Origin of the sequence: Pseudomonas shirazensis, from assembly GCF_050496565.1 — a bacterium.
In the GTDB taxonomy this organism is placed as follows: domain Bacteria; phylum Pseudomonadota; class Gammaproteobacteria; order Pseudomonadales; family Pseudomonadaceae; genus Aquipseudomonas; species Aquipseudomonas shirazensis_A.
In genome coordinates this window covers 226,027-282,838 of the sequence record NZ_JBNWAE010000004.1, presented here as the reverse complement: position 1 = coordinate 282,838, position 56,812 = coordinate 226,027, and the positions used below count along the sequence as shown (strand labels likewise).

Genomic DNA, 56,812 nt, shown 5'->3' with positions numbered 1-56,812 from the left:
CGTTGACGCCAACTGCTGACGCAGCGCCAGACGAATCTCGATGTCATCGATCAGCCCAGCATACAGCTCCGTGTCTGGCGCGGCATGCGGATCATCGAGCGGGTCGAGTAGGGGCAGCGTAATCTCGTCGCCGGTGGCGTCGGCCGCTTGCAATCCGGCCTTGCGCAGGGTTCTGCGCAGGGCAATACGATCAGCCAGACGATCGACCTGGGCCCGGCGAAACAACTTGCGGTACAGCTGCCACTGGCTTGCCAGTGGGCTTGCGTCCCGGCTGGCGGCATGGGTAAGGACCTGAATCTCCAGTGCGCTGAAGCCGTCGGTGCCGGCATCGCCGCAGGTCGGCGGGAACGCCTGGGCGACTTCGTTGAGTGCCTGACGCAGCTCGGTGTCGGCGCCCGCCTGCTCGAGCAGGGCCCAGACTCGTGTGTTGAGTGCCTCGGGTTGGCGGCGGGCTTCGGCGGACTGCACCAGGCTTTCCAATACAGCAGACAGTTCGCCGTTTTCGCCTTGATCAAATAGCGATAGCCAAAGTTGCTCTTGCGCGGGCGTGGCGTTGCCGCGCCAGAACAGTTGCCATTGCGCCATCTCAGCCTCTTGCTCGTAAACGCTGACGCCTATGCTGAGCAGCCGCGCTCGGGTCTGCGCCTGCAGATCGTTATAGTTGAAACGCCAGCTGCGTCCGCCTAGCCCGGTGCCAAGGTCGCGGGCAAACGGCGTGCGCAGCACGGCAGCGAGGTCGGGCAAGGCATGAATCCGATTGGCGGACAGATTGACAACGCGCAGTTGGTATTGAGGTTGGTTCATCAGGGTGGTCAACCCCTCAGGCCAGCTCTGCAGTCCGCAGTTGTTCAGCGACAGATGGCTGAGGCGCGCCATGTAGCTCAAATCAGGCGCGATTGCCAACGGGTTGAAGTCAAGGTGCAGCACCTGCAGATTGATCAGGTCCTGGAAGCGCGTGGCCAGCGCCTGATCAAGGACGATGCGGTTGCTGCTCAAGCTCAGTGCGTCGATGCGCAAACTAGCCAGGAAGCTCATCAGGCTGTTGTCCAGGCGCAGTTGATTGCGGCTGAGGTTCAGGATACGCAGCCTGCGCATAGCGCTCAGCGCTTGCTGCGCCGTGCTGGAGAGGTCGGTCAGGGCGCATCCTGAAATCTGCAACTGGATCAGGTTCGGTGCGCTGCGCAGCGCGGCGTACAGTTGCTCTGCCGGCAACTGCGGGTGGCCGATCACACTCAGCTGCTCCAGTCGTGGGAAGTTCTCGAAGAAATCTACCGCAAGGTGCTGCAACTGCAGATCGCCGATATGCAGTGCGCGGATGTGGCCAAAGCGTGCCGATAACCTGGGCAGCCCGGCCAGTCGCATCCGCTCAAGGGTCAAGGTATCGCGCGCGCTGCCACCTTCGCGGCGCCAAGCGGCTCGCAACACCTCGGCACACTGCTGGCGCTCTTCACGGTCGCGGAAGTCGTCGCCAGCAGCGTCGATCCACTGTGCCAGTTCCCGGTGCAGGGCGCGCTGCTCAACTTCCAGCTGTCTGATTGCGCTTGCAAGATCGCCGCTTTGCGCCAGCTCGCCCTGCAGTTGGTTGATCTGGCCATTGCTCAGCTCGGGGAAAAGGGCTTGCAGCCGGCGCGCTGGTGGCGCGGCACGCGGCCGCGGCACTCCACGGCCACTGAGCGGGTAGCCGATGCGGCCGTCAGCCAGACGCAAGGGCGTACGTATGCCCGGCGGTAGCTGTTGTTGGCCGATCAATCGCGCAGCTTCGGCACGGTCTGCTGCCGCTGCGCTGAACAAGTCGGCACCGCTGAGCCCCGGTTGGCGCGCTTGCAGACCCTCGATCAGCAGGCCGGTATCGGTGGTGGCAAGCAATGGCCGATGCAGGCCGAGGATCGCTCGGTCCAGACGTGAGCGGGCCTGCAGCAGGCGCGCCTCCTCAAGCACTCGCAGCGGAATGCGGCCGGTTTCAGCGTTCATCTGCTCGCGTTCCGGGCCGCTGGCATGGGCTTCGATTTCATCGCAGGCTGCCCTCGGCAGACCGGGAAATTGCTCGCTCAGGCGTGCGACGGCCGTTGTGGGCGTTGCCTGAGTGCGCGGATACAGCTTGTCGAACAGCTCCTGGCGGCTGGCCTCGAGCTGGTCGGCCAAGCGGCTCTGCAAGGCCTGCGCACGTTCGCTTGCCATGACCTCGGCATCGCCGAGCACGCTGGGGTCTTCCATCTGTGCAAGCACGACAGTGGCCAGATCGCCGCTTTCCAGCTCACTGCGGCTGATCTGGATCACCACTTCGCCCAAGGCTTCGGCGTGTGTGCGGTAGAAGGTCGACGCCCCCCAGCGTTCACTGCCCTCGAATATCTGTATGACATGGTCCAGCGGCCAGCCGGGCAGTTGCAGCAGAGCGGGCAGGGCGAAGTTGTTGTGCGCTGCAAGCGGCCGCCCATGGCGCACTGCGTCGATGATCTGGTTGACCTGCCGATCGGCATCAAGACGTGCCAGGGCGTCCTCCAGCAGTGCCGGCATTCTCCCGCCAGCCACATGCAGGCGCTGCAGGACACCGTCGTCCAGGCCGGTGCTACGCCAGGCGCTGTCCAGGTCCGCCTCGTCGATGGACTGTGCCAATCGTCCCAGCCGTCGCAGCAGCAGTGGGCGATCCCACTCCAATGGTGACTCATGGGCCAGTCGCCAGGCCCCGTTGGCATTGTGCTCGAGCCTCGGCGAGTAGGCCTGCCTATCCTGCGGATGCAGCACCCGCCAGGCGCCATCCGGCCCTTGCTGCGTTTGATAGAGTCTTTCATCTATGCGCAGAAAGGTTTGCCCGTCCAGGTGATACAGGCCGGTTTCATCCGGCAACCCCACGGCAGGCACCTGGACTTCGCTGGCATAGCCTGCAAGGTTCGGGTGCCAGAGGCGTTCCTCATCGCCGATGCGGATGCTGCGCATTGCATCGATGAACCCAGAGGCTTTGAGTGCAACACCGGCCCCAGCAACAGCACCTACAACTGCGACGTTGAGCAGGATCGACTCCAGTTGGGCGACGGCCTCGGCATTGTCGCCGTCCTCCCAGGCGCTGATGCCGTTGAAAACACTGCCCATGATCTGCGCCGCACCTAACGTCAGCATGAGTGGATTGAGTACCGGAATGAAGAACGCTGCTACATTGAGCACCGTCAGGCCCAGCTCCAACCAGTGTTGCAGTTGCTTGGCACGTACGTTGGCATCGACGTCGGCAGTCGGTACGGCAATGGCCCGCGCATCGCCCTTGAGCCTGGCCACGTGCCTGCTTTCGAGGGTGACCCAAGGCTGGCTGGGCAATGGCTTGATGGCCGTGTCCAGGTGAACCGTCTGCCGTGGGATGAGCGCTTCACCGTCATTGTCATCGCTGTTCTCGTACAACGCGCGCTTGAGTTTGACCATCAACTCCGGTTGCAGACGCTGTGGGGCGAATGCTACCCAGCGGTTGCGCACAGTGGGCTCCAGCAGGGCAGCCTTCAATGCGGCAAAGCTGTCACCCTGCGACTTGTACTCCCGGAGTTGATCCTCCGCGCCTGGGATGTACAGCATGACCGGGTCATTTTCGCCGCTCTCCTGCGGCGCCATGAACATGACCTCGTTGATCGGGATGCCAAACAGCGTGATCTGCCAGCATGTCAGCGGCCTGCCTGCATAGCTGGCCGTTGTGCCCTCGCTGCTCAGCGCGTGCAGGGCAGTGACACCGGCGCGGCTGAGCAGCCCTTTGGCTGAGGCGATACGGGCCTGCAGGCGCATCTCGTCACGGCGCAGTTTGATTGCAGCGGCCTGTATCTGACTGGCCTGGACACCGTCGAAGATGTGGCTCAGGTGGTCTTGATACTGCTGGCCCAGGTCAAGAGTCCGGCAGTGGCCGATGAACGCGGCCAGGCTCAGCCCAGGCAGGCCGGCAATCTGCTCGCTGCTGGTCTGCAATCGGCTGAGCCGGGTGGTGTCTTCAGGGCCTTCAAAATTATGCAGGGCAGCTTCAAGCAGGCTGCGCCGCTGCGGTTTGCCTTTGGCGATGATCGGCAACTGCGTTGTCGGCACACTCGGCCCGGTGGGCGGTTGAGTAGGCTGTTCTACCTGGATGGCCTGGAACACGTATTGCGCCTGGTCAACCGGTGCGACGATGGCCAGCCGCTGCTGGAGTAGCGGCCTGCAGAAATCGCCGACGCTCCTGAGTGGGCTGAGCAGCCCTTGTAGCACATCCCGACTGCGGTCGCGTTCTTCAACGGCGCGGCGAATCGCATCCTGTTCGATCGGCAGTGCAGTGGCGTACCAGTCATACGGCTTGCCTGACAGGTCGAGGTAATCCTTGCGTGCAGCGCCGAGCAGCTGTTTGACCTGTTCGGGGTGCAATGCCTTGCTCCAGGCGGGCAAGCTGCGCACGATCTGCGCGTGATGAAAAGGCTGGGTCGTCATGGTAACGCTCCTGTTCAATTGGAGCGCTATCGAGCCCTATCGGCGCTTGCCCCGGGTGGTACATAAGGCTGCCCGGTGCCGCCGCTGGATATCCCGCTAAAGGCGATTATGCTTGAACTTACCTTGCTGCGATCCGAGGCGATCTGCTTCGTCGTGCTTCGCGCAACCGTGATCCAAGAAAAGCCCAAGGGCCAGGGTGCGGTGCTCGACTGTGTAGTACTCCGGCCTACTCATGCACGACGGAGGCAACCCATGGCGGCGATCAACAGCACATCGACGGGCAGCGCGCCCAAGCACAGCATTACCAAGGAGGAGCGCAAGGTCATCTTCGCCTCGTCTCTGGGCACAGTCTTCGAGTGGTACGACTTCTACCTGTACGGTTCGCTGGCGGCGATCATCGCCAAGCACTTTTTCGCCGGTGTCAACGAAACCACGTCGTTCATCTTCGCGCTGCTCGCCTTTGCTGCAGGCTTTGCCGTGCGCCCGTTTGGCGCAATCGTGTTCGGTCGCTTGGGCGACATGATCGGGCGCAAGCACACGTTTCTGATCACCATCGTGATCATGGGTGTGTCTACTGCTGTGGTCGGGCTGTTGCCCAGCTACGCGACCATCGGCGTGGCGGCACCGGTCATCCTCGTTACCCTGCGGCTGCTGCAAGGCCTGGCGCTGGGTGGGGAATATGGCGGCGCTGCCACGTACGTGGCCGAGCATGCACCTAAGGGCAAGCGCGGCTTCTTTACCGCGTGGATCCAGACCACCGCGACCATGGGCCTGTTTCTCTCGCTGCTGGTGATCCTCGCCTGTCGCACGGCGCTGGGCACCGAGGCATTCGAAGCCTGGGGCTGGCGTATCCCGTTCCTGCTGTCGATCGTGCTGCTGGCGATCTCGGTGTACATCCGCCTGCAGCTCAACGAGTCGCCGGTATTTCTCAAGATGAAGGCCGAAGGCAAGCAGTCGAAAGCGCCGCTGACCGAATCGTTCGCCCGCTGGGACAACCTCAAGGTGGTGATCATGTCGCTGCTGGGCGGCACCGCGGGGCAGGCGGTGGTGTGGTACACCGGGCAGTTCTATGCGCTGTTCTTCCTGCTGCAGACGCTAAAGATCGACCCGCAGACGGCCAACCTGCTGATCGCTGGCTCGTTGTTGATCGGCACGCCATTTTTCATCGTGTTCGGCAGCCTGTCCGACCGCATCGGCCGCAAGAAGATCATCATGGCTGGCTGTATCATCGCCGCGTTCACTTACTTCCCGATCTTCAAGGCCCTGACTGAATACGGCAATCCGGACGTATTTGTCGCCCAGGAACGCAACCCTGTGGTAGTGATTGCCGACCCAGCGCAGTGCTCGTTCCAGTTCGATCCGGTAGGCAAGGCCAAATTCACCAGCTCCTGCGATGTCGCCAAGAGCTTGCTGGCCAAGCGTGCGATTCCCTACCAGAACCAGCACGCCGAACCTGGCAGCCTGACCCAGATCCAGATCGGCGAGCGGCAGGTGCCCAGTTTTGATGGCAGCAGCCTGGCCAGTGCAGACTTCAAAGCCCGCAATGACGCGTTCACAGCCACCCTCGGCGCAGCCTTGAAAGAAGCCGGCTACCCGGAAAAAGCCGACCCGAACAAGATCAACTACCCCATGGTGCTGTTGCTGCTGACGATCCTGGTGATCTACGTGACCATGGTTTACGGGCCGATTGCCGCCTGGCTGGTCGAGCTGTTTCCGGCGCGGATCCGCTACACCTCGATGTCGCTGCCGTATCACATCGGCAACGGCTGGTTCGGTGGCTTTCTGCCGACCGTGGCGTTCGCCATGGTCGCGGCCACAGGCGATATCTACTATGGGCTGTGGTACCCGATCGTGATTGCGCTGATGACGGCGGTGCTGGGGATTCTGTTCCTGCCGGAGACCAAGGATCGGGACATCACCTGACGTGTTGGTAATGCCTGTGAGAGCGGCGGGGCCGCTCCCGCAGGCATTGGTTCAAGCGATATCAGCGCGCAGGGTAAAGGCGTATGCGGTGTCCACCGGCGCGCGCTCGATGCGCCGCGCGGCAGACTCGAAGATGAACTCGAACGTGGGCTCATACAGGCCATCGCGGAGCACGGCACCGGCCAGTACCTCAACCTGGTACCAGCCGTTCTCCAGTTCGATGATCGGCCGGTTGCGCATTTGATAGCGCGCCAGTAGATCGCCCATGGTCTTGTTGGTGAAATGCTGCAGGATCCGCCAGGTGAACAGCATCACCGCACGATTTTCCACCCGTAACCAATAACCCTTTCGGCGGTGTTTGAGCTGGCTAGCTGGCTGGAGCAGGGCGGCGCTGACTTCATCAAGGCTGAAGATAACCGTATAGGGCAGGTTTTCGATGCCGGCCAGAGGCAGCACCACGCCTTCCAGCACTGCCCGATCCCCGCTGTCACTGTGGGTGAATTCATGGGCAAGGTCGTCGGGCAGGCCGTTTTCTTCCTTGAAACGGGCGAGCAGCTGGATGTCGCCAAGCAGGAAATAATCAATCTGATCGTTGAGCACTTCGTTGAATTCGTAGCGCATGGGCCATTCCTTGCGTTGACGACGCTGGTGCTCAGTGGCGCTGAGCGATCTGGATCAGGTTACCGCAGGTGTCATCGAATACGGCGACAGTGACCGCGCCGAGGTCGGTAGGTGGTTTGGTGAAGGCGACACCGGCTGCGCAGAGGCGGGTGTACTCAGCCTGGATATCCTTGACAGCAAATGAGGTGGCGGGGATCTGGTCCTGCCGCATGGCGGCCTTGTAGGCCTTTGCAGCAGGGTGTTCGTCAGGTTCGAGTAGCAGTTCGACGCCGTTGGGGACGTCAGGCGAGGTCAGGGTCAGCCAGCGGTGCCGACCCATGGGTACATCTTCCTTGGGCGCAAAACCCAGGACGTAGTGATAGAAAGCCAAAGCCTTGGCCTGATCGTCGACAAGAATACTGGTGACCACAATCTTCATGGGGCACATCCCTCTGTGACGCTATTGTTTTTATTCAAGTAAAGACGCTCGGCTGAACTTCACCAGTGCGTCTTTCAAGTAGAGGCGGCGCCGTGTTGCCGAGTTCCCAGGGCGCTGCACAATAGCGTGGGAGTGGCCTCAGCTGGACTGGGCGACGTGCCCGTCCAGCTCGTCGAGGTTGTCTTCTTCGCCAGGCATGGCGGTGATCACACTGAAGTCGCTGATTTCGATCTCGCCCTCGCCGTAGCCCAGCAGGTGGAACGAGAAGGCCTTGCGTACACTCGGGTTGTCGAAGTCCAATTCCAGAATCATCGGCTGCTCGGCGGTCGCGACCATTTGTTCCGGCAGGCCGACTTGCACGTCCTGTTCGAACTCCTTGGCCTTGAGCTGCAAGTGCGCCACATGGGCCGGATCCAGCGCGCGAACCTCCAGACGAATGCGTGTGCGCGAACCTTCGGGCATCTCCAGGTACTGCGCGCCGATGAGGTTGTCTGTCCAGTCATTGTCGACCTGCTTGCCCAACGCAATGGGGCCGCCACCACCAAATTGGTAGCGAAGGTTCAGCGAATTCTGCAGCAGTGAATGATCGAGGGTGGCGGCGAGGTCAGCCAGTTGTTGGCCGACGGTGTCGCTGGCCGGCCCAAGGTACTTCGCCGTGTTGGCAATGAAGCCTGTGCTGGCGTAGTTGCGGCAACGCTGCTGGAAGTCACACTCGGTATAGGTACCGTGACCGTTGTGGTAGCGCAACATGCCGTTGGTGAACGAAATCATCTCGCGGCCCCTGTCGTACTCGCGAAACAACGAGCGTCCGCCCAGCGCCGCCGGGATCGGCAGCTCGAAGTAGTCGAGCAGCGACGTGGCCAGGTCGACATGCCCATAGGTGCCACTCTTGAGACGCGGCAGGCTGGCCTGTTCAGGTGCCAGGATGACGTTGAAGCCCCACGCCGATGCCAGGCGTATGCCTTCGATGCCATGGGACTCATCCGAGGTGAGCACCACCAACGTGTCCTTGAGCACGCCCTCGCGCTCAAGTGTGTCGAGAAACGCGCCCAGCGCATCGTCCAGATAGGCCACCGCTGCTTGTTTGGGGCTGTCGAAGCGCTGCAGGTAGTCTTCAGGTGCGGAGTAGGGCTGATGGGTACCTACCGTGAGCAGATTGAGCATCCACGGCTGTTTCTGCTCGCGCAGTTGAGTGAGGTAGGTGTGAGCGCCTTCAAAAAAAGCGCGGTCGTCTTTGCCCCAGAGGAATTCCAGGTAATTGGCATTACTGAACCACTCCACACCGTGCACATTTTCGAAGCCAATATGCGGCATGACCCGATCCTTGGCCATGAAGCGCAGTCCGGCGCCCTGTAAAAAGTGCGTGCTGAAACCCGCTTGACGCAACTGTGCCGGCAAACAGGCCTGGCTGCGTTGGTCCACGGTCAGCATCTCGACACCTTTGGGTGTGCCGTGGCCAAGCTTGTCGTAGTCGCCGCAGAGCATCGCGTACAGGCCGCGGATGGTCTGGTGATTATGCAGGACGTAATCCGGGGTGTTCATGCCGCGCTCGGCCCAGCGGCTGAGGTTGGGCATCAACTCCTGGTCAAAACGGCTGTGCAAGGCCTCGCGGTTGGCGCGTACGTAAGCGCCGGGAATGCCCTCGAGGGTGATCACCAGAACATTGCGGGCGCTGCCAGGGCCATCGAGCAGCCGCGGGGCGTTGAGGTCGGACTGGGTCAGGCCGGCGCTTTCCAGTACCGGGACCGGCAGGTCGTCGCCAAACTGCTTGCTTGCCTTGCGCTGCAGATCACCCACGCCTGCCGAAAGCAATTGATGGGGCAGGTTGAACTGGCGCCACTGGTCAGCGTCGGACGGGAGCAGGTGCTGGCAGGCCCAGTGCGCGCCAAGCAACAGTACTGGCAGCGCCCAGGCTCTGCGCGGCAATGCCTGCGGTACTGCGCGGCGCGTCAGCCAGATGCTCGCCAGCCAGGCCACTACGGCTGCCAGCAACACCCAGGGCAGCCAGGCGTGGGCGAGGGCGCCACCGGTGGAGTTTTCCATGAATTGGGGGTCGAACAGATAATTCAGGTCGGCGCTGGCCGGCAGCCTGCCTACCGCGCTGACCAGCTCCGCCGAGGCCACCAGCAGCGCTGCCCAGGCGATCAATACGGGCATCGCCAGCCACCAGGCGCAGCGATGCAGAGCCAGCACCAGCAGGCTGCCAATGGCCAGATCAGACAAGTAACCAAATGGGTTGGACCAGCCCAACAAAGCGCGCACGCCCAAGGGGATCAACAAGACCAGTACGGTCAGCGCCCACAACCGAGCGCGGGGGTGGCCGAGTGTAATTTTCACCAAAGCGTCCTTCCTGCCATCAAACAGTCACACAAATCTGTTGGATGATAACAGGCATAGCCTGGCGAGACCGGATTGGACAAAGCAAGTAACCAGAACGCAGGGCGCCGAAGCGCCCGCGTGTGCTTGCCAGATCAGAAGTAGTAAGGGAATTTCAAACTGAAGGAAAAGTCTGGCGAGTCGTCGGTCAGGCCGATCGACAGGTTCGGCACGATGGTCAGGTTGTCGGTCGCGGCCAGGGTCATGCCGATATTGAAGTTGGCGGCGTTGTAATCGCTGTTGCTGATCGACTGCCAGTCACCACCGTCAGGTTTGATCTTGCTCTTGCTGGCAAACTGGTCGGAAACCGAGAAGGACATACTCATCTTCTCGTTCAGGGCAAAGGCGATACCGGCTCCGATCTGCCAGGAGTTGCCCAGCTTGACGTCGCCCGGGACCTTGCTGTTGACCTGGGCACTGATGTCACTGAACGAGTCTTCCATGTTGTAGGTGTAAGACAAGCTACCGAACAGTACGGCCGGATCGAAGGTCTTGACCAGCGAGATGCCCGGCGTGATCGACCAGACACCGTTGCCGGTTGGCAAGCTCTCCGGGACCGACAGGTTGTCGTTGGCAGGATCGTTGACCAACTTGATGCCGTACGGGTCTTTGCCGGTAGGAGCCTTGACGCGCAGGGTCACCACCGCATCCGGCCAGTCTTCGGATTCATCGAGGAATTTGTAGGCAACGCCGAAGTTGACATCACCCAGGGTCGGATCGCGGGTCACGGTGGCATCCGAGGTGACTGGGCCGGCGCCGCCAGCGCCGCCTGAGGAATAGGTCGACTCGCGGTACACCACCGGCACGTTTATATCGAACTGCCAGCGCTGATCGAGGTTGTAGCGTGCCGTCAGGTCGTAGGTCCAGTTATCGGCCTTGATCCGGTCCAGGTTGATGTTGCCGAGGAAGATCGAGTCCAGCGCGAGGAAACCATTGAGGGTCAGCGCGCGGGTGTCGTAGTGGGTGTAGGTGATGCCGGTTTCGACGCTGAACTTGCCGCGGCCAAAGAAGCCGCTGGCCTCGTCATACAGGTTGGAAACGCTCTGCGCCGGCTCCGAGTCGTCCTGCAGAGACTGCCCGTAGGAGCTGCCGGATGCGCCTGGCGCGCCGGCTGCCACGCTCTGGCCGCCCTTGACCGACTCGGCAGGGGAGCGGGTCAGGCGCTTGGGCGGTGGCGCGGCCGCGGGCGCGGCTTCAACCTGACGCACTCGTTGCTCAAGCACCATCAGCGCATTCTGCTGCGCCTCGTAGCGCTGTTTGAGCTCGATCAGTTCTTGTTTGAGCGCTTCGACCTGAGGGTCGGCAGCGGCGTAAAGCAATGTGGCCGGAGTCAGGCTACTCAGACAAACGATAGCTCTGATCGTGGTCAATCGATGCATGGGTTAGCCGTCCCTTCTGACTACATGTGATGAGACAGAGCGTAGATCAGAATCCTAGAGTGCGAATGCCTTTGAGCTGGTCCAGATTACCGTTCATGGCGCCCGCGCCGGCGACGTTGTCACGCAGCACGACATTGAGCGAGGTGATGTTGCGCACCTGGTTGCCAGCGCCGAGCAACGTGGTGTTTTGCATCAGCCCGCCCTGGGCCAGGCGTTGCACTGTACTGCCCTGATTGTTGCCCGCAGCGATGTTCAGCTGAACACCGGAACCGCTGGAAGAAACGCTCAATGAGCCCGCGCCATTGGCGCCAACCAACTGCGTGCCGGCCGTCAATACCTGGCCTTGGGGTTCGCTGGCAGGGGCCTGGCTGCCTCGGCTGACATTGATGTCGACATCGTTATAGGCGGTGTTGTGATCGCCCGCGGCACGCACTACCTGGGTGACGCCGGTGGTGCTGTTGAGCCCATTGCCGCCTGTCACGCTGCCAGTACCAGGGGCTGGTTGCGACGCCGTGCCAGTGCCTTTCTCGTCGATCAACGACACATAGAACTGCGGCTTGATGGTCGATTGCTGAATCTGCATCGCTGTGCGTGCGCCTATCACCTCGCCTTTGGCGTTCTCCCAGGTGCTGCTCATGACCAGGCCAAAGCTGACAATGCGTCCCGGCAGCACGTAGCGGCCGCGCAGGTTGGCCAGCTCCTGGTCCTTGAGTTCGATCGGCTGCAGGACCTGGGCATGGCTTGGCAGGCTGGCGGCGAGGCAGGTCAGTGCCAGCCACAGTGGAATCTTCATCGCGTGCTCCCGGAGCTTGCTGCCCGTGTTGTTAGTGTTAGAAGAAGTCGCTCTGGATAAAGCCGAAGTCCATCAGCTCGGCGTCTTGCAGCGGGGTGAAGCCGTTGACGCGGTTCTTGGCGGTCAAGGGATGCGGCGGGTCGAGCAGGGCATTGCGCTTGTCGTAGCCCTGGCCAATGATGGCGAAGATGATGCCGTTCCAGCCCTTGATGAAGTCTTCGGTCTTGTAGCGTTTGTGGCCCAGGACCGGGTCGCCGATATAGACGAAGCCCTTGTCGACCTTCTGCATGACCACGAAGTGCTTGTAACCGCGGATATCCATCAGCACCACCACCGGGATACGGATGCTGTTCAGGGTGTCGGTAGTGACGCGGTAGCCGCGAGCGCGCATGCCCAGGCTTTCCACATAGCGCTTCATGTCCAGCATCGAGAAGCCTTGGACGCGGACGACGTCCTGATCGGCATGGGCAAGCATGCCTTCGATGATCTGTTCTTCGTTGACGTCCAGCCAGTAGGCCTGGCGCAGAATGGTTGCCAACGCTGCTGCGCCGCAGCTGAAGTCGGTCTTCTGCTGCACCAGGTCAGCGAACTTGCGCTCGCGAATACTTTGAATGGGTTTGTACACCACCGCACCATTGGGCAGCACGGAAAGTGGCATTTGCGCCGCTTCACTCAGGCTGGCCAGGCAAAGCAAACACGCCAGGGCGATAATGCGCATGATCGGGCCTTCTGCTTCAGGTGAGAAAGGCCCCCTTGGCAGGGGGCCTTCGAGCCAACACTCAGAACGAGGTGTTGGAGATCGCCAGCGAGTTGCTTTGCTGGTTGCCGACACCGGATGCGACGTTGACGCCCAGGTTGCCGCTGCCGCCGTTGACCGAGCCGCTCAGGGTAGCGGTGTTGGTCACAGGATTGGCCCAGCCGGTAGGAGTCAGGACCTGGAAGGAAACAGTGTTGCTCAGGTCATACGAATTGGCTTCGCTGTAGCTTTTCGAGATGTCATTCGACGACTCGGCAGCGGCCTCGACCGATTTTTCATAGGCAGAAGCAGAAGCATTCTCGTAGGAAGACTCGCGGGATTTATCGTAGGAAGAATCGCGCGCTTTGTCGTAGGAGTAGTCATGCGACTTGTCATACGAAGAGCCGAAGGATTTTTCGAACGAAGAATCGTAGCTGGTCTGGTGCGAGGTATCGACCGAAGCGTCCAGCGAGGCGTTGAGCGAGCCGCTGGCGGTTTCGCTGCGGGTGCGTTCACGATCGCCGTTGGTGAAGGTCACCGAACGCGCTGCGTCGGCTGCGGCGGCAAGTGTTGCGCTCAGCGAAGCCGAGCTGCTGCTGCTGGCGTTGCCGCTGGCCGAACCATTGACATTGGCATTGTTGGAGCCGCTGGCGTTGGCGCTGCCCGAGCCGCTCGCCGACCAGCTGTTCGATCCGCTGGCGCTGGAGCTGTGCGAGCCACTCGACGCGGCGGCGTTGGAGCCGCTCAGGTTGAGGCTCGACGAAGAACTGCGGTCGTCGGTCGAATTGAAGGTGCCTTCGCGTGACGATGAGCCGCTGGAGGAGGTGGTAAAGCTCAGCGTATCGACGGTATAGCTGCGGTCAGCACGGTTGTTGACGGTTAGCCCCGGGCCATTTTGATCGGCGCGGGCAGTAGCGGTGGAGTTACCGATAGGCGAGTTGGTATTGGCAATCGCCATGGTGTTTTTCTGTTGGTTGAGGTCGCCGCCGGCAATGTTGATACCGACGTTGCCGCTGGTGCCAGACGCCGAGCCGGACATCACCGCCGAGCTCTGGGTCGACCAGTTGGTGACCTTGTTGTTGTTGCTGTACTGCTTGACGTCGGCAGTGGCAGTAGCGGTGCCGAACACGAAGCTGTTGTCCAGGCTGGAATCAGAAGCAGCGTTGGCGATGGCCGCGGCGTTATCCTGCTGGTTGCCGTTACCGGCTGCGACGTTGACACCGACGTTGCCGCTGGCGCCAGAGCCGGAGCTGCTCATCTCGGCATTGTTGAGGGTGCCTTCATTGTGAATCGTGTTGCCGGTGCTGCTTTGGCGGTCGATTGCATTGGCAGTTGCGCTAATAGGGATGATGGTCGTGCGGGGCTGGTTGTTGTTGCCATTGCCATGCCCGTTGCCACGCCGATCATCAGCTTGTACAGCTACAGCCATGATCGCAGCAATTGCGAAAACCAGAGGCTTGATTGCCATCGAAGGTTTCATGGTGATTCTCCGTACTTATTTTAGGTTAAGTGTTGTTCTTACCTGTTTGGGTCAGTCCACGACCCGGACGCTCAGGGTGTTGGCCGTTCGATTTCCTACCCCGGCGCTCTGATTCAACTGAATGACCCCACGGCTGCCGGTGAATGCCTGGTTACCGGTAGTGACCTGGCGACTGCCAAGGTTCGGGTCAGCTGGATCGGAGTTGTTGAGCAGCGCCACGTTCTGTTGCATGAGGACGCTGTCGTCGATGCTTTGCGGCTGGTCACTGATGCTGATGCGCAGCGCATTGGCTTGCTGGTTGCTGGCGCCGCTGCTCTGGTTTACCCCCAGAACACCGTTGCCGTTGGTAAAGGCGTTGCCTTGAATGCTGGCAGTGGCGTCCATGTTGGCGTCTACCGTGGTGTGCAGGCGCTGGCGGATCTGCGTGGTGGCGGTTGCGCCGTGGCCATTGGCAAGGGCACGGGCGTTGGCTTGCTGGGAAAAATCACCCGCAGCCTGGTTGACTGCCATGTTGCCCTGGTACTGGGCGCCGGAGCTGTCGATGCTCGCGTTGTTGACGATGGGTGACTGGGCGAACGCAGGGGCTGTGAGGAGCGTGGCCAGCATCAGCAATGAGCGTTTCATGTCATTGGCCCCCGCCGATGCTTTTCAGTACACCGAGGCCTTGCTGCACGTTGGAGTTGACCATGTTGGCGATGCCGCTGCCCGAGCCCGTGGAACGCCCGCCGGCCAGGTTCGGCAGTTGGTTCTGGGTGCTGATATTGCCGCCCAGGTTGGTGGTCTGTTGGGTGATCAGCGAACTGATGCCCGCGCCGCTGCTGATCGAGGCGAAGTCGCCATCGCTGAGCTCGTTGGTTTGCCTGAGGATCTGCGCGGAAGGGTTGGTGTTGACGGTTACCGGGCTCGGGTCGGGAATCAGCGGTGCTCGCACTGCATTGCGCGTCTGCACGTCGCGCGTGATGACGATCAGCCCATTGTCGGCCTGGGCCGGCAGCGCCAGGCTTGCCCCCAGTGCGCAACCTGCCAGTAGCAGGTGAAAGGTGCCTTTATCGAGTGTCGCCACGGTGGCAATTCCTTCTTCGGATCGCTGGCCCTGATCAGCGTTGCGAAGGAGGAGAGCAGAAGCCGTGCCGGTTTTTGGAACTGCTGTGGAATCAGATAGCTACGGCCCTATGCTATTCATCCATCGCAGCAGCTGTTTCAGCGCTGACACAGTTTCCTCGGCAAACAAGCGGCACACCCGCTCTGGTGGTGCCTGAACGGCGTTTTGACGAGGCTGTAACACTACCGTGACATCCATCGTGTTTGCGCGCGACGGCGCCTGAACACGGGGATTTGAGCCCCGTTCGGTGTGTCAGAGGTTTAACACTCTGTTGGGCAGGCTGGCGGTCTGCCATCAAGCAGGCGCTGGACTGCGCCGAGGACTGCGGCGCTGCGTTGCGGCCAGCTCCCACCGATGATCTGTACCGGTTGCCCATGACGCTGTAGCCAATCCAGGCTGTCGGCAAAGAACGCCTGACGCTCGCGCAGATCCGGCTGGCAGCGCTGACCATCAGCGACCCAGTCTGCGCCGGCGGGGTCGAGCAGCAGGTGCAGGTCGTAGCGCCGCGCTAACAGCGCCTGCTCGATATCAGGCGGGCAATCGCCGAACAACGCCTTGCTCCAGAGCATGTTGCTCAGCAGGTGGGTATCGAGGATCAGCAGGTCAGGCTGGCGGGCCCGCGCGCTGTCTTCCCAGGCCAGCTGCCCACGGGCAATCGCGGGGATGTCCGCGTAGCAGGTATCGCGGCCTTGCTCGTCGATGAAGTGGCGCACGTACTCGCCCACCAGCTCGCCGCCAAAGTGTGCCTGGATTTCGCCACTAAGCCAGCTCTTGCCACTGGACTCCGGACCGCACAGCACCAGGACCTTCATGCCTGCACCAGCGCAGGGTCGCGCCGCCACTCGAACCAGCCACGTACAGCGATCAGCGTGAACAGTGCATACAGGGCTGCCGTCAGGTACAGGCCTTTGTACAGGAACAGGCCGACGAAGATCACGTCCAGTACGATCCACAGGGTCCAGCACTGCAGCCGCTTTTGCGCCATCCACAACTGAGCGACCAGGCTGAAGCCGGTCAGCGCTGCGTCCAGCCAGGGCTGCGTTGCATCGGTCCAGTGCGCCATCGCCGCGCCCAGTGCCAGACTGGCCAGCAGGCCCAGGCCCAGCCCGGTCAACATCGGTGTGGTCTGCAGGCGCGAGACCTGGCGGGCGTCTTCGCGGTGGCCAGGGCGGGTCCACTGCCACCAGCCATACAGCTGCAGCACGGCGTAGATCAGCTGCAGGAGCATGTCCGAGTAGAGTTTCACTTCATAGAAGACCCAGCTGTACAGCACCACCATCACCAGCCCGATCGGCCAGCACCAGGGGTTCTGCTTGACCGTTAGCCAGACGGCGATGACGCCGAGGGCGGCGGCGAAGAGTTCCAGGCCGGACATCGGCGATCCTTGGGGCAGGGGAAGGGCGCGATTGTAGCCTGTGGGGCGGGGCAGGTGTAGCTGTCTGCGTAAGGCCACTGGATCAGGTAGCAAGGGCCGATCCAGTGGCTATAGACTTCACACGCGGAACTGGCGCAGCAGTTGTTCCAGTTCTTCGCTCAACTGGCCCAGCGCGAGGCCGGCAGCGCTTGACTGGCGGGCCGCCTCGGCGGTTTCCAGCGACAGCCCGGCCGTGTCGGTGACATTGCGGTTGATCTCCTCGACCACGTGCGATTGCTGCAGGGTGGCACTGGCAATCGAGGCGTTGAGCGCAGTCAGGTTGTTCAGCACCTGGCTGATCGCATCCAGGCTTGAACCGGCTTCGCGGGCCTGCGCGACAGTCTGGCGCGACGCCTCGCTGGAGGTATCGATGGCTTTCACCGCAGCCTCGGACTGGCCTTGCAGGTGCTCGATCATGGTCTGGATTTCAGCGGTTGACTGCGCCGAGCGTTGTGCCAGCAAGCGCACTTCGTCCGCCACGACGGCAAAGCCACGGCCTTGCTCGCCGGCCCGCGCTGCTTCGATTGCAGCGTTGAGGGCCAGCAGATTGGTCTGCTCGGCAATCGAGCGGATCACCTCCAGCACACCGCCGATTTTGGTGCTGTGCCCGGCCAGCTGGCGGATCACCTGAACGGCCTCGTCGATGGTCAGCGAGAGGCGGTCGATTTGCGCCAGGCTGCCGTGGATCGCCTGCTGGCCATGGCTGACCTGCGCTTGCGCGGCGCGCATTTCGCTGGCGGCCTGTTCGGCATTCTTTGCCACATCCTGCACTGCATAGGTGACTTCGTTGACTGCCGTGGCCACCTGGTCCATCTGCAGCGACTGCTGAGTGCTGCGCAATTGTGCTTGCCCAGCGTTGTCGCCAACCTGGCCGGCAGACTGGGCGAGGGCATGGGCGGCGCCCTGCAGTTGGCCAATCACCCCCTGCAACTTGCCGTTGAAGCGGTTGAAGTGCTCACCCAGGTAGGTGACTTCATCCTTGCCGTGGGTATCCAGGCGCTGAGTCAGGTCGCTTTCGCCGCTGGCAATGGTGCCCATTGCCTGTACGGCCTGCTGCAACGGACGGGCAATGCTGCGCGCGATGAGCATCACCAGCAGCGCCATCAGCAAGGCGATGCCCAGGCCGATCAGGCAGGCGTCGCGCACCTGGCGGGCGAACTCGGCCTGTACGTCATCGACATAGACGCCAGAGCCGATGATCCAGCCCCACGGTTTGAACAACTGGATATAGGAGGTTTTCGCCACCGGCTCGCTGGCGCCGGGTTTGGGCCAGCGATAGTCGATCTGCCCGGCGCCCTGGTTGCGGGCCACGGTGACCATCTCGTTGAACAGGGCAAACCCGTCCGGGTCGCGAATGGCCGACAGGTCCTGGCCATCGAGCTTGGGGTTGACCGGGTGCATGATCATCCGCGGGCCAAGGTCGTTGATCCAGAAATAGTCCTGCAGGTCGTAACGCAGGCCGCGCACCACTTGCAGCGCCTGTTGCTGCGCAGCGTCACGGCTGAGCGTGCCTGCGGCTTCTAGCCCTTGGTAATAGGCCAGCACCCCGGCTGCGGTCTGCACCACGTGTTCGGTCTTTTCGGCCTTGGCCCGATACAGATCACCGTGGATCTGGCGCAGCATCACCAGCCCCAGCACCACCAGCATTGCCACTGCCACCAGCAGGATCAGCCACAAGCGGCGGCTGATCGACATCGACCTCAAGGTCTTCATAACAGGGCACTCCCGGATTGTTCTTGTTATTCAGGGGCATCCAAGCATGCATGGCCTGCGAACCGTACTCGACCAAAGGCCAAGTGCCTGGCGCGGCATTTCATGGTGGATCCAGGCAAGCCTAAAACAGGCTCGTCTGTTAGCATCTCGGCCGCTCAAGATGAAACCTTTAGGCATCTCGAACTTTTCGACTGGCGTAGCGACCAACTGTCGCTGTAAAACTGCCGGGCCGCGACGCGGCGACTATCAGTAAATCAAGAACAACGGCGTTGCAATCAGCAGTGCCACAGTGGGGGAACAATGGATTTTTGGAGTGCCTTTCAGGCAATCATCTTAGGCATCGTCGAGGGACTGACCGAGTTTCTGCCGATTTCCAGTACCGGCCACCAGATCATCGTCGCCGACCTGATCGACTTTGGCGGCGAACGGGCGATGGCCTTCAACATCATCATCCAGCTCGGTGCAATCCTGGCGGTGGTGTGGGAGTTTCGCCGCAAGATCATCGAAGTGGTGCTGGGGCTGCGCAGTGAGCCGAGCGCACGGCACTTTACCGTCAACCTGCTGGTAGCGTTCATGCCGGCAGTGGTGCTTGGGGTGCTGTTCGCCGACTTCATCCACCATCACCTGTTCAACCCGATCACCGTAGCTGCGGCCTTGGTAATCGGCGGGGTGATCATGCTCTGGGCCGAGCGCCGCGAGCACCGCATCGAAGTCGAGCACGTCGACCAGATGAACTGGACCCACGCCCTGAAAATCGGCCTGGTGCAGTGCCTGGCGATGATCCCCGGTACCTCCCGCTCTGGCTCGACCATCATTGGCGGCTTGCTGTTTGGCCTGTCGCGCAAGGCAGCTACCGAGTTCTCGTTCTTCCTGGCCATGCCGACCATGGTCGGCGCGGCGGTGTACTCGGGTTACAAGTACCGCGACCTGTTCCAGCCCGCCGACTTGCCGGTATTTGCCATCGGCTTTGTGGTGTCGTTCATCTTCGCCATGATCGCCGTACGCGCGCTGCTCAAGTTCATCGCCAACCACAGTTATGCGGTGTTTGCCTGGTACCGCATCGTGTTCGGCCTGCTGATCCTGGCGACCTGGCAGTTCGGCCTGATCGACTGGGCTACGGCGCAAGGCTGATATGGCCCGCCCGCAACCGGCAACGTCACGCCCGCGCGGCCCGGCCCAGGGCGAGGGCGTACGCAACCTGCGCTTGAAGCTGCTGGTACTGGCTGGATTGTGCTTGCTGCCGGGGCTTGGCGCGGCGCAGATGGCCAGGAGTGGGCAGTCCTGGCTGCCGTTGGCGCTGTATCCGTGCGTGAGCCTGATCAGCCTGCTGCTGTATTGGCAGGATAAACAACAGGCCCGCACCCAGGCCTGGCGCACGCCAGAAAAAGTCCTGCATGCCAGCGAGCTGCTGGGCGGCTGGCCCGGCGCGTTGCTGGCTCAGCAGCTTTTCCGGCACAAGACGCGCAAGCTGTCGTTTCAGCTGACGTTCTGGGCCATTGTCGCGCTGCACCAGCTGTTCTGGTTGGATCACCTGCTGCTCGATGGGCGTTGGCTGGCGCTGCTGCCTATATAAAGCAGCAGCGTTAACGCTTAAAGCAACAAGCCCACTTGCAGCCGTTTCGGCAGCTTGCGCACCACCAGCTGGTGCGAGCGCTGCAGCAAGTCAGTCAATTCCTCGCGGCCCAACGCATAGGGCGCCGCCACGCTGATCCAGCGGGCACGGGCCAGATAGGGCGCAGGCTTGACTCCGGGGCGGTCGACATAGCCGAGAAACAGCTCGTCGGCGACCTTGAATGACAGCCCGGCACCGGCCAGATCAAGCACCGCGAACATCTTGTTGCCGGCCACCGAGAACACCCGCACGCCGCCCCATTTGTAATCTTCGCGCGCGCCCGGCAAACCCAGGCAGAACGCTGCCGCTTGTTCCTCATTGATGCTTGCTTCAGACATACCGCTCTCCGCAGGCCTCAAAGGCTGCTGCCAGGTGATCAATCCACACACGAACCGCGGGCAGCATGCCGCGCCGGTGCGGGTAGACTGCCTGCAGCCAGGCGCCGGGCAGCGACCATTCGGGGAGCAGCCTGACCAGCTCGCCACGCTCCAGCTCCTCTTCACAGTACAGGCTTGGCAGCAGCGTGAAGCCAAGCCCGGCGAGCACGGCAGCCTTGCGCAGGATGAAGTCATCGATCGCCAGGCGTGGCTCCAGCGCCAGCTCCTGTTCACGGCCATTGGGCCCGAGCAGGCGGATGTGCACCAGCCGGTCCGCTTCGGTGGCGCCGAGCACCGGCAGCGTCGCCAGCTGTGCAGGCTCGGTCAGACCTTCGGCAAACCCCGGGGCGGCGACCAGGTGCATTTGCGCCTGACGCAGGCGCCGGGTAGCCAGGGCAGGATCTTCATCGCCCAGATCGCGTACCCGCATGGCGACGTCGATGCCCTCGCCAATCAGGTCTACGCGCCGATTGAGCAGGACCATGTCGAGCTGCACCAGCGGGTATGCCAGCAGAAAGCGATTGATCACCTCCGGCAGGAACGTATGAGCCAACGCCACCGGGCATGACACCCGCAGCCGCCCGCGCGGCTCGCTGGTCATGCTCGCGACCGCTTCGTCGGCCATCTGTGCCTCGAGCAGCATGGCCTGGCAGTGCTGCAGATAACGCTCGCCGATCGCCGTCAGCTTTAGCTGGCGGGTGGTGCGTTGCAGCAGGCGCGTGCCGAGGCGCTCTTCCAGCTCGGCGATGCGCCGCGACAGGCGTGACTTGGGTATCCCCAGCTGGCGCCCGGCGGCAGCAAAGCCACCGGCTTCGACCACCCTGGCGAAATAAAACAGGTCGTTGAGATCTTGCATCCACCTAGCCCATTGTTCTACCGATGGGACAATCTAGTGCATTCTTTACTACTAATCATCTATTCGATAGCTCTGTAGGATTCTCTCCATCGAGATCGCCTTTTGCCGCGGTCGCCAATCCTGGAGAGTCCCCATGAAACTGTTGCACATCGATTCGAGCATCCTCGGCGACAATTCCGCTTCGCGCCAACTCAGCCGCGAAGTGGTCCAGGCCTGGCAGGCTGCCGACGCCAGCATCGAAGTGGTGTACCGCGACCTCGCCGCCGACGCCATCAGCCACTTCTCGGCAGCCACCTTGCTGGCCGCAGGCACCGCTGAAGAAGCGCGTGACGCAGCCCAGGCGTTCGAGGCCAAACTGAGCCAGGAAACCCTGGACGAGTTTCTGGCGGCCGACGCAGTAGTCATTGGCGCGCCGATGTACAACTTCAGCGTGCCGACCCAGCTCAAGGCCTGGATCGATCGCGTTGCGGTAGCCGGCAAGACTTTCCGCTATACCGATGCCGGCCCAGAAGGCCTGTGCGGCAACAAGAAAGTGATTCTGGTGTCGACTGCTGGCGGCCTGCACGCCGGCCAGGCGACTGGCGCTGGCCATGAAGATTTCCTCAAGGTGTTCCTGGGCTTTATCGGTGTCACCGACCTGGAAATCGTCCGCGCCCACGGCCTGGCTTATGGCCCTGAGCAGCGCACTGCAGCCATCGACGCTGCCCAGGCGCAGATCGCCGGCGAGCTGTTCGCGGCCGCCTGATCGCGGTTAAACCAGCTGGAAGCGGGCAGGTGGCGGCGAATTTGGCTGTCATCTGCCCGCAATCGTTGTGTGTTTCATCCAGTTTTCATCTGCCCTGAGCCCTAGGGCCTTAAGCTGATGTCATCCGCCCATCTGCGGGGGAGACGCCGGTGACATACCTCTCACGAACGATTGCCGCGCTGGTGGTGCTCGCCAGCCTGATCAGCCATGCCAATGCCGCGCCCTGGGTCGCTGGCCTGCACGCTCTGCAACTCATCGATCCGGTGGATGCGCGGCCCATGCACGCCTTGGCGTTCTACCCGGCCAGCGGCGCGACCCACAGTCTGCGCATCGACGGCTATCAGCTGCGCGCTGCCGAAGAGGCGCCGGTGGCGCTTGGGCATTTTCCGCTGTTGGTCATCTCCCACGGCAATACCGGTAGCCCACTGGCGCTGCACGACCTGGCCACAGGCCTTGCCCGACAAGGCTTTGTGGTCATCGCCTTGACCCACCCTGGTGACAATGCCCGTGATCCGAGCCGGCTGGGTACCCTGAGCAATCTGTACGGGCGCCCGCTGCAGGTCAGCGCGGCGATCACTGCCGCCCGTGCAGATGCGTTGCTGGGCCCTTATCTGGACGACGGCAAGGTCGGTGTGATCGGCTATTCGGCAGGCGGCGAGACTGCCCTGATCCTGTCTGGTGCGCAACCCGATCTGGACCGTCTGCAGCGCTATTGCCAGGAGCGACCGACCGACGCCGATGCCTGCAAGACCCACGGTGTATTGATTGCCGACCGCAGTGAGCTTGTGCCCCACGCCGACCCGCGCGTCGGCGCTGTGGTGTTGATGGCGCCGCTTAGCCTGATGTTCGGGCGGCATGCGTTGAGCAACGTGCACCTGCCGGTGCTGATGTACAGCGGCGACAACGACCAGTTACTGGCGCTGGAGCACAACGCCGATGCCCTGGCGCGCAAGTTGCCGGTAACTCCCGACTACCGCCTGCTGGCCGGCGCCGGGCATTTTGTGTTCATGGCGCCTTGCGATGACGAGCAACACGCACGCATGCCGGTGCTCTGCCAGGATGCTGCCGGTATCGACCGGCGCCAGATCCACCGCTCGTTGCAGCGTGAAACCGCTGATTTTTTTACCCAGGCGCTTGGTGCACCAGAACCGGCAGAACGCTCAGCCGCGCTGATTTCGCCGCGCCAGCAGTAGGGTCAGGCCAACGCCTGAAAGCGCTAGCAGGGCGGTTACGCAAAAGATCGAGGCGTAGCCTAGATGCACGGCGACTGCGCCCATTACCGGCCCGGCAATGGCCAGCGCCAAATCGAAGAACACCGCATAGGCGCCCAGGCCCGCACCACGGCTGCTCGGCGGCACATGCTTGATCGCTTCGACGCCGAGCGCCGGGTACACCAGCGACAGGCCAAAGCCGGTCAGGCCAGCGCCGAGCAGAGCGAACCCCGGTGAGGGGGCCAGCCACAGCAACGTCAAGCCGACCACTTCGGTCGCCATGCAGGTTATCGCCACCGCATAACCGCCAAAGCGATTGACCGCGTTGACGAACAACAAGCGCGAAATGATGAAGCATACACCGAAGGCGCTCAGGCACAGCGCAGCGCCGGTCCAGCCGCGTTCGAGGTAGTACAAGGTGACGAAGGTGGTCAGCGTGCCGTAGCCGATCGACGCCAGCATCAGGCTCGTGCCGCACGGCGCCACGCGCACGAACGCTGACCAGAAGCCAAGGCGCTCGCCACGTACTACCACCACATCGGGTCGTTGACGCAGGGTGAACAGGCCAATCACGGCGAGGATCACCAGCAACGGGCCCAGTACGCTGAAGTCCAGGCCATCCACCAACAGCACGCCGACGGGTGCGCCAATCGCAATGGCGCCATACGAAGCGATCCCGTTCCAGGAAATCACCCGCGCGGTGTGCTCGGCACCGACCTGATTGATGCCCCAGCTCAAGGTCGCTACGCCGATCAGGCCTTGTGCCAGCCCCAGCAGCACACGGCCGCCGAGCAGCAGCGCCAGGCTTGCTTGCGGCCAGGCCAAGGTCCAGGCCGAGAGCAGCGTCAGCACTCCGCAACCGATGATCCCGTACAAGCCGTAGCCAATCGCCCGTTTGCCTCCCAGGCTATCCGCCACCCGCCCGGCAAACGGGCGGCTGAGCAGGGTGGTCAGGTATTGCAGGCCGATGGTCACCCCGGCGATGACCGCGCCATAACCGAGTTGGTCATGCACGTGGCCGGGCAGCACCGCGATCGGCAGGCCGATACAGAGAAAGGTAATGAAGGTGTAAAAGACGATCGCAAGGATCTGGCGGGTGATGGCAAAGCCGTTATCGGGGGAGGGTGCTTGTGCAGTCATGGGCTCGTTCGCTGGCGGGCGGTGGGGCGTGGCCCATCATGGCGGTTGCGCGAGGGAAATGAAAGCAGGCTAACGAATTGCCAGGCCTACGTCGTGCACTGGCGTGGTCCTGTAAACGAACACGGGGCAAGCCCGCGCCCATATGACCGAATGCTTCGGTTCACATGAGCGCAGGCTTGCCCCGCACTGGGTTCAACCTGTCAGCGACAGATCAGACCACGACGCCCTGGCTGCGCAGGTAGTCGTCGTAGGTGCCGCTGAAGTCGACCACGCCTTCTGGCGTCAGCTCGAGGATGCGAGTGGCCAGCGACGACACGAACTCACGGTCATGGCTGACGAACAGCAGCGTGCCCGGGTAGTTTTCCAGCGCCAGGTTGAGCGCTTCGATCGATTCCATGTCCAGGTGGTTGGTCGGTTCGTCCATCACCAGTACGTTGGGCTTTTGCAGGATCAGCTTGCCGAACAGCATGCGCCCTTGTTCACCACCGGAGATGACCTTGACCGACTTGAGGATCTCGTCGTTGGAGAACAGCATCCGGCCCAGGGTGCCACGGATCATCTGCTCGCCCTGGGTCCACTGACCCATCCAGTCGAACAGGCTGACGTCGTCTTCGAAATCGTGGGCGTGGTCCTGCGCGTAGTAACCCACCTCGGCGCTGTCGGTCCACTTCACCGCACCTGCGTCTGGCTGCAGTTCACCGACCAGGGTACGCAGCAAGGTGGTCTTGCCGATACCGTTGGGGCCGATGATGGCAACGCGTTCGCCGGCTTCAACGGTGAAACTGAAGTCCTTGAACAGTACCTTGTTGTCGAACGCCTTGGCCATCTTGTCGATGGTCACGGCCTGACGGTGCAGCTTCTTGTTCTGCTCGAAGCGGATGAACGGGCTGACCCGGCTCGACGGCTTGACTTCGGCCAGCTGGATCTTGTCGATCTGCTTGGCCCGCGACGTGGCCTGCTTGGCTTTCGAGGCGTTGGCCGAGAAGCGGCTGACGAAGGTCTGCAGCTCGGCGATCTGAGCTTTCTTCTTGGCGTTGTCCGACAGCAGCTGCTCGCGCGATTGCGTCGCGGCAGTCATGTACTCGTCATAGTTGCCCGGGAACAGGCGCAGCTCGCCGTAGTCCAGGTCAGCCATGTGGGTGCAGACGCTGTTGAGGAAGTGCCGGTCGTGGGAAATGATGATCATGGTGCTGTTACGCGCCGTGAGGATCGTTTCAAGCCAGCGAATGGTGTTGATGTCCAGGTGGTTGGTCGGCTCGTCGAGCAGCAGCACGTCCGGGTCCGAGAACAGCGCCTGGGCCAGCAATACGCGCAGCTTCCAGCCCGGTGCGACTTCGCTCATCGGGCCGTTGTGCTGCTCCAGCGGGATACCCAGGCCAAGCAGCAGCTCACCGGCGCGCGAGTCGGCAGTGTAGCCGTCCATCTCGGCGAACTCGGTTTCCAGCTCGGCGACAGCCATGCCGTCTTCTTCGCTCATCTCTGGCAGCGAGTAGATGCGGTCACGCTCGGCCTTGACCTTGAACAGTTGCTCATGGCCCATGATCACCGTGTCGATCACGGTGAAGTCTTCGTAGGCGAACTGGTCCTGGCGCAGTTTGCCCAGGCGGGTGTTCGGCTCGAGCATCACCTGGCCACCGGACGACTCGAGGTCACCGCCGAGGATCTTCATGAAGGTCGACTTGCCGCAACCGTTGGCGCCGATCAGGCCGTAGCGGTTGCCGTTGTTGAATTTGACCGAAACGTTTTCGAACAGCGGCTTGGCGCCGAATTGCATGGTGATGTTAGCGGTAGAGATCAAGTGCTTGTCCTGCGGGAATTCCAGAGGTGTATTTAGGCCATCTCGTCATGTCTGGGCCGATTTCGGGCCATTTCGACTTACGGCGGCAGCTTCTCCAGCTCATCCCCAGTCCGAGGAAGAGCCGATCCATTTCGCGAAGGTAGGTATCAACATCTCGACGCTGCAGCTGTGCGGGTTGGCGATGAACGCGGTGTTCATCCCAGGCATCAGGTACATGGTTGCGCAGATGTGGAGGGTGTCGTACTGCCGACGTTCACGGATGACCAGCGCACTGAGCGCCGATTTGAAGGCGCGGATTGTAACACCTGACGCGCTGATCCACAGCCATCCTTTGCGCTGAACGAGCACGAAAGAGATAACCGGCTGAGCATCACTTGATCAGCCAGCCGGGCATATCCCCCAAGCTGTGCAACTGCTGCTGTGCAGTTACAGCGCCTGCGCCGCGTCTTCGAGGATCTGCGCAGTGCTGTCCCAACCCAGGCATCCGTCCGTGATGGAAACGCCGTATTGCAAAGGTTGCTTGCCCAGCGCCTGACAGCCATCGAACAGATGCCCTTCCAGCATCACGCCAACAATCGAATGATCCCCCGCCAACCGCTGTGCCACTACATCGCGCAGCACCGCTGGTTGCCGGGCCGGGTCCTTGCCGCTGTTGGCATGGCTGCAATCGACCACGATGCTGGGTGTGAGGCCGGCCTTGGCCAGGGCCTGCCGTGCCAGTGCGATACTGGTTGCATCGTAATTGGGACCGGCGTGACCACCGCGCAGGACCAGGTGCGTGTCGGGATTACCCAGCGTCTCGACGATCGCCGGGTGGCCTTGGGCATCCATACCGAAATGCCGATGCCCATGCATGGCGCTGCGCATGGCGTCGGTCGCCACCGTGATGCCACCATCGGTGCCGTTCTTGAACCCGACCGGCAACGGCAGGCCGCTGACCATCTCGCGGTGAATCTGCGACTCGGTGGTGCGTGCACCAATTGCCGCCCAGCTGAGCAGGTCATCGAAGTAACCGGCAGCCATCGGCTGCAGCAGCTCAGTGGCGATCGGCAAGCCGCGCTCGAGCATGCTCAGCATCAAGCCGCGGGACAGGGTGATACCGGCATGCATGTCATCGCTGCCGTCCAGGTGCGGGTCGTAGGCCAGGCCCTTCCAGCCGACGGTAGTGCGCGGCTTTTCGACGTAGGCGCGCATCACCAGCAGCAGCTTGTCGTCGACCTTGCGGCTGAGGGCGGCCAGGCGATCCGCGTACTCCAGTGCGGAGCGCGGGTCGTGGATCGAGCACGGGCCGACAATCACCAGCAGGCGCGAGTCACGGCCTTCGAGAATGGCGCGGATGGCTTGGCGGTGCTGCTGCACTTGCTGGGCAAGTTCTGGCGTGAGTGGCATCTGCTGCTTGAGCAGGTGCGGGCTGGGCAGGCGTTGGCTGACAGCGGAGTTGGCAGCAACAGGTTGGGTCAGGGGCAGGGCGAGGGTAGCGGCTTGCATAGTTGTATTTCCCTGGGCGGACAGCGGGTTCAGGCCCGCGCGGTCGCGCCCTATCGAGGTGTTCGACAAATCGTCAAATGCGGTTCTTGTGCGGCATCGCCACCGGAAATCGACCGAACGGAGGCGGCAGGCTGGCCCGAACGGGATTGGCTAAATCGCCAGGTATAGGTGGCGGCGCGGTAGGAAGTGCGGTAGTTCATGTTCAAATCCTCGATATGTTTGGTGTTTTTCAAAAGCCTGGAAACGCAAAACCCCCGGACGGGAAGCCGACCGGGGGTTGAGTATTCTCATGTTCGGCGGCCCCTCCAAGAGTGGGCGCCGTTGGGTATCAGCGGCGCCTAGTGGCTAAACCAATACCCAAAATAAACGGTGGAGACGACCGAACCAGGCACGACAGCCAGCAGCCGGCGCGCAGTGCGTGCGGTGCAGGTGGCAGTGTGGTGGTGGCTGTGGGTCATGTTGCACTCCAGTGATTGAGTCCGAGCTTACTGCACCTGCAACGGCGCATTCAATGGCTGAATGCGCTTTTTTTCGGTCAGCGGCGCAGGTAGGCGGTGAAGTCGATATCGCCGGCGCTGAGGATCGCCTGCACCCGGTTGTGCACATTCAATTTGCGCAGGATCGCCGAGACGTGAGCCTTGACCGTGGTCTCGGCAATGTCCAGGTGGTAGGCAATCTGCTTGTTCGATTCGCCTTTGGTCATCCGCTCAAGTACCAGCAGTTGCTTGCGGGTCAGCGCCTGCAGCAGCTCCGGGGCGAAGCTCTGCGCTTCGCTGACCGCGCGGCGGGTGCCGGGCTTCTGGGTGCGGATGATGTCCGGTGGCAAGTAGACGTTGCCATTGAGAATCTGCTCGATGGCGTCGGTCATCTGCGCCCGCGGCGAGGACTTGGTGATGAAGCCGACCGCGCCGTAGGTGATGGCTTGCAGCACCACCTGCTTGTCCTGCTCCGCCGAGACAATCACTACCGGAATGGTCGGCGCCTCGTTGCGCAGGTTCATCAAACCGCCCAGGCCGTGCATGCCGGGCATGTTCAGGTCGAGCAGGATCAGATCGAGGTCGTCGTTTTCGCAGGTCATCGCCAAAGCGCTGTCGAGGTCGGCGGTTTCCATCACCTCGCTGCCCGGAAACCCATCGGCAATCACGTTGTGCATGGCCTCGCGGAACAATGGGTGATCGTCGGCGATAAGAATCTTGTACATGGCTGTGCACCTTATTGTTGTATGTGTGCTCGCACGCAGGGGCAGTTCGCTTGGCAGCAGCCCTCGTTATGCCGCTATTAAGAGCCGGTAGCAAGGCTTTGTGAATGCGACCATCGCCATGCGAAGCAGTACCAAAGTAGTAGGTCTGGGCAGCAGCAGGGCTTCTAGCATGGAGGCTTGCACTGTACAGGAGGCACAAGGCATGGCCATTTTGCTGGTAGACGACCACCCGTTGCTGCGCGCCGGCATTACCGCGACCCTGGCCCAGGCACTGCCGCAGATGCCCTTGCTGCAGGCCAGCGATGGCGAGCAGGCGCTGGCCATGGTGCAGGCGCAGGTGCCGGGACTGGTGATCATGGATTTCGACCTGCCGGGCATCAGCGGCCTGGAAACCACCCGCCGTCTGCGCCAGCGCTTGCCACAGCTGCGCGTGCTGTTTCTCAGCGAACATGCGCAACTGAGCCTGGTGCGCCAGGCGTTGGCGGCTGGGGCTTGCGGCTTTCTGTCCAAGCAGGTCACCCCTGAAGTACTGGTCGAGGCGGTGCGCAAGGCCCTTAGCGGACATGCCTATATCGAGCAGGGCCTGGCGACCGCGTTGGCCTGTCAGCCCGCGCAGGCTGAGTCCGATTGCCTGCATGGCCTGACGCCGCGCGAGGCCGAGATCTTCCTGTTGCTGGCCAAGGGCACGGCGTTGCGCAGCATTGCTGCCCAGCTATGCATCAGCAGCAAGACCGTGTCCAATCACCTGACCTTGCTCAAGAGCAAGTTGCGCGTCAGCAGCCAGGCGGAGCTGGTCCACCTGGCATTGCGGGCAGGGCTGCTCAAGGCGGTCGCCTGAGTCGATCGGTTCACTTCCAGGTCTGCGGGCAGCCTTTGCAGCCTTCCATGTTGCTGTCCTGAAAGTTTGCATAGTGCTGACGGGTGCCGCGCAAGTCAGCGTTTTCCAGATTGCTTTCGCCAAGCTTGGCTTCCTGCAGATTGGCATCGGCCAGGCTTGCGCCCTTCAAGTCGGCTTTGCTCAGCCAGGTCATCTCCAGGTCAGCCGCCTGCAGCTTGGCGCCGTGCAGTTTGGCCCCGGACAGGCGTGCGAATTCCAGATAGGCCGCCGACAAATCGGCATTCTCAAAATTGGCGCCTTGCCCGTACATGCCCCAGGCCTGCACCGCGACCAGTGTTGCGTTCTGCAGTTGCGCCAGGCGCAGGTTGCTTTGCTGCAGGCTGGCCCGGGTCAGGTTGGCGCCGCGCAGGTCGGCTTTTTCCAGGTTGGCCAGGTCCAGCCGGGCGTGGCGCAGGTTGGCCTCGCGCAGGTCGGCGCCAGACAGATCGATCTTGCGCAGGTCCTGATTGCTCAGGTCGGCGCCGCGCAGGTTGGCGTTGGCGCACTTGCTTTCGGCGGCGATCACGCAGCCATTGATGGTCAGTGGGGCATCGTCCAGCTCATCGGCAACAACCGGGCTGAGCGCCAGAATCAACGCGAAGGGAAGGTAGTTCATGGTGGCTCCTCAGAGGAGGGCAGCGCCCTCTTTCACGGCGATTGGCCGCAGCCACCACCAACGCAAGAGGCGCTGGTGGGGCTGCAGCCAGGCAACTCAGCGCTGGGCTGTCTTGCTCTTGCTGTCCCAGGCCGGGATTTTGAACACCCAGAACGAGCCGCCCTGTGCCACAGGTTTGGTCAGCTCGGCCATGTCGCCACCCCACAGCGGCACCGCGCCACCGTAGCCGACTGTTACGCCGATGTACTGCTCACCGTCCTGGTCCCAGGTGATCGGCGGCGAGACGATGCCACTGCCGGTCTGGAATTTCCACAGCTCCTCGCCGGTCTTGGCGTTGAACGCCTTGAAGTAACCATCGCCGGTACCGGTGAAGACCAGGTTGCCTTTGGTTGCCAGCACGCCAGCCCAGAGCGGCAGGCGCTCCTTGTGCTCCCAGACCATCTTGCCGGTGGTCGGGTCCATCGCGCGCAGGGTGCCGACGTGGTCGTCATACATGCGCTTGATGCGGAAGCCCATGCCCAGGTACGCCGAGCCCTTCTTGTAGTTGACTTCTTCGGTCCAGTATTCCTCTTTCCACTGGTTGGCCGGCACGTAGAACAGCCCGGTGTCCTGGCTGTAGGCCATCGGGTTCCAGTTCTTGCCACCGAGGAACGGCGGCGACACTTCGACTGGCTTGCCCTTGGTCTGGCCTGGTTCAGGCTTGGCCGGGCGCTGACCTTCGTTTTCAACCGGGCGCCCGGTCTTGAGATCGATGTGGCTGGCCCAGGTGATGTTGTCGGCGAACGGGAAGGCGTTTTTCAGCTTGCCGTTGGTGCGGTCGACCACGTAGAAGAAGCCGTTGCGGTCAGCATGCGCGGTGGCTTTGAACTGCTTGCCGTCCTTGTCCTTGTAATCGAACAGGACCAGTTCGTTGTTGCCGGAGAAGTCCCAGGCATCGTTCGGCGTGTGCTGGTAGAACCACTTGACCTCGCCGGTGGTGGGGTCGACGCCGACCTGGCCGGAGGTGTACAGGCTGTCGTAGTCGTGCGGGTTGCCGTCCTTGGAGGTGCGCGCCCAGGTATTCCACGGGCCGGGGTTGCCGGCGCCGACGATGATGGTATTGGTTTCGGCATCGAAGCTGGCGCTCTGCCAAGGCGCGCCGCCACCGTGGCTCCAGGCCTCGACCTTGCCGGTTGGAGAGCTTGGATCATCCGGCCAGGACGGCGCTTTGACGTCGCCGGTCGGGGTGCTGTCCTTGCCGTTCAGGCGGCCCATGTGGCCTTCGACAAACGGCCGCATCCAGACTTCTTCGCCGGTGTCCGGGTCGCGTGCATACAGCTGGCCGACCACGCCGAATTCATCGCCCGAGCTGCCGTGAATCAGCAGCACCTTGCCGCTCTTCTGGTCTTTGACCAGGGTCGGTGCGCCGGTCATGGTGTAGCCGGCGCTGTGATCGCCGAACTTCTTGTTCCAGACCACCTTGCCCGTGTCCTTGTTCAGCGCCACCACCCGTGCATCGAGGGTGCCGAAGAAGATCTTGTCGCCATAGATGGCCGCGCCGCGGTTGACCACGTCACAGCAGGGGCGGATGTCGTCCGGCAGGCGGTGGTTGTAGGTCCACAGGCGCTTGCCGGTCTTGGCGTCGAGGGCAAATACCCGCGAGTAGGAGCCGGTGACGTAGATCACGCCGTCATTGATGATGGCCTGGGATTCCTGGCCGCGTTGCTTTTCGTCACCGAAAGAGAACGACCAGGCCGGGGTCAGTTTGAATACGTTCTGGTCATTGACCAGCGCCAGCGGGCTCCAGCGCTGGGCGTTGGTGCCCATGCCGTATTGCAGCACGTTGCCGGTGGTCTTGTGGTCGTCGGCGATATCTTCCCAGGTAACCGGCTTGGCCTGGGCAGCGCCGCCGCAGGCCAGGCTGGCCAGGAGCAGGGCGGCAGAAAGAGGCGAAAGCAGGGCGGGTAATGTTCTTGTTGTCATGGTGGAGTTCCCAGTGAGGTTGTGCCTGGCTAGCCTGGAACGCCGCCGCTGATCGAGATACGGAAAAAATCCCGGTCACTGCGGGAAATCTTCCCAGCCCGGACATGATTTGGCACTGCGCCGCAAGCGCTACTACCAAGGGATAAGGGCGCGACCCCCAAAGCAGCATGTGGCCGCTGGCACCGGCTTTCTAGGATGGTCGGGCCGCCTCCGTTCGAGAGGCGCAGCGTGCAACTTCAGCAGTCGAGGGCAGAACAATGACAACCCCTAAAAGCGCCTGGCACCTTTCCCTGTTGCTGGCTGGCCTGTGCGCCGCCGGTGGCAGCTTCGCCCACGGCAACGTGACGCCATCGGCGGTCAACACCGATGGGCTGGAGCCCTTGGGCAGCGAATGGCGTAGCGAAAATCCCTACCGCAACAGCAAGGATCATGACAAGGCGCTGTCGATTGGTGCGTCGGCCTATAACCAGAACTGCGCCGCGTGCCATGGCCTTGAGGCCAAGTCCGGTGGGATTGCGCCTGATCTGCGTATGCTCGATGAAGGCGCGGTCGGTGATGAGTGGTTCGTCGAGCGGGTGCGCAACGGCGCGGTGCGCGATGGCCGGGTGTATATGCCGAAGATGGCCGACTTCCTCAGCCAGGAAGCGTTGTGGGCGGTGCGCACGTATCTGGACAGCGTGCACGTAAGCGAGTGAATATTTTTATATTTGAGTACGTTGGGGCTGCTGTGCAGCCCTTTCGCGACACAAGGCCGCTCCTACAGAGACCGCGTACACATGGCTGACGCGGTCCCCGTAGGAGCGGCCTTGTGTCGCGAAAGGGGTGCGCAGCGCCCCCCTACGTACTCAACCAAGACACATCTCCAAAGGCCAACGCTTACAGCGGATAGTTCTTCAACTCCCGCGCAATCAACATCCGCTGAATTTCGCTCGACCCTTCATAGATCTGGGTAATCCGCGCATCGCGGTAGTACCGCTCGACCGGATAATCTTCCAGATACCCATAACCACCATGCACCTGAATCGCCATCGAGCAAACCCGCTCGGCCATTTCCGAAGCGAACAGCTTGGCCTGCGAAGCCTCTGACAGGCACGGCTTGCCCGCGCTGCGCAGGCGCGCCGCGTGCAGGATCAGCAAGCGCGTGGCATTGACCTGGACCTGCATGTCGGCGAGCAGGTTGGCGATGCTCTGGTGCTCGTTGATCGGCTTGCCGAACTGGATGCGGTCTCGCGAGTACACCAGTGCAGCTTCAAATGCCGCCCGGGCGATGCCCAGCGCCTGGGCGGCGATACCGATGCGGCCGCCTTCAAGGTTGGACAGTGCAATCGCCAGGCCCTTGCCGCGCTCACCGAGCATATTGGCTGCGGGGATGCGGCAGTTTTCGAGGCTTACGGCACAGGTGTCGGACGCGCGAATGCCCATCTTGTGTTCACTACGGTCAACCTTGAAACCAGGGTTGTCGGTCGGCACCAGAAACGCCGACAGGCCTTTCTTGCCCAGCTCCGGATCAGTTACCGCAAAGACGATAGCCAGCCCGGCGCGGCGGGCGTTGCTGACAAACTGCTTGCTGCCATTGATTACCCATTCGCCATCGATCAGTTCCGCCCGGGTGCGCAAGTTGTGCGCCTCGGACCCGGCCTGCGGTTCGGTCAGGCAGAAGCAGCCAATCACTTCGCCACTGGCCAGGCGCGGCAGCCAGTGCTGCTGTTGCTCAGCCGTGCCGTAGGCCAACAGCGGGCCGCAGCCCACCGAATTGTGAATGCTCATCAAGGCGCCGGTCGCACCGTCGCCAGCCGAAATCTCCTCGACCGCCAGGGCGTAAGCCACGTAGTCGGTGAAACTGCCGCCAAACTGCTCCGGCACGACCATGCCAAGCAAGCCCAGCTCACCCATCTTGCGCACCACGCCGTCATCGATCCAGGCGGCTTTTTCCCAGGCCTGGGCGTACGGAGCGATTTCGCCGCGGGCAAAATCGCGCGCCATGTCGCGGATCATGATCTGTTCTTCGTTCAGTTCCAGGTCTTGCATCTGCGTACTCCCAGGCTCACAGCCCTTCGAAGAATTGGTCGACCCGCGCCTGGTCCAGCTCTGCCAGGGTCGGCGGGTTCCAGCGGGGCTGCTTGTCCTTGTCGATGATCAGGGCGCGCACGCCCTCGATGATGTCGCCATGGGCGAACCACTGCCGGTCCAGGTGCAGCTCCATGGCAAAGCACGCCTCCAGGCCAAGTTTGCGCCCGCGCCGGAGCATCTCCAGGGTCACGGCCATGGCCAGCGGCGAGCGGCTTTGCAGCAGGTCGGCGGTGGCCAGCGCCCAGGCCTGGCTGTCGCCGATGCGCACCGTGCGCAGTTGTTCGATGATGCTGGCAAGGTCGGCCTGGGCGAAGTAATGGTCGATCACCGGGCGCAGCTTGGCCAGCGGCGCGTCGGCCAGTACCTGGGTGCCGAGGCGGGCCAGCGCGCCCTGCAGGTCCTTGAGTGGATGCTGACCGAAGCTGAGCTGGTCCAGGGCTTGATCGAGCTGGGCGAGCTTGTCGCTGCTCAGGTACCAGTTGGCCAGGCCGCAATACAAGGCATCGGCCGCCTGGATCTGGCAGCCGCTAACGCCCAGGTAGGTACCAAGTTCGCCCGGCACGCGGGACAGGAAGTAACTGCCGCCGACGTCCGGGAAGTAACCGATGGCGGTCTCCGGCATGCCCAACCGGCTGCGCTCGGTAACCACGCGCAGGTCGGCGCCTTGTGCCAGGCCCATGCCGCCGCCCAGCGTGAAGCCGTCCATCAGCACCAGGGTCGGTTTGGGGTAGTGATGGATGCACAGGTCGAGGGCGTACTCCTCGACGAAGAACGCTTCATGCAGGCTGCTGCCGGCTTTGAAGCTGTCGTACAGCGAGCGGATATCACCGCCGGCGCAGAAGCCTTTTGGCCCTTCACCACGCAGGACCACAGCCTGCACCTGCGGGTCGGCCGCCCAGGCGTCGAGCGCCTGCTGCAGGCTGCGCACCATGTCCAGGGTCAGCGCGTTGAGCCCGGCCGGGCGATTCAAGGTCAGGTGGCCAATCTGATTGCGGACTTCAGCCAGCACATGATCGGTGGATGAAATTCGAGCTTGCGCGGTCATCGCGATCTCCCTGCTTTGTTATTGATTTTCCAAGTGAAGTCTGGAGTGCACTGGAGGATGAAAAGATCCTGTCATGCAAATATGCCCTGCACAATCGACATATCTGCAGCAGCTGACTGCATGAATGTCTCATGTACCCACCTTGCGCACTAGGTACTGCCACTTTAGCCGAGTGCTCCAGCGGGAGCGGGTCGTAGTGCTTGCAGGCGCAAGCTACCCGGCACCGGCCAAGGAACCGGCCAATCGCCGCCAAGGCAGCGTAGGGCCGCGTGCGCGGGCTTTCGATAATCGCCTGGACACCTGTCCAACCGATTGCGGAGCGCGTCATGCACAACAACAATAACAACTCCCACCGCCGTATCCTGCCGCTGCTTGGCGGCCTTGCCAGCCTGGCCCTGACCCCGTTGGCGGGGGCCGAGATCATGCTCTATGACAAGGACCAGACGACCTTTTCCACCGACGGCTACATCAATGCCTTCTACGTCAACAGCGATATCGACCGCGCCGGCGAGCAATATGATCGGCGCCAGTCTCGGGTGAAGATGGGCTTTCTGCCCAATACCCTGGGCTTCAACATGACCCGCCAGATCGACGATCTCAAGCTGGGCGGGCGCGCCTCGTTCTGGGTCAGCATCAACGACAGTGAAACCAACGGCACCGACACGGCCATCGACGTGCGCCAGTTCTACGGCACGGTGGCCAACCCGGAGTGGGGCGAGGTGCTGATCGGCAAGGACTTCGGTTTGTTTGCCCGCTCCAACATCCTCCTCGATGAACTGCTCACCGGCTACGGCCAAGTCAGCGACACCCTCGGCCTGGTTGACGGCGGCGGGGTTTCGTTCGGCAACATCGGCAGCGGTTATCCCTATCCGTTCCCGACCTCGCAGATCACCTACCGCACACCGGTAATGGACGGCCTGCGCGTGGCCGTGGGGATCATGGACCCGGTCGACACCAACGACGATAGCGCGGTCGGCAAGGCCTATCAGGAGAATCCGCGCACCGAGAGCGAGATCACCTACCAGTTCGATCTGGGCGGCGCGAAGATCTACAGCTGGCTCAACGGCAGCTACCAGACCTCCGACAACACCGACAGCAACGTCGACTCAGTCACCTCCAAAGGCCTTGGCTACGGCGTGCAGGCCAAGATGGGTGCGTTCTCGCTGACAGGCTCGGGCTTCACTGCCAAAGGTATCAACCCGTTCTTCACCAACAATGCTGGCGAGGCGACCCTGCGTGAGGTCGACAGCCAGGGTTATCTGGTGCAGGGCTCGTACACCTTCGGCAAAAACCGCCTGGCGCTGTCGTATGGCAAGACCAAGGATGACGGCAACGGTGCAGTGAACACCGGCGCCGACTATGAAACCCGGGGCATTGCTCTGTTTCGCGAGATCAATGCCAACTTGAAACTGGTCGCCGAATACAACCAGTTCGAGATCGATGGCCATGAAGGCGATGCGCAAAACGAGGACACCGATACCTTGGCCCTGGGCGCTGTGCTGACCTGGTAAGCGGGCGGCTGGCGCGGCGGCATGCCGCTGCAATACGCTGGGGCATTTGTTGTATGCTCACAGGCATTGCCAGGGGATGCCGCGCCATGTTCACCAGTCTGCTGACGTTTCTGATCACCCTTGCCGCCATGGAAGGCGTTGCCTATCTGGCCCACAAGTACATCATGCATGGCTTTGGCTGGGGCTGGCACCGCTCGCACCACGAGCCGCGCCACGGACTGTTCGAAAAGAACGACCTGTACGCCGTGGTATTTGCCGGGCTGGCCATCACCCTGATCGCGTTGGGCACTGCCGGCTGGTATCCACTGCAGTGGATCGGTGCCGGCATGACCGGCTATGGCCTGCTCTACTTCATCGCCCATGACGGCCTGGTGCACCGGCGCTGGCCGCTGCGCATCGTGCCGCGCCATGGCTACCTCAAGCGCCTCTATCAGGCCCACCTGATGCACCATGCGGTGCAGGGCAAGGACGGCTGCGTGTCGTTTGGTTTTCTCTACTCGCCTACGGTTGAGCAGTTGAAGGCGCAGCTGCGTGCGCGTCATGGGGGGCCGTTGCGCGAGCAGCGAGTGGACGCTGCCAAAGCTGCAGCGCCCGTGGCGGATAGCGACGCCAGCCGCGGCTGAGGGCCTGCCACAGGCCACTGGCAACGGCGGCGAGCTTCTCGCCCTTGCTGGTCGACAGGCGCCCGTCCCAGGCGGCGTCACCCGCCGCCAGAATCTTCAGGCCGATGCGCCGATACACTGAACCCGCTGTTGCCACCGCCCAGGCTGAACGCCAGGGCAGGGCGCTCAGACCGGCCTGGGCGCTGGCATAGTAGGGCTCTGCCTGCTCCACCAGACGCGTGCCCATGCGTGCCACAGCGGGACGCTGGCGTGGGTCGGCAAGCTGTTCGGCAGTGATCGCAAACTCGTCCAGCCAGGCTTGCGGCAGATAGCAGCGGCCAACCTTGGCATCATCGACGATATCCCGAGCAATATTGGTCAGCTGCATGGCCAGGCCCAGGTCACAGGCGCGATCGAGCACGGCGTCATCACGTACGCCCATGACCCGCGCCATCATCAGGCCGACCACGCCGGCTACGTGGTAGCAATAACCCAGTGTCTGCTCTAGCGTCTGGTAGCGCTGGCCGGCGACGTCCTGCTCGAACCCCGCCAGCAGGTCGAACGCCTCGGCCTGCGGCACGCCATGGCGCCGGGCGACTTCGCGCAGTGCAGCAAAGGCGGGGTCGCTGACCGGCTGATCGGCGCAGGCAGCAGCCGTTTGCTGATACAGGCCGGCCAAGCGCTGGCGTGCTTCTTCAGTTTGCAGCACGCTAGCCTGATGGCCGGCCTGCTGGCCGTCGATCACGTCGTCGCAGTGGCGGCACCAGGCGTACAACAGCACCGCGCTGCGCCGGGTGACCGGGTCGAACAAGCGCGAGGCCGCGGCGAAGCTCTTCGAGCCGACGGCAATGCTGTGCTCGGCGTGGGCCAGCAGCTGCTCGTCGCCACTCATCGTTGCAGGTCCTCGAGCATCAAGCCTGCGGTGGCCTTGGCCGAGCCAATCACACCCGGCACGCCAGCGCCTGGGTGGGTGCCGGCGCCGACCAGGTACAGGTTGCTCACCTGCGCATCACGGTTATGCGGGCGGAACCAGGCACTTTGGGTGAGCACCGGCTCCAGCGAGAACGCCGAGCCCAGGTGGGCGTTGAGTTCGTCACGAAAATCGACCGGGGTGAAGCTGCGGCAGGTGACCAGGTCTTCGCGCAGCCCGGGGATGTAATAGCGCTCGAGGTAATCGAGGATCTTCTCCTGATAGCGTGGGCCTTCGACCGCCCAATCGACTGGCGCGTTGCCCAGGTGCGGCACTGGCGCGAGCACGTAATGACTGGAGCAGCCGTCTGGCGCCATGTCCGGGTCGGTCGCGCAGGGCGAGTGCAGATACAGCGAAAAGTCTTCCGGCAGGTTTGGGCCGTTGAAGATTTCCTGCACCAGCTCACGGTAGCGCGGGCCGAAGCACACGGTATGGTGACGCAGCTGCGGCTGCCGACGCTTGAGGCCGAAATGGACGACGAACAGTGAGTTGCTGAAGCGCTTGCTTTTCAACCGGCGCGCTTCGGACTGGCCGCGCCGGTGCGCGCCAAGCAGGTCGGCGTAGGTGTGCACCACATCGGCATTGGAGGCGATCGCATCGGCCGTCCAGTGGCGGCCGTCGCGGCTGCGCGCACCGGTCAGGCGGTCGCCCTGGCTATCGAAGCTGACCACGTCGGCGTTCAATTCGAGGGTGCCACCGAGGTCGGTAAACAACCGCGCCATGCCCTCGACCAGCGCGCCGGTGCCACCTTTGGCAAACCACACGCCCCACTCACGCTCCAAGGCGTGGATCAAGGTGTAGATGGCCGAGGTGGCGAACGGATTGCCGCCCACCAGCAAGGCATGGAACGAGAACACCTGGCGCAACTGCGGGTTGCGGATGTACTGCCCGACCATGCTGTAGACACTGCGCCAGGCCTGCAAACGGGCCAGTTGCGGGCCGGCATGGAGCATGTCGCGGAAGGTCAGGAACGGCACCGCACCCAGCTTGATATAGCCCTCTTCGAGGACTGCTCGAGAGTATTTCAAAAAGCTCTGATAACCGGCGACATCGGCCGGCTCCATCGCGTGGATCTGCTGCTCGAGCTCGGCTTGATCGTTGCTGTAGTCGAACTGCGTGCCGTCTTCCCAGCACAGCCGGTAGAACGGTGCGACCGGTAGCAGCTCGACGTAGTCAGCCATCGGCTTGCCGGCCAGCTCGAACAGCGCTTCGATTGCGGTGGGGTCGGTGATCACCGTCGGGCCTGCGTCAAAGGTAAAGCCCTGGTCGTGGTAGACGTAGGCACGCCCACCCGGCAAGTCGCGACGCTCCAGCAACGTGGTGTGAATCCCGGCCGCTTGCAGGCGAATGGCCAATGCCAGGCCGCCGAGGCCGGCACCGATCACCAGCGCGGTTTTGCCTTGGGTCATGACTGCTCCTTGAAATGCTGTGGAGAATGGCGCAACGCCGCCCGCAGCGCTTGGCCGACGGGGACTGGCGGTTTGCCCGAAAGAATGCGCAGGCGATCAGCCACGGAGCTCTGGCCTGCATAAAAGCGTGCGATCAAGCCTTCCGGCAGGCGATAGAAGCGCTGCATGACCTGCCAGCGCTGCTGCGCGCTGCCAGCAAGGAACAGCATGCGATTGAGCAGCCGATAAAAGCCCTGGCCGCGCCAGCGCTGCGCTAGATACGTGCCCATCGCCTGGTGCAGTTGCGCACTGCTGTCAAACGGCTGCAATGCGAGCCAATCGGCCAGGCGCACGGCCTCCGGCAGCGAATAACCGGTCGTACAGTGGCACAGCCCGGCGCGCAGCCCGGATGAGACCTGCCCGTGCTGCTGCGCCCACCAGGCCGGAAAGTCTTCTGCCAGGGTGATCGGCAAATCGCCTTGCTCTTCGCGCAGGCACTCGGCGACCTGCCAGCCGTGTTGACGCAGGTAGTCGTCGATATTGCTGCGCAACTGCGCCGCCGCTGGCGGGCTGTGGTCGACGTAGTGGGTGTCTTCGATCAGCAGGGTATCGGCGCTGAACGGCAACACGTAGACAAAGCGGTAGCCGTTGCCTTGGGCGACTCGAGCATCCATCAGGATCGGCGCTTGCAAGCCGTGGGTATGCTCCAGCCGCAGCACCTGGCCGAGAAACGCCTGGCGGCCAAGAACGCGGTGCGGGCTGGCCTCGGCGCCACGGCCATCGATGGTGACCCGCGCCTGTAGCACTTCGCCGCTGGCCAGGGTGACCTGTTCAGGCGCAAGCGAGGTGATCTGGCTGCCGGTGCGCAGGGCCGGCCCCAAGGCCTGGGTGATGACCTCGGCAAAGCGCTCGCTGGTGATGCTCGCATAGCCGCTGGCCAGGCGCCGCGACAAGTGCGGAAAGTGCACGTGGTAGGCCGGCCAGCGCTTGACCACCAACGGCTCCAGCCAACGCTGCTGAGCGTGCGTGAGGTCGGCATCATGGAACGACCAGGTATGGTTGCCGCCAAGGGTGGCGTCACGCTCCAGGCACAGCAGTTTCAGCTCAGGCCGCAGTTGGTTCAGGCGCCAGGCGATCAAGCCATTGGCCAGACCGCCACCGGCGAGGATCAGGTCGTAATGCATGGTGAATTCTCTGCCAGTACCGGTTGTTGGCTGCGCAGTGCAGCCTCGACGATGTCCGCCGCCTTCGCCGCGCCACCGGCCGTGGCCAGTTCGCGCTGCAGCGCAGTCAGCCTGGGCAGCGGTTCGCGCAGCAGGTGGGCGAGGGCGCTGCGGATGGCGCTGATACTGGCGCGCCGCGACAGCGCCACGCCCAGACGATGATAGGCAACCCGTGCCGCCACGCCCGGCTGATCGAATGCAATCGGCAGGACCAACAGCGGCGTGGCGGCAGCAATGGCATCCAGCACAGTATTGAGGCCGCCATGGCTGATGACCACATCGGCGCGCCGTACCGCCCACTGCTGGGGCGCGAAGTCGGTGACGAACGTGGCGCCCTGTTCCAGCAACAGCGCTTGCTGGGCCTGGTCGAGGCCGCCGCAGTGGGCGATCAGCAGCTGCACGTCGAGTGCCTTGCAAGCCTGGCTGATCTTGCTGAACAACTCGAAGCGATGGCCCTGCAGGGTGCCCAGGCTGGCAAATACCAAGGGCCGCGCCGGGTCCAGGGGCCAGTCGGCGGCGTCCTGCTGCGCCGCTACCCGCAGCGGCCCGACTGCATGAAAGTGCGCCGGCAATGCCTGGCGCGGGAAATCAAAGCTGGGCACGGTCTGGCTGATTTGCGCCAGCGGCGACAGCCATTCATGCAAACCCTCACGCTCGACCAGACCATGTTCGCGGCAGGCCTGGCGCAGCACCCGCCCCAGTGGCTGCATCAACCAGTCGAAGACCTCGGTGCTGCCGCGATACAGGCGCCGCTTGAAGCGGCTTTGGCCGTAGTCGAACGGCATCACCGGCAACGGTATGCCGGGTTCGCGGTTGATCGGCAGCGCGCAGGCGATGGATATCCAGGGAATGCCCGCCACTTCGGCTGCCAGTGCTCCGGCCGGCTCCATCTGGTCACAGAGCATGGCATCCACCTGCTGTGCGGCGAGCGCCGCGGGCAGGCAGGCGCAGAGCATCGCGCTGGTGCTCGCCAACTGGTCGATCAAACGGCGCAGGTGCATCGGCCCGCTGGGGATGGCGGCCAGGCGCAAGGTCTGTTCAAGGTGGTCTTCGGCAAGCTGCCCTTGGCCAACCGCAATAAAACTGATGCGTGGGTCGCTGAGCCAGCGCTGTGCGGCAGGCTGATGGAAAAAGCTCACACGGTGGCCGCGCTCGACCAGCTCCCCGGCCAGCGCCTGCAAGGCCTGGAAGTGGCTGGGGTAGGGCGGGGCGACCACCGCGAAGTGACTCATGACAGGTCCAGCCCGGCCGCCAGCAAGCGCGCCCGACGCAGCGCTGCCAGATCACGCGAGCCGGTGCAGAAGCACGCGACCCGCAACTGGCGAATGATGATCTCGAAGTGTTCGAGCACCGCCTCGGTGGACTCTGTCGCGGCCTGCAACACGCCAGCAGCCTGGCCGACCAGATCAGCGCCAAGGCGGATCGCCTTGGCCGCATCGATGCCGTCGCGAATACCGCCGGAGGCAATCAGCACGCTGTTGGGCAAGGCCCGGCGCAAGGTCTGCAAGCACAGAGGGGTCGGAATACCCCAGTCAGCGAAAGCCATGGCCACAGCGCGATCGGCGCGGGTGCCGGCACGCTCGGCTTCAACCGCTGCCCAACTGGTACCGCCGGTGCCGGCCACATCGATCACCTGCACACCGGCCTCGAGCAGGTCGCGGGCCACGCTTGGCGAGATCCCGGCGCCGACTTCCTTGATGATCACCGGCACCGGCAGCGCTGCAGTCAGCGCCGAGATCTGCGCCAGCACGCCGCGCCAGTCACGGTCACCTTCAGGCTGTACGGCTTCCTGCAGCGGGTTAAGGTGGATAATCAAGGCGCTGGCTTCGAGCATATCGACGGCGCGCCGGGCCAGGTCCAGGCCATCGGCTTCGCGCAGTTGCGCGGCGCCAAGGTTGGCCAGCAGCGGGATATCCGGGGCCAGCCTACGTAGCTCGCGGGTCAGGCCCTGGTCGTCGGCGCTGCGCAGGCTGACCCGCTGCGAGCCGACGCCCATGGCAATCCCCAGCGCCTGCGCAGCCTCGGCCAGATGGCGATTGATGCGTGTGGCGCGCTCGGCGCCACCGGTCATGGAGCTGATCAGCAGCGGTGCGCGCAATGGCATGCCCAGCAAGGAGCTGCTCAGGTCGATGCTGTCGAGGCACAGTTCAGGCAGGGCACAGTGCTCGAAACGGACTGCGGCCCAGCCGGCATCGGCATGCGCGGTGGTTTTGTCTGCGCCCAATACGATGTCAAGATGATCATCCTTGCGCTGGCTCAACACGCTTTTTTTCATTCCGGCTCCGCTGCCATTGAATCATTGGGTGAAAATCATGGCCTTACCTGTTACTTGTACAACGCTAGTAGCTTTGTACAGCTATGCTGGGAAACAGTACAGTTCTGGCAACGGCCCCTGATAGTCGTTCCGTCAACTCGCGGCCTAGACCGCACCACCGAAGAGGCCAGGATGACCACTATCGCCCGCACAACCTCGGCCACTGACGCCGACTTCGCTGTTTACCTTGCTCGCCTGCGGGCAGAGCTGGACAGCCGCCTCAGCGCGTTGCTGCCTGAGGTGGGTCACGAACGCGATCTGCTCGCGGCAGCCATGCGCGAAAGTGCCCTGGCGCCGGGTAAACGCCTGCGCCCGTTGCTGTTGCTGCTGACTACCGAGAGCCTGGGCGGTTGTAAGGCGGCGGCGTTGGATCTGGGCTGTGCGATCGAGATGGTGCACGCCGCCTCGCTGGTGCTCGACGACCTGCCTTGCATGGACAACGCCGCGTTGCGCCGTGGCCGCCCGACGTTGCACCTGGCGTTTGGCGAGGACGTGGCGATCCTTGCCGCCATCGCTTTGCTGTCGCGCGCGTTTGGCGTGGTGGCGGCGCTGAATACGGTCGAGCCTGAGCAGCGCAATCGCCTGATCGCGATCATGTCGCAGACCATCGGTGCTCATGGCCTGGTCAAAGGCCAGTTGCAAGACCTGCGCGAGGGTGCAACGGTACGCAGTGCCGAGCAGATCGCCGAGACCAATCAGCTCAAGACCGGCGTGCTGTTTGCCGCGATCATGGACATGGCGTGCCTGTTGGGTCATGCCCATGAAGGCGTGCGTCTGCCTCTGCAGCGTTTTGCCAGCGAGCTGGGCCAGGCCTTCCAGTTGCAGGATGATCTGCGCGATTGTGACCCGGATACCGGTAAGGACCTGGGCAAGGACGCCGGCAAGTCGACACTGTTTGCCCTGTGTGGCGAGACCCAGACGCGCCATCGCCTGCACAGCCACCTTGAGGCTGCCGAGCAGTGCCTGGAGCAGGTGTTTCTCGCCGAGCAGCCGATCGGTTGCCTGCTGCGTGCGGTGTTCGCCACTGTGCGCTCACCTTTGGCCCAATCAAACTTTTGCGCCAGCGTGCGATCTGCTGAAGTACAGGCAGATATCTCAAGGAGCACGCCATGACCGAGCACGACCCGCAACACACCGGCGACAAGGTGCCACGCCCACTGTCCTCCGAGCAGGCCCAGCAGGGGCAGCGCGTAGAAGGTCAGCCGCTGGAGCGGCCGGACCCGGATACCGAAACGATCGACAAGGTGATTACGCCCACTTCGATCAAGGAGCTGGAAGAGCAGACCGCGGAAATCGAGCGGCGCTTGCGTGAGGCGCGGGAGAAGGGTTTGTAAGTGATTTGTTTTTCTGGTTTGAGATAGCTGGGGCCGCTGCGCAGCCCTTTCGCGACACAAGGCCGCTCCTACAGGACGGCGTTCGCCATGATTTTTTGCACTATGTAGGAGCGGCCTTGTGTCGCGAAAGGGGCGCGCAGCGCCCCCGACGATCCAACGACAAGCGCAGTTCTAGAACACCTTCAAAGGGGCGCGTTTGATCAACGTCAGAAGGTGTAGGCAACCCCGGCCTGCACAGTGCGTGGCTCACCTGGGTAGGCGTAGCGGTTGAACGCACTCTCGTCATAGCCTTTGTTGAACACGTTGCGCACGTCCAGATTCAGCCGCACATGCTCATTCAGCTGATAGAAGCTCAGTAGGTCCACCACGGTGTATTGCTCCATGGTGTAGGTGCTGGCGGCCGTCTGGCCCTTGCGGTCATCCACGTATTTGACGCCCATGCCCATGCCGAATCCTTTGGCCAGGCCGTCCTGGAATTCATAGGTGTTGAGCAGGCTGAAGCTGTTGCGCGGGATATTGGCCAGGCGCGTGCCGGTAGGCAGGGTGTTGTCCTTGGTGACTTCGGCATCCACGTAAGCGTAGCCGCCGATTACCCGCCACTCAGGTGTCAGGTTGCCGGCCACGTTGATATCCAGACCACGGCTGCGGACTTCCCCAGCGGCGACGCTGAAGGTGCCGGTGGGATCAGCTGGGTCGCGGGTCAGCACGTTCTCTTTGACGATGTGGTAGATCGCTGCGTCGACGCTGAGTTGGCGGTCCAGTGGCTCCCATTTGACGCCCAGCTCGTAGGATTTGCCCTTTTCTGGATCAAAACCGCCACCTTGGAGGCTCGCGCCGCTGTTGGGCTTGAACGAACGCGCGGTGTTGGCATAGACCGCGACGGTATCGGTCAGGTCGTAGATTGCACCCAGGCGTGGAGTGGCAGCGTTTTCTGCCTTGCTGAAGTCACGAGTGGTGCTCAGGTAATCTTCATACTCGTGCTCGAAACGTTCCAGACGAACCCCGGCCAACACCTTAAAGCGCTCGGTCAAGGCGACTTGATCCTGGACGAAGGCCGACCAAGTTTTCAGATTCTCTTTGTCATGGGTTGTGGTGCGATCAATGGCAGGGCGCGGCTGACCGAGTACCGGATTATAAATGTCGATCGGGTACGCCGCCGAAGACCGCTGAATAATCGACTTGTAGTCATAGTCCTCATACTCAACACCGGTCAGCAAGGTATGAGCGAAGCCTGCGGTGTCGAAGTGGCCGGTCAGGTTGAGCTGGTAGTCACGGTCGGTCCACTCCAACTTGCGATAGTTGAAATTGCGACCAAGGGTGCGGCCATCAGCCTGCAGGCTGTTGGCCTCAACCGCATTCCCTTTCAAGCTGCCATCCAGCCACTGCATCCCGCCCGCCAGGGTCCAGTTGTCATTGAGCAGATGCTCAAAGCGCAGCTGAGCCATGTTGTTGTCGTTGTGCAGCAGGTTGTCGCTGCCTTTCTCCCAGACGTTGGTGTCACGCGAGGCGCTGCCGCGCTGGGTGTCATAGCGGGTCAAACCACGGTCGAGCGGGTGGTTGTTGCGCATGAAATCGCCTTCGAAGACGATTTTGGTGCTGTCGTTGGCCTGCCAGCTGAGTACCGGGGCGACGTCATAGCGTTCGCTGTCAACGTCGTCGCGGAAACTCTCGCCGCCTTCGCCCAACACGTTCAGGCGGTAGGCCAGGCTGCCGTCTTCGCTGAGCGGGCCAGTGGCGTCGAGGGTCGCGCGGTGCATGCCCTGGTCATCGAACTGGCTGCCCAAGGTCACCTTGGATTCTGGCAGCGGCTGCTTGCTGACGATGTTGAAGGTACCGCCAGGATCGCCACGGCCATACAGGCTGCTGGCCGGCCCGCGCAGCACTTCCAGGCGCTCGACGGTGTTGGCGTCTGGCGCGTTGGGGTAGCCGCGGTTGATCGGGAAGCCGTTGCGGTAGTACTCACCGGTGGTGAAGCCGCGCACGGTGACGTTGGTCAGGCCCTGGCCGCCAAAGTTGTTGGCCCGGCCTACGCCGCCGGCGTAATCCAGCGCATCCTGCAGGCGCGTTGCGCCGGTATCTTCGAGCACGTCCTTGGGCACCACGCTGACTGACTGCGGGGTTTCATGCAGGGCGGTGTCGGTGCGGGTGGCGCTGGCCGAGCGGGTGGCGCGGTAGCCGATCACAGGCCCATCGGCGCGTTCGCGCTCGCTGGCGGCATCGATGTTGACGGCTTGCAGCTCGACCGTTGGGGCCGGTTCGGCATCAGCCAGCGCGACAGGGGAGATTACATTGAGCAGACAAAGGGAAACGAACGCACGACGCATGGACGATACGATCCTGACAGGGGGAAGATGCGCGGGATCATATCTGGAAACAATTCTCGTTTACAGCAGTATTTTGCGTACTAACGTACCAGGTTTTGGCTGCGTTCGCTGGCGGGATTGGCGGGCGAGCCGCAGCGCTGACAAGGCGCTGCGGCAGGCCGATCAATGCGGGGCGCGGATGATCGTTTTGAGCAGGTCTTCCGGGCTGATATGCCCGACCACCTGCTGCACGCCGCCACTGCCCGGAGAAGGCAAATCGATGATGTGCGATCGCATCTTGCCGACAACATGCATCTCACACGGCTTGCAATCGAACTTCAAGGTCAGCACTTCATCGCCCTGGATCAACTGCATCGGTGCGACCTTGGTGCGTACGCCGGTCACGCCTTTGGCCTGTTTCGGGCACAGGTTGAAGGAGAAGCGCAGGCAGTGCTTGGTGATCATCACCGGCACTTCGCCCAGCTCTTCGTGGGCCTCGTAGGCAGCGTCGATCAACCGCACACCGTGACGGTGATAAAACGCCCGGGCCTTCTCGTTGTAGACGTTGGCCAGGAACGACAGGTGCGATTCCGGATACACCGGCGGCGGGTTGCTTTCGGCCTTGCGTGCACCGCGTGGGTGGGCAGCGATCCGTGCTGCGGTCAGCGCTTCGATGGCCTCACGGCGCAGGGCCTTGAGCTGCGAGTTGGGGATGAAGAACGCCTGCGGCGCCTCCAGCTCGATAGCGCTGGCGTGATACTGGGTGGTGCCCAGTTGGCCGAGCAGGTCATGCAGCTGATCGAGCGCCTGTTGCGGCTTGTTGGCTGGGCCAAACGGGCCGTCGAGGGCGACGCTGACGCTGATGCCTTCTTCACTGGTGGCAGTCAGTTGCAGACGCTGTTCGCTCAGTTGCGCCTGCCAGGCGACGCCGACCCGGCGTTCAGCGGAGGTGCGCTGCAACGCCTGCTGCCAGTTGTGATCGAGGTTGCGCGAGAGCGGATGGTTAGGCTTGAGCCGGTACATGCCATCTGGCATCTCGTTGGGCTCGACCCGGTAACGGTAGCGCGGTGCACCGTCTTCCTCGAACTCACCCTTGAGTTCGGCGATGTTGGCGCGAAAACCCACCACTTCGCGCTTGACCAGCACGTTGAGGCCGTCACCGTTGCTCAATGGCACCTCGGTGACCACCTGCATGTCACGCTTGCCGACCTTTTCCACCACGCCTACCGGCAGGCCGGTGAAGGTGGGCGAGTCGAACGCGCCGATGTCGATCTTGCGGTCGCTGACGAAGTAGTCGGTGCTGCCGCGGTGGAAGGTCTTGTCCGGATCGGGCATGAAGAAGTGTTCGGTGCGGCCACTGGAAGCACGCGCCAGCTCGGGGCGGTTCTCCAGAATCGCATCGAGCTCTTTGCGGTAATGGGCAGTGATGTTTTTCACATAGCCCATGTCCTTGTAGCGGCCCTCGATCTTGAACGAGCGCACGCCGGCATCGACCAGGTCGCTGAGGTTGGCGGTCTGGTTGTTGTCTTTCATCGACAGCAGGTGCTTCTCGAACGCGACTACCCGGCCCTGATCATCCTTCAGCGTGTACGGCAGGCGGCAGGCCTGCGAGCAGTCGCCACGGTTGGCACTGCGCCCGGTCTGCGCCTGGGAGATGTTGCACTGGCCGGAGAACGCCACGCACAGCGCGCCATGGATGAAGAACTCGATGGCCGCATCGGTTTCGCTGGCAATCGCGCGGATCTCTTGCAGGTTGAGTTCACGCGCCAGCACCAGCTGGGAAAAGCCGGCCTGATCGAGAAAGCGCGCCCGCGCCAGGGTGCGGATGTCGGTCTGGGTGCTGGCGTGCAGCTCGATCGGCGGGATGTCCAGCTCCATCACCCCAAGGTCCTGCACGATCAGCGCATCGACGCCGGCGTCGTACAACTGATGGATCAGCTTGCGTGCTGGCTCCAGCTCGTTGTCGTGGAGGATGGTGTTGATGGTGGTGAACACCCGCGCATGGTAGCGCCGGGCGAACCCGACCAGTTCGGCGATCTCGCCGACTTCGTTGCAGGCGTTGTGCCGCGCGCCGAAGCTCGGGCCGCCGATATAGATGGCGTCAGCGCCGTGCAGGATGGCTTCGCGGGCAATCGCCACGTCGCGGGCAGGGCTGAGCAGTTCCAGGTGATTCTTGGGCAAGGACATGGCGTTATTTTTTCGGGCTGTCACGGTTTAGGCGGGCATTGTAACGGTCATCCTTTCCAAGGTCTTCGTATTCCTCCTGAATTCGATGCAAGGCAGCAATTCTGGGGGCGCTGCGCACCCCAATCGCGACACAAGGCCGCTCCTACACGGACCGCGCATTACCTGCTGACGCGGTTCTCTGTAGGAGCGGCCTTGTGTCGCGAAAGGGGTGCGCAGCAGCCCCCGACATTACCTGCGGTTTGCCCAATGGCGAGCCGGCACTGGTCAATTAGCTTGAACGCCTGCGCTTCCCACCCGGTCGTACCTGAAAACATAGCCCGACCGACCGTGATGAGGCCCCGACCATGAGCGACACCCCGACCGACCACAGCGGCCAGGCCATCAGCCTGACCTTGAACGGCACGCCCCGGCAGCTGCAGGTGCAGCCCTGGACCACCTTGCTTGACCTGTTGCGCGAGCAGCTCGACCTGACCGGCACCAAGAAAGGCTGCGACCACGGCCAGTGCGGCGCCTGCACGGTGCTGCGCAATGGCCGCCGGGTCAACGCCTGCCTGACCCTGGCGATCATGTGCGATGGCGACCAGCTGACCACCATCGAAGGGGTTGCCGACGGCGACAGCCTGCACCCGCTGCAACAAGCCTTCATTGAGCATGATGCCTTCCAGTGCGGCTACTGCACCCCTGGGCAGATCTGCTCGGCGCTGGGCATGGCCAACGAAGGCCGCGCGCGCAGCCGTGACGAAATCAAGGAAGCCATGAGCGGCAACCTGTGCCGCTGCGGTGCCTACAGCAATATTCTCGATGCCGTGGAAGCGACCTTGCCGTTGATTCATGGAGGGCCACGGCCATGACTCCGTTCCAGTACAGCAAGCCCACCAGCATCGACGGCGCTTTGGCCCTTACCGGCCCACGCGCGCGGTTTATCGCTGGCGGCACCAACCTGCTCGACCTGATGAAAGAAAACCTCGACCAGCCCGAACACCTGATCGACATCACCGGCCTGCCATTGGACCAGGTCAGCGAAACCGAGGCCGGCGGGCTGCTGATCGGTGCGCTGGTGAGCAACGCCGACCTGGCCTGGCATCCCCTCGTTGAACAACGCTATCCACTGCTCAGCCAGGCGATCCTGGCCGGTGCCTCGGCGCAGTTGCGCAACATGGCCAGCACCGGCGGCAACCTGCTGCAGCGGACCCGTTGCTACTACTTCTATGACGCCGGCACCCCGTGCAACAAGCGCGAGCCGGGTTCGGGCTGCCCAGCTCGCGATGGCCTCAACCGAATTCATGCGATTCTCGGTGCCAGTGACAGTTGCGTTGCCGTGCACCCCTCGGACATGTGCGTCGCGCTGGCAGCGCTGGAGGCGCGGGTACATGTGCAGGGCAAGGCTGGCGTGCGCCAGATCGACTTTGCCGACTTCCACCGCCTGCCAGGTGACAGCCCGCAGCGCGACAACCAGTTGGCAGACGATGAGCTGATCACCGCCATCGAGCTGCCGGCGCCGCAGTTCAGCCAGCACAGCCACTACCTCAAGGTACGCGATCGGGAGTCCTATGCGTTTGCGCTGATCTCGGTTGCCGCCGCGCTGAAACTGGACGGCAACAACATCGTCAGCGCCCGCCTGGCCCTCGGCGGCGTGGCGCACAAACCGTGGCGCAACCCTGCGGTCGAGCAACTGCTGCAGGGCCGTGCTGCCAGCAGCGAAAGCTTCGCCGCAGCGGCAGACATGCTCTTGGCCGATGCCCAGCCACTGGCGCACAACGCCTTCAAGATCAAGCTGGCCCATGCGGCAATCGTCCGCGCCTTCACCGAAGCTGCCGCAACAGGAGTTGCCTGATGAATACCTTGAAACCCGTTAGCGGCCAGCCCATGGACCGCGTCGACGGCCCGGCCAAGGTCACCGGTCAGGCCCGTTACGCGGCAGAATACCCAACCCCTGATCTGCTCCACGGCAGCGTGGTCTCGAGCACCATCGCCCGCGGCCGCGTGCGCCATATCGACTGCGAGGCAGCATTGCGCCTGCCAGGCGTGGTGGCAGTGCTGCACCATCAGAACCGGCCAAAGCTGGCGGGCGAGGATGAGCAGTACGAAGACGCTGATTCAGCCGATGGCTCGCCGTTTCGCCCGCTGTACAACGACCGCGTGCTCTACAGCGGACAGCCGCTGGCACTGGTCGTCGCCGACAACCTCGAACTGGCCCGGCATGCCGGCACGCTGGTGCGCATCGAATACGAAACCGACGCCCATCAGACCGATCTGCTTGCCGGGCAGGCGCATCCCGCGCCGGCTGAGCTACCCAAACCCCGCGGCGACTTCCAGCAAGCCTATGACGCTGCCCAGGTCCGGGTCGATGCTACGTACAGCACGCCGATCGAACACCACAACCCGATGGAGCCGCATGCGTCCACGGTCATCTACCACCCAGGCGGCAATCTTGAAGTCCACGACAAGACCCAAGGTACGCAGAACTGCCGTGACTACTTGCACAGCGTGTTCGGCCTGCCCAAGGAGAAACTGCGGGTGTTCGCAGCCTATGTCGGCGGCGCGTTCGGCTCTGGTTTGCGCCCGCAGTATCAGTTGCCACTGGCAGTGATGGCGGCGCTGCAACTGCAGCGCTCGGTGCGCGTCACCCTGACGCGCCAGCAAATGTTCACCTTCGGCTACCGTCCACGCACTGTGCAGCAATTGCGCCTGGCCGCTGATGCGCAGGGCAAGCTGCAGGCCATCCATCACGCGGCTACCGGGCAAACCTCACGCTTCGAAGACTTCACCGAGCACGTGGTCGAGTGGAGCGGCATGCTCTACCAGTGTGACAACGTAGCCCTGGACTATCGCCTGGTGCCGCTGGACGTCTACACGCCGCTGGACATGCGTGCGCCTGGCGCGGCGCTGGGCTTGATTGGCCTGGAATGTGCGATGGACGAGCTGGCGGTGGAACTGGGCATGGACCCGGTCGAGTTGCGCCGGCAGAACTTCGCCGACAGCAACGGCAACGAGGGCAAGCCGTATTCCAGCAAAGCCCTGCTGGACTGCTACAGCCAAGGCGCCGAACGCTTTGGCTGGGCTGCGCGCAACCCGCAGCCACGCAGCATGCGCGAAGGCCACGAACTGATCGGCTGGGGCATGGCCGGAGGCGTCTGGGAGGCGATGCAGATGAAAGCCAGCGCCCGTGCGCGGCTCGATGCCCATGGCCAACTGGTGGTGAGCAGCGCGACCACCGACATCGGCACCGGCACCTATACCGTCATGACCCAGATCGCCGCCGACGCCATGGGCATGGCGCCGCGCGAGGTGACCTTCCTGCTGGGCGATTCGGCACTGCCGACCGCGCCGTTGCAGGGCGGCTCGTTTACCGTTTCGTCGGTCGGTTCAGCGGTACGCCAGGCCTGTGAAGTGCTGCGCGGCAAACTGCTGATGGCGGCGCGTAGCTGCTATCCGGAGCTGGCCGGGCATCCGGCTGAGGACATGGTTATCAGTGAGGGTGAGCTGCACGTTGGTCGCCGCCGTTACCCGCTGGGCGAGATATTGCCGCGCAGTGGCCTGGAGGCGAAGGTGGTGTGCGAGCCCGATGCCCGCCGTGACGGCTATGCAACGGCGACGCACTCAGCGGTATTCGTTGAGGTGCGGGTCGATGAAGAGCTCGGTACCGTGCGTCTTGGCCGGGTGGTCAGCGCGATTGCAGCGGGCCGGGTGATCAATCCGAAGATGGCCCGCAGCCAGATTCTTGGTGGGGTGGTCTGGGGCGTGAGCATGGCGCTGCATGAAGAGACCTTGATCGACCATGAGCTGGGCCGCTACATGAACCACAACCTGGCTGAATACCACATTCCGGTGCAGGCGGACTTCGCCGACATCGACGTGCTGTTCGTCGATGAGCCGGACGAGATCGTCAACGCGCTCGGCTCCAAGGGTGTCGGCGAGATCGGTATCGTCGGGGTGCCGGCGGCGGTGGCCAATGCGGTGTATCACGCAACCGGCAAGCGGATGCGTGAGTTCCCGTTGACTATCGACCGAGTGCTTGGCTGAGGCTGGCTGCAGCGGCCTGCGTCAAGGCCGCTGCAGTTGGGGTGAGCTTTAAAATTGATATTCGAGGCCGGCGCCGGCGTACCAGGAGCGGCCGGGGGCTGCTTCGTAGTAGCGCTGGTTGCCGTCGCCGACAATCACCGAGCCGACGTACTGGCGATCCGTAAGGTTGTCCAACCGCACCAGTTGATGGAAGGTCCACGGCCCAAGGTTCTGTTCGAAGCGGGTGCGCCAATTGAAGACGGTATAAGCAGGGGCAGCAGTTTGTTGATTGCTGTCTTCGACGTAAACCTTGCTCCGGTATTGGCCTTCCAGGCCCATGCTGATGCCTGGATGGGGTTTCCACACGAGTTCTGCAAACAGACTGCTGCGCGGTACGCCGGGCAAATTGTTGCCTTTCGCGATGGTGCTGCTGCCTTGGCTGACGGATTCGTCATAGGTTGCATCAAGCAGCGTGTAGGCGATGTTGGCCTGCCATTGTTCGCTCAGCTCCCGTTGCACACCAAGCTCCAGGCCGCGTCGCAGGGTCTTGCCGGCGTTTTGGTAACTGGTGCGACCGTTGCTTGAAGCGAGTACCACCACTTCGTCTTCGGTCTGAATCTCGAACAGCGCCAGGTTGATCCGGGTGCGCTCGTCCGGGCGTGCTTTAAGACCGATCTCGTACTGTGTGCTGGTCGCGGGTTTGAGGCCGAAGTTGAAACCTTCTACTGCGCCTGGCGCATAGGCCATCTCGGCTTGGGTCGGCGTCTCGAATGCCTTGCCAGCGCTTACGTAGCCGTGCAGCTCAGGCGTGAAAGCGTACATCACCGACAGCGTCGGGGTGGTGCGTTGATACTTTTTCGAGCCGCTGGAATCGCCATTGGCCAAGTACTTGTCGTTGACCTCCATTTCCATGCTGCTGCGCCGCACGCCAGCATCGACGGTCCAGCGGTCGAGTTCCCAGTGGGCTTGTAGGTAAGGGTCGAGGCTGGTGGCGGTGTCTTTCTCGTCGCGACGCAGTTCACCTTTGACGCCCAGGGTGTCGCCGCTGAAGTTCTGGAAGCCGCGGCGGTCGTCCGTGCTGCGGTCGTAATCGGCGCCGGCAGTGAGGGTCAGCGCACCGTAGGCGACTTCGATCGGTTGAATCCAGCGCAAGGTGCCACCGTGGAACTCTCGGTCGAAATCGACCACGCCGCCACCGCGCTGGTTTGCCGCAGTGATTACGCCGTTGATATCTCTCGGAATGGACAGATACTGAATCACACTGCGCTTGCCGGCATACAGGTTGAACTGCAAGGTCGCGTCACCGAAGTAACGCTCGTAATTCATCCCCACCTGCTGGTGATGGATGCTCTTGCGCGTGTTGTATTCCTCGGCGCGGCTGCTCACTGAGCGTGGATCATCCTTGTAACCCTGCCAGGTCTGTCCCAACGGGTCCTGCGTACCGTTCTGCTCCAAGGTGCTGAAGATCAGTGCCAGGCGGCTGTCCTCATCAGGCCGCACATGCACCTTGGCAAAGGTCTGGTCGCGCCGGGCCGCACTGTGGTCGCGGTAACCGTCGGTGTCCAGGCGCGAAGCATCAAGCACGAACCCGGCATAGTCGTTGCCGCCCTCACCGTAAACATGGTTCTTGTTGAAACCATCGCTGCCAAAGGTGGTGTCGACGCCGACCTTGGGCGCCCCGGCACCATCGCGGGAGAACATCTGGATCACGCCGCCGGCATTGCTGCCATAGATCGCCGACGCAGGGCCGCGCAGCACCTCAATACGCTCGGCTACATCAAGGTTGAGCGAGGCCGCCTGGCCCTGACCATCGGGCGTACTGGCCGGGATTCCGTCGCTGAGCAGCTTGATCCCGCGAATGCCAAATGCCGACCGAGCGCCATACCCGCGGGAAGATATCTGCAGGTCCTGGGCGTAGTTCTGCCGGTTCTGCACCACCAGCCCGGGCACGCGATTGAGCGCCTCGGACAAGTTGACCCCCAACTGGCCATCAGCGATCTGCGCTCGTTCCACTGTGTCGATGGAGTAGGGCAGGTCGAAGCTCTGGTTGGGCGCATAGGTGCCCGTGACCACCACCGGCTCGAGCAGGTTGAAGGTGGTTGCAGGCTCGGCATGGGCCAGGCTGCACAGGCCGAGGGTTGGCAGTAGAACGGTGAAATGGCGACGCATGGGGCTTCCTGCAATTTAAAACGGTCATGGAAGTGCGGCTTACGCGGTCCCCTGTAGGAGCGGCCTTGTGTCGCGAAAGGGCCGCAAAGCGGCCCCGGCAATTGTGCGGCGTGGCACAAATCGTGGGGCCGCTACGCGCCCCTTTCCGACCGGTCCGGCGTCCCGGCAAGGCCGCTCCTACAGGGGGACCGTGTCAGGCTTTGGCGGCCATTGCGGTTACTTCTACGCGCATGCCTTCTACCGCCAACGCTGCTACGCCCACCGCCGCCCGGACTGGCCATGGCTGGCTGAAGAAGCGCTGGTACACCTCGTTGAACGCAGGCCGGTCGGCCATGTCGGTGAGGTAGATAGTCAAGTGCAGCACACGGTCCATGGAACTACCAGCACGCTCCAGAGCAGTTTTCAGCGCCTGCAGGGTGCATTCGCTCTGCTCGACAATACCGCCCAGCTCCAGGCTGCCATCGGCCCGAGTCGGGATCTGCGTGCTCACCAGCAAATTGCCGAAGCCGGTCACGTCGGAGGAGATCGACTCCGGGTCTGGGTCTGGAATGAAGGTAATGTCTGCATTTGCCATGGGAATAGATGCCTAGCACGGGAGGAAAGGCGCAAGCCTACGTGAGCGAGCCGGGCCGGTCGAGCCGCCGCTGGGCCATTGAAATTGAAATAGTAGGCATTGCCGGGCAAAATCGCGGCCATTTGGCCGAGCGCTCAGCCTCGGTTACGCAAAAGGAACAGGGCTTGAACGAACACACATTGTCGCAACGGCTGGAGCGGGTCGCGGCCAACGTGCCGGCTGCAGCGCGGCTGGCGGATATTGGCTCGGATCACGGCTACCTGCCGGTGGCGTTGATGCTGCGCGGGGCGATCGAGTTTGCGGTGGCCGGCGAAGTGGCGCAGACGCCGTTTCATTCAGCGCAGCGCAAGGTGCTTAAAAATGGCCTGGAGCAGCGTATTGCCGTGCGCCTGGCGGATGGCCTGGCGGCGATCGAAGCGGGCGACCGGATCGATGTGGTCAGCCTGTGCGGCATGGGCGGCGAGACCATGTGCGAGATATTCGAGCGCGGCAAGCATCACCTGGCTGGCAGCGAGCGGCTGATCATGAACCCCAACGGTGGCGAGCAGGAGCTGCGCACCTGGCTGATGAACAACGGTTACCGCATCGAGCATGAAGAGGTGCTGCGCGAGAACCGCTTCGACTACGAGATCATCGTTGCCGTGCCGGCTGCTGACGTGGTCTATACGCCGCAGCAGCTATTGTTTGGCCCGCGCTTGATGGAGCAGCGCAGCGAAGCATTTCTGGGCAAGTGGCGCCGCGTGCTGCGTCAGCGCCAGCAGACCCTGGCGCACTTCGAGCATGCGCAGGAGGTGCCGCAGGCCAAGGCCCGGCTGTTTACCGAGCAGGTCGAGTGGATCACCCAACTGCTGGCCGGG

At 62.8% G+C, this 56,812-nt stretch carries 47 protein-coding genes and 2 pseudogenes (2 of these 49 running past the window's edge); 15 read left to right on the top strand and 34 right to left on the bottom strand.

Annotated elements, in window-relative coordinates:
- On the bottom strand, positions 1-4,425 hold the 5' portion of the coding sequence (locus ACQZ2L_RS08820; RefSeq protein WP_430325687.1) for an NEL-type E3 ubiquitin ligase domain-containing protein. The gene continues 465 nt to the left of window position 1, outside the view; 4,425 of the gene's 4,890 nt are visible here — the first part of the coding sequence; it begins with the start codon at positions 4,423-4,425; the stop codon falls past the left edge of the window.
- 252 nt (positions 4,426-4,677) lie between these two features.
- Here ACQZ2L_RS08820 and ACQZ2L_RS08815 point away from each other — a divergent pair, with 252 nt between their 5' ends.
- Positions 4,678-6,348: an MFS transporter gene (locus ACQZ2L_RS08815; RefSeq protein ID WP_430325686.1), complete on the top strand. Its 1,671-nt coding sequence runs from the start codon at positions 4,678-4,680 to the stop codon at positions 6,346-6,348.
- A 51-nt stretch (positions 6,349-6,399) separates the two neighbouring features.
- On the opposite strand, the gene ACQZ2L_RS08810 is transcribed toward ACQZ2L_RS08815, so the two are convergent.
- The 13 genes and pseudogenes from ACQZ2L_RS08810 to ACQZ2L_RS08750 all read right to left on the bottom strand — a co-directional run.
- Complete coding sequence (locus tag ACQZ2L_RS08810; protein WP_430325685.1) at positions 6,400-6,969, bottom strand: hypothetical protein; 570 nt, start codon at positions 6,967-6,969, stop codon at positions 6,400-6,402.
- A 31-nt stretch (positions 6,970-7,000) separates the two neighbouring features.
- Positions 7,001-7,387 carry a VOC family protein gene (locus ACQZ2L_RS08805; RefSeq protein ID WP_430325684.1) on the bottom strand — a complete coding sequence of 129 codons (387 nt, stop codon included), beginning with the start codon at positions 7,385-7,387 and terminating at the stop codon, positions 7,001-7,003.
- A gap of 138 nt (positions 7,388-7,525) precedes the next feature.
- Positions 7,526-9,724, bottom strand: coding sequence for an LTA synthase family protein (locus tag ACQZ2L_RS08800; RefSeq protein ID WP_430325683.1), 2,199 nt, complete (start codon positions 9,722-9,724; stop codon positions 7,526-7,528).
- A gap of 134 nt (positions 9,725-9,858) precedes the next feature.
- Positions 9,859-11,142 (bottom strand): hypothetical protein, encoded by a 1,284-nt coding sequence (locus ACQZ2L_RS08795; RefSeq protein ID WP_430325682.1) that lies wholly within the window; start codon positions 11,140-11,142, stop codon positions 9,859-9,861.
- A gap of 46 nt (positions 11,143-11,188) precedes the next feature.
- On the bottom strand, positions 11,189-11,935 hold the full coding sequence (locus ACQZ2L_RS08790) for a hypothetical protein (protein WP_430325681.1): 747 nt from the start codon (positions 11,933-11,935) through the stop codon (positions 11,189-11,191).
- 37 nt (positions 11,936-11,972) lie between these two features.
- Positions 11,973-12,653: a C39 family peptidase gene (locus ACQZ2L_RS08785; RefSeq protein WP_430325680.1), complete on the bottom strand. Its 681-nt coding sequence runs from the start codon at positions 12,651-12,653 to the stop codon at positions 11,973-11,975.
- A gap of 61 nt (positions 12,654-12,714) precedes the next feature.
- On the bottom strand, positions 12,715-14,151 hold the full coding sequence (locus tag ACQZ2L_RS08780; RefSeq protein WP_430325679.1) for a heme utilization protein: 1,437 nt from the start codon (positions 14,149-14,151) through the stop codon (positions 12,715-12,717).
- Positions 14,152-14,202: 51 nt separating this feature from the next.
- Positions 14,203-14,775, bottom strand: coding sequence for an adhesin (locus ACQZ2L_RS08775; RefSeq protein ID WP_430325678.1), 573 nt, complete (start codon positions 14,773-14,775; stop codon positions 14,203-14,205).
- Between the two features lies 1 nt (position 14,776).
- Entirely contained in the window at positions 14,777-15,214 is a 438-nt protein-coding gene (locus ACQZ2L_RS08770; protein WP_101319680.1) for a hypothetical protein, read from the bottom strand.
- Positions 15,215-15,513: 299 nt separating this feature from the next.
- Positions 15,514-16,065, bottom strand: coding sequence for an AAA family ATPase (locus ACQZ2L_RS08765; RefSeq protein WP_430325677.1), 552 nt, complete (start codon positions 16,063-16,065; stop codon positions 15,514-15,516).
- A complete protein-coding gene (gene pnuC, locus ACQZ2L_RS08760) occupies positions 16,062-16,628 on the bottom strand; it encodes a nicotinamide riboside transporter PnuC (protein ID WP_430325676.1) in 567 nt (188 codons plus the stop codon). The genes ACQZ2L_RS08765 and pnuC overlap by 4 nt, the downstream gene beginning before the upstream one ends.
- A gap of 117 nt (positions 16,629-16,745) precedes the next feature.
- Complete coding sequence (locus ACQZ2L_RS08755) at positions 16,746-17,480, bottom strand: methyl-accepting chemotaxis protein (protein WP_371411612.1); 735 nt, start codon at positions 17,478-17,480, stop codon at positions 16,746-16,748.
- 138 nt (positions 17,481-17,618) lie between these two features.
- Positions 17,619-18,290, bottom strand: a pseudogene (locus ACQZ2L_RS08750) (cache domain-containing protein); the annotation flags it as partial.
- Positions 18,291-18,680: 390 nt separating this feature from the next.
- Between ACQZ2L_RS08750 and ACQZ2L_RS08745 the strand changes: the two are divergent.
- Both ACQZ2L_RS08745 and ACQZ2L_RS08740 read left to right on the top strand, forming a co-directional pair.
- A complete protein-coding gene (locus ACQZ2L_RS08745) occupies positions 18,681-19,511 on the top strand; it encodes an undecaprenyl-diphosphate phosphatase (RefSeq protein ID WP_430325675.1) in 831 nt (276 codons plus the stop codon).
- A 1-nt stretch (position 19,512) separates the two neighbouring features.
- Positions 19,513-19,953 carry a DUF1294 domain-containing protein gene (locus tag ACQZ2L_RS08740; RefSeq protein WP_430325674.1) on the top strand — a complete coding sequence of 147 codons (441 nt, stop codon included), beginning with the start codon at positions 19,513-19,515 and terminating at the stop codon, positions 19,951-19,953.
- A gap of 17 nt (positions 19,954-19,970) precedes the next feature.
- Here the strand turns inward: ACQZ2L_RS08740 and ACQZ2L_RS08735 are convergent, their stop codons facing one another.
- Both ACQZ2L_RS08735 and ACQZ2L_RS08730 read right to left on the bottom strand, forming a co-directional pair.
- Positions 19,971-20,330, bottom strand: a complete 360-nt coding sequence (locus ACQZ2L_RS08735) for an MmcQ/YjbR family DNA-binding protein (RefSeq protein ID WP_430325673.1) — start codon at positions 20,328-20,330, stop codon at positions 19,971-19,973.
- Complete coding sequence (locus ACQZ2L_RS08730) at positions 20,323-21,225, bottom strand: LysR substrate-binding domain-containing protein (protein WP_101319665.1); 903 nt, start codon at positions 21,223-21,225, stop codon at positions 20,323-20,325. The genes ACQZ2L_RS08735 and ACQZ2L_RS08730 overlap by 8 nt, the downstream gene beginning before the upstream one ends.
- Before the next feature lie 133 nt (positions 21,226-21,358).
- On the opposite strand from ACQZ2L_RS08730, the gene ACQZ2L_RS08725 reads away from it, so the two are divergent.
- The gene (locus tag ACQZ2L_RS08725) at positions 21,359-21,970 is read left to right on the top strand and encodes an FMN-dependent NADH-azoreductase (RefSeq protein WP_430325672.1); all 612 of its coding nucleotides are present in this window, start codon (positions 21,359-21,361) and stop codon (positions 21,968-21,970) included.
- A gap of 149 nt (positions 21,971-22,119) precedes the next feature.
- A complete protein-coding gene (locus ACQZ2L_RS08720; RefSeq protein WP_430325671.1) occupies positions 22,120-23,163 on the top strand; it encodes an alpha/beta hydrolase family protein in 1,044 nt (347 codons plus the stop codon).
- Here the strand turns inward: ACQZ2L_RS08720 and ACQZ2L_RS08715 are convergent.
- The 5 genes from ACQZ2L_RS08715 to ACQZ2L_RS08695 form a co-directional block, all read right to left on the bottom strand.
- Positions 23,131-24,321 (bottom strand): MFS transporter, encoded by a 1,191-nt coding sequence (locus ACQZ2L_RS08715; RefSeq protein ID WP_430325670.1) that lies wholly within the window; start codon positions 24,319-24,321, stop codon positions 23,131-23,133. The genes ACQZ2L_RS08720 and ACQZ2L_RS08715 overlap by 33 nt on opposite strands.
- Positions 24,322-24,532: 211 nt before the next feature.
- Entirely contained in the window at positions 24,533-26,119 is a 1,587-nt protein-coding gene (locus ACQZ2L_RS08710) for an ABC-F family ATPase (protein ID WP_430325669.1), read from the bottom strand.
- A gap of 99 nt (positions 26,120-26,218) precedes the next feature.
- A complete protein-coding gene (locus tag ACQZ2L_RS08705; RefSeq protein WP_430325668.1) occupies positions 26,219-26,467 on the bottom strand; it encodes a hypothetical protein in 249 nt (82 codons plus the stop codon).
- A 78-nt stretch (positions 26,468-26,545) separates the two neighbouring features.
- A complete protein-coding gene (locus tag ACQZ2L_RS08700; protein WP_430325667.1) occupies positions 26,546-27,607 on the bottom strand; it encodes a 3-deoxy-7-phosphoheptulonate synthase in 1,062 nt (353 codons plus the stop codon).
- Positions 27,608-28,142: 535 nt separating this feature from the next.
- The gene (locus tag ACQZ2L_RS08695) at positions 28,143-28,808 is read right to left on the bottom strand and encodes a response regulator transcription factor (RefSeq protein ID WP_101319114.1); all 666 of its coding nucleotides are present in this window, start codon (positions 28,806-28,808) and stop codon (positions 28,143-28,145) included.
- 202 nt (positions 28,809-29,010) lie between these two features.
- Here ACQZ2L_RS08695 and ACQZ2L_RS08690 point away from each other — a divergent pair, with 202 nt between their 5' ends.
- Complete coding sequence (locus tag ACQZ2L_RS08690) at positions 29,011-29,646, top strand: response regulator (RefSeq protein WP_430325666.1); 636 nt, start codon at positions 29,011-29,013, stop codon at positions 29,644-29,646.
- Positions 29,647-29,656: 10 nt separating this feature from the next.
- Here ACQZ2L_RS08690 and ACQZ2L_RS08685 read toward each other — a convergent pair whose 3' ends face one another.
- Both ACQZ2L_RS08685 and exaA read right to left on the bottom strand, forming a co-directional pair.
- Positions 29,657-30,301: a pentapeptide repeat-containing protein gene (locus ACQZ2L_RS08685; protein ID WP_314873380.1), complete on the bottom strand. Its 645-nt coding sequence runs from the start codon at positions 30,299-30,301 to the stop codon at positions 29,657-29,659.
- Positions 30,302-30,397: 96 nt separating this feature from the next.
- Positions 30,398-32,263 carry a quinoprotein ethanol dehydrogenase gene (gene exaA / locus ACQZ2L_RS08680; protein WP_430325665.1) on the bottom strand — a complete coding sequence of 622 codons (1,866 nt, stop codon included), beginning with the start codon at positions 32,261-32,263 and terminating at the stop codon, positions 30,398-30,400.
- A gap of 257 nt (positions 32,264-32,520) precedes the next feature.
- Between exaA and pedF the strand changes: the two genes are divergently transcribed.
- Complete coding sequence (pedF, locus tag ACQZ2L_RS08675) at positions 32,521-32,958, top strand: cytochrome c-550 PedF (RefSeq protein ID WP_181087847.1); 438 nt, start codon at positions 32,521-32,523, stop codon at positions 32,956-32,958.
- A 181-nt stretch (positions 32,959-33,139) separates the two neighbouring features.
- On the opposite strand, the gene ACQZ2L_RS08670 is transcribed toward pedF, so the two are convergent.
- Both ACQZ2L_RS08670 and ACQZ2L_RS08665 read right to left on the bottom strand, forming a co-directional pair.
- Complete coding sequence (locus ACQZ2L_RS08670; RefSeq protein ID WP_430325664.1) at positions 33,140-34,291, bottom strand: acyl-CoA dehydrogenase family protein; 1,152 nt, start codon at positions 34,289-34,291, stop codon at positions 33,140-33,142.
- A gap of 16 nt (positions 34,292-34,307) precedes the next feature.
- Complete coding sequence (locus ACQZ2L_RS08665) at positions 34,308-35,378, bottom strand: enoyl-CoA hydratase/isomerase family protein (RefSeq protein WP_430325663.1); 1,071 nt, start codon at positions 35,376-35,378, stop codon at positions 34,308-34,310.
- A gap of 326 nt (positions 35,379-35,704) precedes the next feature.
- On the opposite strand from ACQZ2L_RS08665, the gene ACQZ2L_RS08660 reads away from it, so the two are divergent.
- Together ACQZ2L_RS08660 and ACQZ2L_RS08655 are read left to right on the top strand one after the other, a co-directional pair.
- Positions 35,705-36,889 carry a porin gene (locus ACQZ2L_RS08660; RefSeq protein WP_430325662.1) on the top strand — a complete coding sequence of 395 codons (1,185 nt, stop codon included), beginning with the start codon at positions 35,705-35,707 and terminating at the stop codon, positions 36,887-36,889.
- Between the two features lie 86 nt (positions 36,890-36,975).
- Positions 36,976-37,512 (top strand): sterol desaturase family protein, encoded by a 537-nt coding sequence (locus ACQZ2L_RS08655; protein ID WP_314873366.1) that lies wholly within the window; start codon positions 36,976-36,978, stop codon positions 37,510-37,512.
- Here ACQZ2L_RS08655 and ACQZ2L_RS08650 read toward each other — a convergent pair.
- The 5 genes and pseudogenes from ACQZ2L_RS08650 to fni form a co-directional block, all read right to left on the bottom strand.
- Positions 37,457-38,383: pseudogene (locus ACQZ2L_RS08650) on the bottom strand (phytoene/squalene synthase family protein); the annotation flags it as partial. The gene ACQZ2L_RS08655 and the pseudogene ACQZ2L_RS08650 sit on opposite strands and share 56 nt — an antisense overlap.
- The gene (locus ACQZ2L_RS08645) at positions 38,380-39,870 is read right to left on the bottom strand and encodes a phytoene desaturase (RefSeq protein WP_430325661.1); all 1,491 of its coding nucleotides are present in this window, start codon (positions 39,868-39,870) and stop codon (positions 38,380-38,382) included. The pseudogene ACQZ2L_RS08650 and the gene ACQZ2L_RS08645, both read right to left, overlap by 4 nt.
- Positions 39,867-41,033, bottom strand: a complete 1,167-nt coding sequence (gene crtY / locus ACQZ2L_RS08640) for a lycopene beta-cyclase CrtY (RefSeq protein WP_430325660.1) — start codon at positions 41,031-41,033, stop codon at positions 39,867-39,869. The genes ACQZ2L_RS08645 and crtY overlap by 4 nt, the downstream gene beginning before the upstream one ends.
- Positions 41,018-42,304: a glycosyltransferase gene (locus tag ACQZ2L_RS08635; protein WP_430325659.1), complete on the bottom strand. Its 1,287-nt coding sequence runs from the start codon at positions 42,302-42,304 to the stop codon at positions 41,018-41,020. Before ACQZ2L_RS08635 ends, crtY begins: the two co-directional genes overlap by 16 nt.
- Positions 42,301-43,347 (bottom strand): type 2 isopentenyl-diphosphate Delta-isomerase, encoded by a 1,047-nt coding sequence (gene fni / locus ACQZ2L_RS08630; RefSeq protein WP_430325658.1) that lies wholly within the window; start codon positions 43,345-43,347, stop codon positions 42,301-42,303. The genes ACQZ2L_RS08635 and fni overlap by 4 nt, the downstream gene beginning before the upstream one ends.
- Positions 43,348-43,518: 171 nt before the next feature.
- Between fni and ACQZ2L_RS08625 the strand changes: the two genes are divergently transcribed.
- Both ACQZ2L_RS08625 and ACQZ2L_RS08620 read left to right on the top strand, forming a co-directional pair.
- Positions 43,519-44,499, top strand: a complete 981-nt coding sequence (locus ACQZ2L_RS08625) for a polyprenyl synthetase family protein (protein WP_430325657.1) — start codon at positions 43,519-43,521, stop codon at positions 44,497-44,499.
- A complete protein-coding gene (locus ACQZ2L_RS08620; RefSeq protein ID WP_430325656.1) occupies positions 44,496-44,720 on the top strand; it encodes a hypothetical protein in 225 nt (74 codons plus the stop codon). Before ACQZ2L_RS08625 ends, ACQZ2L_RS08620 begins: the two co-directional genes overlap by 4 nt.
- A gap of 206 nt (positions 44,721-44,926) precedes the next feature.
- On the opposite strand, the gene ACQZ2L_RS08615 is transcribed toward ACQZ2L_RS08620, so the two are convergent.
- Both ACQZ2L_RS08615 and ACQZ2L_RS08610 read right to left on the bottom strand, forming a co-directional pair.
- Positions 44,927-47,044: a TonB-dependent siderophore receptor gene (locus ACQZ2L_RS08615; protein ID WP_430325655.1), complete on the bottom strand. Its 2,118-nt coding sequence runs from the start codon at positions 47,042-47,044 to the stop codon at positions 44,927-44,929.
- Between the two features lie 162 nt (positions 47,045-47,206).
- The gene (locus tag ACQZ2L_RS08610) at positions 47,207-49,210 is read right to left on the bottom strand and encodes a peptidase U32 family protein (RefSeq protein WP_430325654.1); all 2,004 of its coding nucleotides are present in this window, start codon (positions 49,208-49,210) and stop codon (positions 47,207-47,209) included.
- Between the two features lie 344 nt (positions 49,211-49,554).
- Here ACQZ2L_RS08610 and ACQZ2L_RS08605 point away from each other — a divergent pair, with 344 nt between their 5' ends.
- From ACQZ2L_RS08605 to ACQZ2L_RS08595, 3 genes are read left to right on the top strand one after another with little or no spacing between them, the layout of a single operon-like run.
- Positions 49,555-50,061 (top strand): (2Fe-2S)-binding protein, encoded by a 507-nt coding sequence (locus ACQZ2L_RS08605; RefSeq protein WP_430325653.1) that lies wholly within the window; start codon positions 49,555-49,557, stop codon positions 50,059-50,061.
- Positions 50,058-51,044 carry an FAD binding domain-containing protein gene (locus tag ACQZ2L_RS08600; protein WP_430325652.1) on the top strand — a complete coding sequence of 329 codons (987 nt, stop codon included), beginning with the start codon at positions 50,058-50,060 and terminating at the stop codon, positions 51,042-51,044. Before ACQZ2L_RS08605 ends, ACQZ2L_RS08600 begins: the two co-directional genes overlap by 4 nt.
- On the top strand, positions 51,044-53,233 hold the full coding sequence (locus tag ACQZ2L_RS08595) for a xanthine dehydrogenase family protein molybdopterin-binding subunit (protein ID WP_430325651.1): 2,190 nt from the start codon (positions 51,044-51,046) through the stop codon (positions 53,231-53,233). Before ACQZ2L_RS08600 ends, ACQZ2L_RS08595 begins: the two co-directional genes overlap by 1 nt.
- 48 nt (positions 53,234-53,281) lie before the next feature.
- On the opposite strand, the gene ACQZ2L_RS08590 is transcribed toward ACQZ2L_RS08595, so the two are convergent.
- The gene (locus ACQZ2L_RS08590) at positions 53,282-55,381 is read right to left on the bottom strand and encodes a TonB-dependent receptor family protein (protein WP_430325650.1); all 2,100 of its coding nucleotides are present in this window, start codon (positions 55,379-55,381) and stop codon (positions 53,282-53,284) included.
- A gap of 193 nt (positions 55,382-55,574) precedes the next feature.
- Entirely contained in the window at positions 55,575-55,955 is a 381-nt protein-coding gene (locus tag ACQZ2L_RS08585; RefSeq protein WP_101319158.1) for a RidA family protein, read from the bottom strand.
- Between the two features lie 164 nt (positions 55,956-56,119).
- On the opposite strand from ACQZ2L_RS08585, the gene ACQZ2L_RS08580 reads away from it, so the two are divergent.
- A protein-coding gene (locus ACQZ2L_RS08580; protein WP_430325649.1) for a tRNA (adenine(22)-N(1))-methyltransferase crosses the window boundary here: on the top strand, positions 56,120-56,812 show its 5' portion. Its footprint extends 6 nt past the window's final position; only the first 693 of its 699 coding nucleotides appear in the window; its start codon is at positions 56,120-56,122; the stop codon falls past the right edge of the window.

Excerpts from the sequence above, each read along its gene's own strand:
- ACQZ2L_RS08815 (WP_430325686.1), top strand. The coding sequence starts at position 4,678 with ATGGCGGCGATCAACAGCACATCGACGGGCAGCGCGCCCAAGCACAGC.
- ACQZ2L_RS08810 (WP_430325685.1), bottom strand. The coding sequence starts at position 6,969 with ATGCGCTACGAATTCAACGAAGTGCTCAACGATCAGATTGATTATTTC.
- ACQZ2L_RS08805 (WP_430325684.1), bottom strand. The coding sequence starts at position 7,387 with ATGAAGATTGTGGTCACCAGTATTCTTGTCGACGATCAGGCCAAGGCT.
- ACQZ2L_RS08795 (WP_430325682.1), bottom strand. The coding sequence starts at position 11,142 with ATGCATCGATTGACCACGATCAGAGCTATCGTTTGTCTGAGTAGCCTG.
- ACQZ2L_RS08790 (WP_430325681.1), bottom strand. The coding sequence starts at position 11,935 with ATGAAGATTCCACTGTGGCTGGCACTGACCTGCCTCGCCGCCAGCCTG.
- ACQZ2L_RS08785 (WP_430325680.1), bottom strand. The coding sequence starts at position 12,653 with ATGCGCATTATCGCCCTGGCGTGTTTGCTTTGCCTGGCCAGCCTGAGT.
- ACQZ2L_RS08780 (WP_430325679.1), bottom strand. The coding sequence starts at position 14,151 with ATGAAACCTTCGATGGCAATCAAGCCTCTGGTTTTCGCAATTGCTGCG.
- ACQZ2L_RS08775 (WP_430325678.1), bottom strand. The coding sequence starts at position 14,775 with ATGAAACGCTCATTGCTGATGCTGGCCACGCTCCTCACAGCCCCTGCG.
- ACQZ2L_RS08765 (WP_430325677.1), bottom strand. The coding sequence starts at position 16,065 with ATGAAGGTCCTGGTGCTGTGCGGTCCGGAGTCCAGTGGCAAGAGCTGG.
- pnuC (WP_430325676.1), bottom strand. The coding sequence starts at position 16,628 with ATGTCCGGCCTGGAACTCTTCGCCGCCGCCCTCGGCGTCATCGCCGTC.
- ACQZ2L_RS08755 (WP_371411612.1), bottom strand. The coding sequence starts at position 17,480 with ATGGACCAGGTGGCCACGGCAGTCAACGAAGTCACCTATGCAGTGCAG.
- ACQZ2L_RS08745 (WP_430325675.1), top strand. The coding sequence starts at position 18,681 with ATGGATTTTTGGAGTGCCTTTCAGGCAATCATCTTAGGCATCGTCGAG.
- ACQZ2L_RS08740 (WP_430325674.1), top strand. The coding sequence starts at position 19,513 with ATGGCCCGCCCGCAACCGGCAACGTCACGCCCGCGCGGCCCGGCCCAG.
- ACQZ2L_RS08735 (WP_430325673.1), bottom strand. The coding sequence starts at position 20,330 with ATGTCTGAAGCAAGCATCAATGAGGAACAAGCGGCAGCGTTCTGCCTG.
- ACQZ2L_RS08730 (WP_101319665.1), bottom strand. The coding sequence starts at position 21,225 with ATGCAAGATCTCAACGACCTGTTTTATTTCGCCAGGGTGGTCGAAGCC.
- ACQZ2L_RS08725 (WP_430325672.1), top strand. The coding sequence starts at position 21,359 with ATGAAACTGTTGCACATCGATTCGAGCATCCTCGGCGACAATTCCGCT.
- ACQZ2L_RS08715 (WP_430325670.1), bottom strand. The coding sequence starts at position 24,321 with ATGACTGCACAAGCACCCTCCCCCGATAACGGCTTTGCCATCACCCGC.
- ACQZ2L_RS08700 (WP_430325667.1), bottom strand. The coding sequence starts at position 27,607 with ATGCAAGCCGCTACCCTCGCCCTGCCCCTGACCCAACCTGTTGCTGCC.
- ACQZ2L_RS08695 (WP_101319114.1), bottom strand. The coding sequence starts at position 28,808 with ATGTACAAGATTCTTATCGCCGACGATCACCCATTGTTCCGCGAGGCC.
- ACQZ2L_RS08690 (WP_430325666.1), top strand. The coding sequence starts at position 29,011 with ATGGCCATTTTGCTGGTAGACGACCACCCGTTGCTGCGCGCCGGCATT.
- ACQZ2L_RS08685 (WP_314873380.1), bottom strand. The coding sequence starts at position 30,301 with ATGAACTACCTTCCCTTCGCGTTGATTCTGGCGCTCAGCCCGGTTGTT.
- exaA (WP_430325665.1), bottom strand. The coding sequence starts at position 32,263 with ATGACAACAAGAACATTACCCGCCCTGCTTTCGCCTCTTTCTGCCGCC.
- pedF (WP_181087847.1), top strand. The coding sequence starts at position 32,521 with ATGACAACCCCTAAAAGCGCCTGGCACCTTTCCCTGTTGCTGGCTGGC.
- ACQZ2L_RS08670 (WP_430325664.1), bottom strand. The coding sequence starts at position 34,291 with ATGCAAGACCTGGAACTGAACGAAGAACAGATCATGATCCGCGACATG.
- ACQZ2L_RS08665 (WP_430325663.1), bottom strand. The coding sequence starts at position 35,378 with ATGACCGCGCAAGCTCGAATTTCATCCACCGATCATGTGCTGGCTGAA.
- ACQZ2L_RS08660 (WP_430325662.1), top strand. The coding sequence starts at position 35,705 with ATGCACAACAACAATAACAACTCCCACCGCCGTATCCTGCCGCTGCTT.
- ACQZ2L_RS08655 (WP_314873366.1), top strand. The coding sequence starts at position 36,976 with ATGTTCACCAGTCTGCTGACGTTTCTGATCACCCTTGCCGCCATGGAA.
- ACQZ2L_RS08645 (WP_430325661.1), bottom strand. The coding sequence starts at position 39,870 with ATGACCCAAGGCAAAACCGCGCTGGTGATCGGTGCCGGCCTCGGCGGC.
- crtY (WP_430325660.1), bottom strand. The coding sequence starts at position 41,033 with ATGCATTACGACCTGATCCTCGCCGGTGGCGGTCTGGCCAATGGCTTG.
- ACQZ2L_RS08635 (WP_430325659.1), bottom strand. The coding sequence starts at position 42,304 with ATGAGTCACTTCGCGGTGGTCGCCCCGCCCTACCCCAGCCACTTCCAG.
- fni (WP_430325658.1), bottom strand. The coding sequence starts at position 43,347 with ATGAAAAAAAGCGTGTTGAGCCAGCGCAAGGATGATCATCTTGACATC.
- ACQZ2L_RS08625 (WP_430325657.1), top strand. The coding sequence starts at position 43,519 with ATGACCACTATCGCCCGCACAACCTCGGCCACTGACGCCGACTTCGCT.
- ACQZ2L_RS08620 (WP_430325656.1), top strand. The coding sequence starts at position 44,496 with ATGACCGAGCACGACCCGCAACACACCGGCGACAAGGTGCCACGCCCA.
- ACQZ2L_RS08615 (WP_430325655.1), bottom strand. The coding sequence starts at position 47,044 with ATGCGTCGTGCGTTCGTTTCCCTTTGTCTGCTCAATGTAATCTCCCCT.
- ACQZ2L_RS08610 (WP_430325654.1), bottom strand. The coding sequence starts at position 49,210 with ATGTCCTTGCCCAAGAATCACCTGGAACTGCTCAGCCCTGCCCGCGAC.
- ACQZ2L_RS08605 (WP_430325653.1), top strand. The coding sequence starts at position 49,555 with ATGAGCGACACCCCGACCGACCACAGCGGCCAGGCCATCAGCCTGACC.
- ACQZ2L_RS08600 (WP_430325652.1), top strand. The coding sequence starts at position 50,058 with ATGACTCCGTTCCAGTACAGCAAGCCCACCAGCATCGACGGCGCTTTG.
- ACQZ2L_RS08595 (WP_430325651.1), top strand. The coding sequence starts at position 51,044 with ATGAATACCTTGAAACCCGTTAGCGGCCAGCCCATGGACCGCGTCGAC.
- ACQZ2L_RS08590 (WP_430325650.1), bottom strand. The coding sequence starts at position 55,381 with ATGCGTCGCCATTTCACCGTTCTACTGCCAACCCTCGGCCTGTGCAGC.
- ACQZ2L_RS08585 (WP_101319158.1), bottom strand. The coding sequence starts at position 55,955 with ATGGCAAATGCAGACATTACCTTCATTCCAGACCCAGACCCGGAGTCG.